General features: G+C 69.4%; 44 protein-coding genes and 11 pseudogenes. 24 read left to right on the top strand and 31 right to left on the bottom strand.

The genetic code is table 11. From position 1 onward, the window contains the following. The coding region (locus ADL12_RS46535; protein ID WP_167364481.1) for a phosphatase PAP2 family protein at positions 1-730 on the top strand (730 nt) is incomplete at its 5' end. A 248-nt stretch (positions 731-978) separates the two neighbouring features. Here ADL12_RS46535 and ADL12_RS46540 read toward each other — a convergent pair. Next, positions 979-1,279: pseudogene (locus ADL12_RS46540) on the bottom strand (TetR/AcrR family transcriptional regulator); the annotation flags it as partial. Here ADL12_RS46540 and ADL12_RS57545 point away from each other — a divergent pair. Then, positions 1,265-1,393 (top strand): annotated as a pseudogene (locus tag ADL12_RS57545) (short-chain dehydrogenase); the annotation flags it as partial. The pseudogenes ADL12_RS46540 and ADL12_RS57545 sit on opposite strands and share 15 nt — an antisense overlap. 88 nt (positions 1,394-1,481) lie before the next feature. On the opposite strand, the gene ADL12_RS46545 reads toward ADL12_RS57545, so the two are convergent. Then, the gene (locus ADL12_RS46545; RefSeq protein ID WP_107120215.1) at positions 1,482-4,049 is read right to left on the bottom strand and encodes an AMP-binding protein; all 2,568 of its coding nucleotides are present in this window, start codon (positions 4,047-4,049) and stop codon (positions 1,482-1,484) included. A gap of 226 nt (positions 4,050-4,275) precedes the next feature. Here ADL12_RS46545 and ADL12_RS46550 point away from each other — a divergent pair, with 226 nt between their 5' ends. The 3 genes from ADL12_RS46550 (at position 4,276) to ADL12_RS46560 (ending at position 7,985) form a co-directional block, all read left to right on the top strand. After that, on the top strand, positions 4,276-5,322 hold the full coding sequence (locus ADL12_RS46550; protein ID WP_062714981.1) for an iron ABC transporter substrate-binding protein: 1,047 nt from the start codon (positions 4,276-4,278) through the stop codon (positions 5,320-5,322). Positions 5,323-5,391: 69 nt separating this feature from the next. Beyond that, positions 5,392-6,945 (top strand): ABC transporter permease, encoded by a 1,554-nt coding sequence (locus ADL12_RS46555; RefSeq protein ID WP_062714983.1) that lies wholly within the window; start codon positions 5,392-5,394, stop codon positions 6,943-6,945. Then, complete coding sequence (locus ADL12_RS46560) at positions 6,942-7,985, top strand: ABC transporter ATP-binding protein (RefSeq protein WP_062714985.1); 1,044 nt, start codon at positions 6,942-6,944, stop codon at positions 7,983-7,985. Before ADL12_RS46555 ends, ADL12_RS46560 begins: the two co-directional genes overlap by 4 nt. Before the next feature lie 18 nt (positions 7,986-8,003). Here ADL12_RS46560 and ADL12_RS46565 read toward each other — a convergent pair whose 3' ends face one another. Further along, positions 8,004-9,188, bottom strand: a complete 1,185-nt coding sequence (locus ADL12_RS46565) for a macrolide family glycosyltransferase (protein ID WP_244188295.1) — start codon at positions 9,186-9,188, stop codon at positions 8,004-8,006. Positions 9,189-9,414: 226 nt separating this feature from the next. Here ADL12_RS46565 and ADL12_RS53600 point away from each other — a divergent pair. Then, a pseudogene (locus ADL12_RS53600) lies at positions 9,415-9,618 on the top strand (IS5/IS1182 family transposase); the annotation flags it as partial. Here ADL12_RS53600 and ADL12_RS46575 read toward each other — a convergent pair. Further along, complete coding sequence (locus tag ADL12_RS46575) at positions 9,619-9,939, bottom strand: transcriptional regulator (RefSeq protein ID WP_062714988.1); 321 nt, start codon at positions 9,937-9,939, stop codon at positions 9,619-9,621. Continuing rightward, a complete protein-coding gene (locus ADL12_RS46580) occupies positions 9,936-10,427 on the bottom strand; it encodes a hypothetical protein (RefSeq protein ID WP_062714990.1) in 492 nt (163 codons plus the stop codon). The genes ADL12_RS46575 and ADL12_RS46580 overlap by 4 nt, the downstream gene beginning before the upstream one ends. Before the next feature lie 624 nt (positions 10,428-11,051). On the opposite strand from ADL12_RS46580, the gene ADL12_RS54720 reads away from it, so the two are divergent. Together ADL12_RS54720 and ADL12_RS58235 are read left to right on the top strand one after the other, a co-directional pair. After that, the gene (locus ADL12_RS54720; protein WP_159053507.1) at positions 11,052-11,195 is read left to right on the top strand and encodes a hypothetical protein; all 144 of its coding nucleotides are present in this window, start codon (positions 11,052-11,054) and stop codon (positions 11,193-11,195) included. 240 nt (positions 11,196-11,435) lie between these two features. Next, positions 11,436-11,489, top strand: a pseudogene (locus ADL12_RS58235) (hypothetical protein); the annotation flags it as partial. A gap of 176 nt (positions 11,490-11,665) precedes the next feature. On the opposite strand, the gene ADL12_RS46585 reads toward ADL12_RS58235, so the two are convergent. After that, entirely contained in the window at positions 11,666-12,364 is a 699-nt protein-coding gene (locus ADL12_RS46585; protein ID WP_062714992.1) for a winged helix-turn-helix transcriptional regulator, read from the bottom strand. Positions 12,365-12,514: 150 nt separating this feature from the next. On the opposite strand from ADL12_RS46585, the gene ADL12_RS46590 reads away from it, so the two are divergent. Continuing rightward, on the top strand, positions 12,515-13,885 hold the full coding sequence (locus tag ADL12_RS46590) for an FAD-binding oxidoreductase (protein WP_062714994.1): 1,371 nt from the start codon (positions 12,515-12,517) through the stop codon (positions 13,883-13,885). A gap of 473 nt (positions 13,886-14,358) precedes the next feature. Here the strand turns inward: ADL12_RS46590 and ADL12_RS46595 are convergent, their stop codons facing one another. From ADL12_RS46595 to ADL12_RS46605, 3 genes are all read right to left on the bottom strand, one after another. After that, entirely contained in the window at positions 14,359-14,781 is a 423-nt protein-coding gene (locus ADL12_RS46595; protein ID WP_062714996.1) for a PIN domain nuclease, read from the bottom strand. Beyond that, positions 14,778-14,993 carry a type II toxin-antitoxin system VapB family antitoxin gene (locus ADL12_RS46600; RefSeq protein ID WP_062714997.1) on the bottom strand — a complete coding sequence of 72 codons (216 nt, stop codon included), beginning with the start codon at positions 14,991-14,993 and terminating at the stop codon, positions 14,778-14,780. The genes ADL12_RS46595 and ADL12_RS46600 overlap by 4 nt, the downstream gene beginning before the upstream one ends. Positions 14,994-15,325: 332 nt before the next feature. Next, the gene (locus ADL12_RS46605; protein WP_244188296.1) at positions 15,326-16,234 is read right to left on the bottom strand and encodes a LysR family transcriptional regulator; all 909 of its coding nucleotides are present in this window, start codon (positions 16,232-16,234) and stop codon (positions 15,326-15,328) included. Between the two features lie 181 nt (positions 16,235-16,415). Here ADL12_RS46605 and ADL12_RS46610 point away from each other — a divergent pair, with 181 nt between their 5' ends. From ADL12_RS46610 to ADL12_RS46635, 6 genes and pseudogenes are all read left to right on the top strand, one after another. Next, on the top strand, positions 16,416-17,087 hold the full coding sequence (locus tag ADL12_RS46610) for a type 1 glutamine amidotransferase domain-containing protein (RefSeq protein WP_062714999.1): 672 nt from the start codon (positions 16,416-16,418) through the stop codon (positions 17,085-17,087). Positions 17,088-17,122: 35 nt separating this feature from the next. Further along, entirely contained in the window at positions 17,123-17,818 is a 696-nt protein-coding gene (locus ADL12_RS46615; RefSeq protein WP_062715001.1) for a type 1 glutamine amidotransferase domain-containing protein, read from the top strand. A gap of 315 nt (positions 17,819-18,133) precedes the next feature. Next, positions 18,134-18,301, top strand: coding sequence for a type II toxin-antitoxin system VapB family antitoxin (locus ADL12_RS46620; RefSeq protein WP_208614767.1), 168 nt, complete (start codon positions 18,134-18,136; stop codon positions 18,299-18,301). 10 nt (positions 18,302-18,311) lie between these two features. Continuing rightward, positions 18,312-18,721 (top strand): annotated as a pseudogene (locus tag ADL12_RS46625) (PIN domain-containing protein). Between the two features lie 315 nt (positions 18,722-19,036). Continuing rightward, positions 19,037-20,638, top strand: coding sequence for a flavin monoamine oxidase family protein (locus ADL12_RS46630; RefSeq protein ID WP_062715005.1), 1,602 nt, complete (start codon positions 19,037-19,039; stop codon positions 20,636-20,638). Continuing rightward, positions 20,635-21,276, top strand: a complete 642-nt coding sequence (locus ADL12_RS46635) for a Rid family hydrolase (RefSeq protein ID WP_062715006.1) — start codon at positions 20,635-20,637, stop codon at positions 21,274-21,276. The genes ADL12_RS46630 and ADL12_RS46635 overlap by 4 nt, the downstream gene beginning before the upstream one ends. A 207-nt stretch (positions 21,277-21,483) precedes the next feature. Here the strand turns inward: ADL12_RS46635 and ADL12_RS46640 are convergent, their stop codons facing one another. The 4 genes and pseudogenes from ADL12_RS46640 to ADL12_RS46650 form a co-directional block, all read right to left on the bottom strand. Further along, a complete protein-coding gene (locus ADL12_RS46640) occupies positions 21,484-23,367 on the bottom strand; it encodes a PA domain-containing protein (protein ID WP_062715009.1) in 1,884 nt (627 codons plus the stop codon). Between the two features lie 541 nt (positions 23,368-23,908). Further along, positions 23,909-24,275 (bottom strand): annotated as a pseudogene (locus tag ADL12_RS46645) (molybdenum cofactor biosynthesis protein MoaE); the annotation flags it as partial. A 25-nt stretch (positions 24,276-24,300) separates the two neighbouring features. Continuing rightward, positions 24,301-24,423: pseudogene (locus ADL12_RS53605) on the bottom strand (GTP 3',8-cyclase MoaA); the annotation flags it as partial. 605 nt (positions 24,424-25,028) lie between these two features. Further along, positions 25,029-26,549 (bottom strand): NCS1 family nucleobase:cation symporter-1, encoded by a 1,521-nt coding sequence (locus ADL12_RS46650; RefSeq protein WP_062715047.1) that lies wholly within the window; start codon positions 26,547-26,549, stop codon positions 25,029-25,031. A gap of 651 nt (positions 26,550-27,200) precedes the next feature. Here ADL12_RS46650 and ADL12_RS54725 point away from each other — a divergent pair. Both ADL12_RS54725 and ADL12_RS46655 read left to right on the top strand, forming a co-directional pair. Beyond that, positions 27,201-27,425: a hypothetical protein gene (locus ADL12_RS54725; RefSeq protein WP_159053508.1), complete on the top strand. Its 225-nt coding sequence runs from the start codon at positions 27,201-27,203 to the stop codon at positions 27,423-27,425. Positions 27,426-27,430: 5 nt separating this feature from the next. Further along, positions 27,431-27,694 carry a hypothetical protein gene (locus ADL12_RS46655; protein ID WP_062715011.1) on the top strand — a complete coding sequence of 88 codons (264 nt, stop codon included), beginning with the start codon at positions 27,431-27,433 and terminating at the stop codon, positions 27,692-27,694. 21 nt (positions 27,695-27,715) lie between these two features. On the opposite strand, the gene ADL12_RS46660 is transcribed toward ADL12_RS46655, so the two are convergent. Next, positions 27,716-28,729 (bottom strand): ABC transporter permease, encoded by a 1,014-nt coding sequence (locus ADL12_RS46660; RefSeq protein WP_208614768.1) that lies wholly within the window; start codon positions 28,727-28,729, stop codon positions 27,716-27,718. 48 nt (positions 28,730-28,777) lie between these two features. Continuing rightward, positions 28,778-29,815: a substrate-binding domain-containing protein gene (locus ADL12_RS46665; protein ID WP_167364482.1), complete on the bottom strand. Its 1,038-nt coding sequence runs from the start codon at positions 29,813-29,815 to the stop codon at positions 28,778-28,780. Between the two features lie 272 nt (positions 29,816-30,087). Here ADL12_RS46665 and ADL12_RS46670 point away from each other — a divergent pair, with 272 nt between their 5' ends. Further along, positions 30,088-30,849 (top strand): ATP-binding cassette domain-containing protein, encoded by a 762-nt coding sequence (locus tag ADL12_RS46670; protein WP_062715013.1) that lies wholly within the window; start codon positions 30,088-30,090, stop codon positions 30,847-30,849. 717 nt (positions 30,850-31,566) lie between these two features. Here the strand turns inward: ADL12_RS46670 and ADL12_RS46675 are convergent. The 9 genes from ADL12_RS46675 to ADL12_RS46710 all read right to left on the bottom strand — a co-directional run bounded on the left by ADL12_RS46675 (position 31,567) and on the right by ADL12_RS46710 (position 35,830). Further along, positions 31,567-31,794, bottom strand: coding sequence for a hypothetical protein (locus tag ADL12_RS46675; protein WP_062715015.1), 228 nt, complete (start codon positions 31,792-31,794; stop codon positions 31,567-31,569). Between the two features lie 33 nt (positions 31,795-31,827). Continuing rightward, entirely contained in the window at positions 31,828-32,082 is a 255-nt protein-coding gene (locus ADL12_RS46680; RefSeq protein WP_062715017.1) for a PLD nuclease N-terminal domain-containing protein, read from the bottom strand. Between the two features lie 130 nt (positions 32,083-32,212). Continuing rightward, positions 32,213-32,776, bottom strand: a complete 564-nt coding sequence (locus ADL12_RS54730) for an HAAS signaling domain-containing protein (RefSeq protein ID WP_062715019.1) — start codon at positions 32,774-32,776, stop codon at positions 32,213-32,215. 12 nt (positions 32,777-32,788) lie between these two features. Continuing rightward, positions 32,789-33,142 carry a PadR family transcriptional regulator gene (locus tag ADL12_RS46690; protein WP_062715022.1) on the bottom strand — a complete coding sequence of 118 codons (354 nt, stop codon included), beginning with the start codon at positions 33,140-33,142 and terminating at the stop codon, positions 32,789-32,791. Between the two features lie 555 nt (positions 33,143-33,697). Then, a complete protein-coding gene (locus ADL12_RS54735) occupies positions 33,698-33,847 on the bottom strand; it encodes a hypothetical protein (protein ID WP_159053509.1) in 150 nt (49 codons plus the stop codon). Further along, positions 33,828-34,274, bottom strand: coding sequence for a MerR family transcriptional regulator (locus tag ADL12_RS46695; protein WP_062715024.1), 447 nt, complete (start codon positions 34,272-34,274; stop codon positions 33,828-33,830). The genes ADL12_RS54735 and ADL12_RS46695 overlap by 20 nt, the downstream gene beginning before the upstream one ends. Beyond that, positions 34,271-34,606, bottom strand: a complete 336-nt coding sequence (locus ADL12_RS46700) for a hypothetical protein (RefSeq protein ID WP_062715027.1) — start codon at positions 34,604-34,606, stop codon at positions 34,271-34,273. The genes ADL12_RS46695 and ADL12_RS46700 overlap by 4 nt, the downstream gene beginning before the upstream one ends. A 157-nt stretch (positions 34,607-34,763) precedes the next feature. Beyond that, positions 34,764-35,495, bottom strand: a complete 732-nt coding sequence (locus ADL12_RS46705) for a cation efflux transmembrane domain-containing protein (RefSeq protein ID WP_062715028.1) — start codon at positions 35,493-35,495, stop codon at positions 34,764-34,766. Continuing rightward, positions 35,495-35,830: an ArsR/SmtB family transcription factor gene (locus ADL12_RS46710; RefSeq protein WP_062715053.1), complete on the bottom strand. Its 336-nt coding sequence runs from the start codon at positions 35,828-35,830 to the stop codon at positions 35,495-35,497. Before ADL12_RS46710 ends, ADL12_RS46705 begins: the two co-directional genes overlap by 1 nt. Before the next feature lie 443 nt (positions 35,831-36,273). Here ADL12_RS46710 and ADL12_RS54740 point away from each other — a divergent pair, with 443 nt between their 5' ends. Further along, positions 36,274-36,732 carry a hypothetical protein gene (locus ADL12_RS54740; RefSeq protein ID WP_159053510.1) on the top strand — a complete coding sequence of 153 codons (459 nt, stop codon included), beginning with the start codon at positions 36,274-36,276 and terminating at the stop codon, positions 36,730-36,732. 343 nt (positions 36,733-37,075) lie between these two features. Here the strand turns inward: ADL12_RS54740 and ADL12_RS46720 are convergent, their stop codons facing one another. From ADL12_RS46720 to ADL12_RS46730, 3 genes and pseudogenes are all read right to left on the bottom strand, one after another. Next, positions 37,076-37,489 carry a hypothetical protein gene (locus ADL12_RS46720; RefSeq protein ID WP_062715030.1) on the bottom strand — a complete coding sequence of 138 codons (414 nt, stop codon included), beginning with the start codon at positions 37,487-37,489 and terminating at the stop codon, positions 37,076-37,078. Between the two features lie 788 nt (positions 37,490-38,277). Then, positions 38,278-39,479, bottom strand: a pseudogene (locus ADL12_RS46725) (DUF418 domain-containing protein). Between the two features lie 247 nt (positions 39,480-39,726). Continuing rightward, the gene (locus ADL12_RS46730) at positions 39,727-40,254 is read right to left on the bottom strand and encodes a hypothetical protein (protein ID WP_062715032.1); all 528 of its coding nucleotides are present in this window, start codon (positions 40,252-40,254) and stop codon (positions 39,727-39,729) included. A 394-nt stretch (positions 40,255-40,648) separates the two neighbouring features. Here ADL12_RS46730 and ADL12_RS46735 point away from each other — a divergent pair, with 394 nt between their 5' ends. After that, positions 40,649-41,275 (top strand): response regulator, encoded by a 627-nt coding sequence (locus ADL12_RS46735; RefSeq protein WP_244188297.1) that lies wholly within the window; start codon positions 40,649-40,651, stop codon positions 41,273-41,275. Further along, positions 41,272-42,405 carry a sensor histidine kinase gene (locus ADL12_RS46740; protein WP_062715033.1) on the top strand — a complete coding sequence of 378 codons (1,134 nt, stop codon included), beginning with the start codon at positions 41,272-41,274 and terminating at the stop codon, positions 42,403-42,405. Before ADL12_RS46735 ends, ADL12_RS46740 begins: the two co-directional genes overlap by 4 nt. Before the next feature lie 342 nt (positions 42,406-42,747). On the opposite strand, the gene ADL12_RS46745 is transcribed toward ADL12_RS46740, so the two are convergent. The 3 genes from ADL12_RS46745 to ADL12_RS46755 form a co-directional block, all read right to left on the bottom strand. Continuing rightward, positions 42,748-45,063 carry an ABC transporter permease gene (locus ADL12_RS46745; RefSeq protein ID WP_079052662.1) on the bottom strand — a complete coding sequence of 772 codons (2,316 nt, stop codon included), beginning with the start codon at positions 45,061-45,063 and terminating at the stop codon, positions 42,748-42,750. A gap of 65 nt (positions 45,064-45,128) precedes the next feature. Continuing rightward, on the bottom strand, positions 45,129-45,824 hold the full coding sequence (locus ADL12_RS46750; RefSeq protein WP_062715037.1) for an ABC transporter ATP-binding protein: 696 nt from the start codon (positions 45,822-45,824) through the stop codon (positions 45,129-45,131). Then, positions 45,821-46,345 (bottom strand): PadR family transcriptional regulator, encoded by a 525-nt coding sequence (locus tag ADL12_RS46755; protein ID WP_062715039.1) that lies wholly within the window; start codon positions 46,343-46,345, stop codon positions 45,821-45,823. The genes ADL12_RS46750 and ADL12_RS46755 overlap by 4 nt, the downstream gene beginning before the upstream one ends. 268 nt (positions 46,346-46,613) lie before the next feature. On the opposite strand from ADL12_RS46755, the pseudogene ADL12_RS52150 reads away from it, so the two are divergent. The 3 genes and pseudogenes from ADL12_RS52150 to ADL12_RS57555 form a co-directional block, all read left to right on the top strand. Continuing rightward, positions 46,614-47,018, top strand: a pseudogene (locus tag ADL12_RS52150) (PadR family transcriptional regulator); the annotation flags it as partial. 245 nt (positions 47,019-47,263) lie between these two features. Beyond that, positions 47,264-47,548, top strand: a complete 285-nt coding sequence (locus ADL12_RS54745; protein ID WP_159053511.1) for a hypothetical protein — start codon at positions 47,264-47,266, stop codon at positions 47,546-47,548. Further along, positions 47,547-47,777 (top strand): annotated as a pseudogene (locus ADL12_RS57555) (hypothetical protein); the annotation flags it as partial. The gene ADL12_RS54745 and the pseudogene ADL12_RS57555, both read left to right, overlap by 2 nt. 17 nt (positions 47,778-47,794) lie before the next feature. On the opposite strand, the pseudogene ADL12_RS52160 reads toward ADL12_RS57555, so the two are convergent. Next, positions 47,795-47,909, bottom strand: a pseudogene (locus ADL12_RS52160) (transposase); the annotation flags it as partial.

Here is a 47,909-nt window from a genome sequence, read left to right on the forward strand (position 1 = left end):
CGGTCAGCTTGCGGTGGCTGCGGTCGTCGTCGCGCTGTACCAGCTGCGCAACGTGGCGGTCGAGCGCCGCTTCCCGAGCCATCACCTGGTGCGCACCTTCCTGGTGATCGGCCTGCTCGGGCCGGGCATCTACATGATCTTCCCGGTGGTCGGACCGGTCTTCGCCTACGGCCCGGGCGCCTCCGGCACCGGCGGAGTGCACTGGGCGACGGCCAACCTGTGGCCGGACGTGCCGCCACCGCTCAACACCCCGTACCCGATGCCGTACGACCAGATCACCCCGCGCAACTGCATGCCCAGCCTGCACACGGCGTGGGCTGTCGCGATCTTCATTCACTCCCGCAGGGCCCCCCGGGTTCTGCGGTTCGCGGGCACGTTCTGGCTGATTGCCACGCTCGCTGCGACGCTGGGATTCGGCTACCACTACGGCGTGGATCTCGTCGCCGGCGTGGTGTTCGCGCTCACCATCGAGGCAGCGCTGCGCTCGCTCGACCGCGGCTGGGACCGGCCAGGAATCCAGGTGGTCGCTTACGGCGCCACGGTCTTCGCCGCGCTCTTGGTGTCGTACCGCTATCTGCCGATGGAGATGGCAAGAAATCCGGAGATATTCGGGCCACTTCTCATTCTGGCAATGGCCTCAGTGGTTTATGGGTACGCACGGACCGCCAAACTACGGGAACCGACGGTCACACCAACGCGGCAACCGGAACCGCAACCTGAATCACTTTGAGCCACGTTGCATTACTGAGGTTGAAAGCGATGCCGTCGAGCCCCGGGAGGGACTCGCCCTCTACGCCGGGAGGAAAGACAACTGCCCCCGATCGGGATGGAGTCCTGCGGCAACAAGATCAAGGCAGCCGCGTACCGCGCCCGCAAGAAGACCGCACCCGCAGCCCCCCCAACTGACCCGCCCGTGCTGCCGGCCGTGGTGTCGGCCCGAGGCGGTCAGGTCCGTACCGCCGGCTCGACTGCCGTCGCTGCGAGCTGCTGCTGCCATGAGCGCATCGGCTCCTGCACGATCGCCCGTGCACCGGGGCGGGACCGTCCGACCTGTAGGAACAGTGACCCCAAGGGGCAGTGGTCGCCTTGGCGTTCATAGCGTTCCACCCACCACGTCCCGCCACCGGCGCCAGGACTCCCACGAGTCCAGCCGCCCCAGGTGCGGCTGCTGGTCCTCCAGGACCCGGTCCGCTTCGAACCGGGCGACTGCCGGCAGCAGTTCGTCCTTGCCGTCGGGGAAGTAGTGGAAGAACTGGCTCTTGCTCGCACCCCGGCCGGCGGTGTCGGCACCCCGGACGCCGTCGCGCATGCCGTGGTCCGGCCGGCCGGCGACGAAGCGGCCTTCGTGCACGGAACGGTGGTGGCCGTCGACGGGGGCAGGACAGGGGCGTCCCGAGCAGCCCGCGCCGCCGGAGATCACGGATGTGCACTGTCCCTACGAGCGGCCGAAGTCGGTCAGCGCCTGAGGTGCTGAGGCATCGTCACAGCCACCGGATCCTCCGCGCCGCCCTGGTCACGACCGCCGCATAGCCGACGCCGACCGCGAGGGACGCGAACAGGGCGGTGAGCGGGAAGTCCTCCTGGAGGTAGGGGTAGACCTGGTAGTGCGTCAGGTAGATGTACAGGGAACCGCTCGCCAGGATGCCCGCCAGCGCGCTGACCGGTCCGATGCTGGGCAGGGTCGGCACCCAGATCAGCAGCCCCAGCCCGGCGATGACGAGGGCCGTGCGCAGAGGCTGGTCCTGGAACAGGCCGGGCAGGGTGAGCAGCAGCACGGCCGTGAGCAGGACCCGTTGCCGCACGGTGCCGGCCCGCGCGGCGGCCCACCCCAGCGTGAACAGCCAGAAGACCACGGAGGGGCTCAGCTGGGGGCGGGCGGATGCCAGGCCCAGCAGGTCGTAGCGGCCGACCAGGCCGACGGCCATGAGCGCCAGCGGCACCCCGAACACATACCGCCGCTCCAGCCGGTCCAGCAGCGGTACGGCCATGAGGGCGGCGAGGAAGACGAGGTAGTAGATCAGGGCCTCCACGAACCAGTAGGCCCAGTCGAAGCGGTCGTTCCCCTGGGAGAGCAGGCTGTTGAGCAGCACGGCGTTGGCCGGGTCGTAGAAGTCGGTCAGGACCACCGCGCCGGTGATCCACACCATGCTCGGTATCGCGATGCGGGCGATGCTGCGCCCCATGTGCCGTACGCGCTCGCGGCGTGCGGCGTCGGTCAGCTGGAAGCGGGCGAAGTTGTAGCCGGCGACACCGATGAGGATGTGGGCGAAGCCCTTGATGGTGAAGACCTGGACGTGTGAGCCGACGATGAGGACGATCCCGACCGCGCGCAGGGCGATGCCGGTCTCCAGGGTGCGGCGGGTCCGCCAGGCCTGTGGGGTGGACCAGGAGCGCAGCGCTCCGCGGACTCCCGGTGCGGGCCGGGCCCGACGCGGCTCCGGCCCGTCCTGTCCGTGAGTTCCTTCCCCCACGTGTGACGACATCGTCCGCAGTTCGCGGATCGTCCTCGTGTGCCAGTCGGTGGGCAGGTGGCCCAGCGCCTCCTCCAGGCGCAGGGACATCTCGACGTAGCAGAGGGAGTCGCCGCCCAGGCCGGAGAAGCTGCTGTCCTCGGTGACGTCGGTGCGGTCGAGGATCGCCGTGTAGAGAAGGAGGAGATCCTCACCGGTGCCGGGCGCCGCCTCCTGGTCCGGGCGCGTCAGGTGCCGTACGGCCTCGTAGTCGGGCTTTCCCGAGGCCAGGCGGGGGAGTTCGGCGAGCACGCGGACCCGTATCGCACGGGCCGGGAGCCCGCACGCCTTCGCGACCAGTCGCCGGATCCGCGCCTCGTCACCGGCGCCCTCGCGTGCGGCCACCGCCAGCGCCTCGCCGTCCCCCGCGCAGTACGCGGTGACCCCATGAGCAGCCAGCAGGCTCTCCACCTGCTGTGGGTCTATCCGCAGCCCGAGGATCTTCGCGAAGCGGCTGCGGCGGCCCACGATCTCGTACAGCCCGTCGGACGCGCGCCGGGCGAGGTCGCCGGTGTGCAGTTCCTCCACCGTCCGGCCCAGGGCGAGGTCGGCCGGGCTCTCCGCGTAACCGAGCATCACGTTCGGGCCCGAGTAGACCAGTTCGCCCACGTCCGGGCCATGGCCGTCGACCGGTTGCAGCCGGAAGGAGCCGCCGGGTATCGGCACACCGACGGCTTCGGGGCGCTCGGCGGCGAGATGCGGAGGGAGATAGGCCATGCGGGCCGTGGCCTCGGTCTGGCCGTACATCACGAAGAACTGCCGGCCGGAGCGGCGCCCCGACTCGGCGTAGCGCGCCACGCGTTCCGGTGCCAGGCGGCCCCCGGCCTGGGTGACGCGGCGCAGGTGCGGCAGCTCCATCCGCGCGAAGCCGATCCGGTCGAGCAGGTCGAACGTGTACGGCACCCCGGCGAGCGAGGTGCCGCGAGCGGCGCGGAACTCCTCCCAGAAGGCGGCCTCGGACACCGACCGTTCGGTGAGGATCAGGCCGGCGCCGCGCAGCAGGTGGCTGTGGATGACGGAGAGGCCGTAGCAGTAGTGCATGGGCAGCGTGGTGGCCGCGCGGTCGGTGTCGTCGATGCCGAGATACATGGCGATGGACTCGGCGTTCGCCTGAAGGTTCTCGTGGGACAGCCGCACCAGCTTGGGCGAGCCGGTCGAGCCGGAGGTGCTCAGCAGCAGGGCGAGGTCCGGGTGGAGGGTGTGGGCGCTGGAGGGGTGACGTTCGTCGAGGCTCCAGGTCCCGTCGGTGTGCGGGCGGGCCACGACGTCGGGGGCGTATGCCTCGGTCAGCGAGCGGATGGTGCTCTCGCTGTCGCCGGGGACGAGCAGGACGGGGTGGCCTGCCCAGAGGGCGGCCAGGTGCGTGACCAGCGCGTCGGTGCGGTTGGCGCCGGCCAGCAGCACCAGCCGCCGTACCGGCCCGAGGCGCTCGGCGGTGGCGGTCACCCGTTCGGCCAGTTCGCGATACGACAGATCCCCGTCCGGCGTGATGAGCGCGACGCGGTCCCCGTAGGCCGCGAGTGCACGCGTGAAGGGCACGGTTTTCGGCCATGGCGCTGGAGGCGACTTCGGGACGGTGGGTGCCGGGAGGGATCCGGAGAGGTGGATCACGGGGGCGCGCCCTTTCCGCGGCAACGTCCGCTGTTAGCACAGAACCCTTGACGGTTAGGTGAGCTTTACCTTATTCATAGCATGGTCATAATCAAGCCACAGGACAATCACAGATCGCTTCGCCCCAGGCGAGCCCCGTAGGAAGGCACACACCATGCGACGCCCCTCGGTTCGCCGGATCACTGCGCTGGTTGCGGCCGGCCTGTTGCTCCCCGCCCTCGCGGCGTGCGGCTCCGACGGCAAGGACAGCGGCGGCGAGGGCGGCGACTCCTCCCTCGTCATCTACTCCGGCCGCAACGAGAAGCTGGTCAAGCCCCTGCTGGACAAGCTGGAGAAGGCCGTCGGCAGCAAGGTCGAGGTGCGCTACGGCGACAGTGCGGAACTGGCCGCGCAGATCCTGGAGGAGGGCGACCGCACCAAGGCCGGGCTGTTCTTCTCGCAGGACGCGGGCGCGCTGGGAGCGCTGTCCAAGGAGGGCATGCTGCAGAAGCTGCCCGCGGCCACGCTCGACAAGGTCGACGAGGCGTACCGCGGCTCCGACGGCGACTGGGTCGGCCTGTCGGGGCGCGTCCGCGTCATCGCCTACAACCCGGACCAGGTAGCCGAGGACAAGGTCCCGGACAGCGTCTTCGACGTCGTCAAGCCGGAGTGGAAGGGCAAGGTCGGCTTCGCGCCCACCAACGCCTCCTTCCAGGCCTTCGTCACCGGCATGCGCGTGCTCAAGGGCGACGACGTCACCCGCAAGTGGCTTCAGGACCTGAAGGCGAACGGCGCCAAGACCTACGCCCACAACCTCGCCACCCTGGACGCCGTCGAGGCCGGCGAGGTCTCCCTCGGCCTGGTCAACCACTACTACTGGTACGAGCGCGTCGCCGAGAAGGGCGAGGACAACGTCGACTCCATGCTGCACTTCCTGCCCGGCGAGGACCCCGGCGCGCTGATCAACGTCGCCGGCGCCGGCATCCTCAAGGACAGCGGGCAGAGCGCGACCGCCCAGAAGGCCGTGGACTACCTGCTGTCGAAGGAGGCACAGACCTACTTCGCGGACACCACGAAGGAGTACCCGCTGGCCGCGGGCGTCACCAGCACCGTCGAGGACCTGCCGCCGTTCGACTCCCTGCAGTCCCCCGCCATCGACCTCGGCAAGCTGGAGTCCCTCCAGGAGACGCTGGCCATGCTCCAGGACGTCGGGCTGGTCTGACCCGTCGTGCCCACATCGCCATCCAGCTCGCGCCCGACCGGAGCCCCGGCCCCGGCCGGGCGCGAGCACGTGCGTGAGGCAAGCGGGGGCCGTACGTCGCGCAAGGCCCGCAGGCCCGATCGCCGGCCGCCCCTGATCCTGCTGGTCCCCGCCTGTGTCGCCGCCCTGTTCGCCCTGTTGCCCCTCGGCTACCTCGCCGTCCGCGCCCTGGAACGCGGCCCGGGCTTCGCCTGGGACGTCGTCGCCGACGAGCGCACGCTCGACCTCCTCGGCCGCAGCCTCGGCCTGACCGCCGTGGTCGTGGCGGCGTGCCTGGTACTGGGAGTCTCGCTGGCCTGGCTGACCGTGCGCACCGCACTGCCCGGGGCCCGCGCCTGGTCGGTGCTGGCCACGCTGCCGCTGGCGGTGCCGAGTTACGTGGCGGCGTTCGCCTGGCTGTCGGCCGAGCCGGGGCTGGCCGGCTTCGGCGGTGCCGCCCTCGCCCTGACGCTGGTCAGCTTCCCGTACGTCCATCTGCCGGTCGCCGCCGCGCTCCGGGGCATCGACCCGGCGCAGGAGGAGGCCGCGCGTTCCCTCGGCCACGGCCCGCTGCGGACGTTCGTCCGGGTCACGCTCCCGCAGCTGCGACCGGCGGCCGCGGGCGGGTCCCTGCTCGTCGCGCTGTATGTGCTCTCCGACTTCGGCGCGGTCTCCCTGATGCGCTACGACACCTTCACGCGGGCCATCCACACCTCCTACCGCGCCTCCTTCGACCGCACCCCGGCCGCCGCCCTCAGCGTCGTCCTGGTCGTCATGACCGTCGCCCTGGTCGCCGCCGAGGCCCGGACGCGCGGCCGCGCCGGGCACGCCAGAACCGGAACGGGCACCGCCCGCCCAGCGGTTCCGGTGGCCCTCGGCCGATGGCGCCCCCTCGCCCTGCTGTGGTGCGGGGCGGTCACGGCCGTCGCCGTGGCCTTCCCGCTGGGCACCCTCGGGTACTGGCTGGCCGTCGGCAGCTCGGCCACCTGGGACCTGGGCGGACTCGCGGAGACGGCTTGGGGCACGTTCGGGGTCGCGGCAGCGGGCGCGGGTCTCACGACACTCCTCGCCCTGCCGGTCGGGGTGATCGCCGCCCGGCACCGGGGCCGCGGCGCCCGCCTGCTGGAGCAGGCGGCGTACGCGGGCCACGCGCTGCCCGGCATCACGGTCGCCCTCGCGCTGGTGTTCTTCGCCGTGCGCTACGCCTACCCCCTCTACCAGCAACTCCCGCTGCTGGTCTGCGCGTACGCGGTCCTCTTCCTGCCGGTCGCGGTGGCCGCCACCCGCGCGGCCGTGCTCCAGGCACCGCCCGTCCTGGAGGACATGGCCCGCTCGCTCGGACGACGGCCGTGGCAGGTGCTGCGCGAGGTGACCGTCCCGCTGGCCGCACCCGGGGTAGCCGCCGGGGCCGCGCTCACCTTCGTGGTCTGTATGAAGGAACTCCCCGCGACCCTGCTGCTGCGCCCCACCGGCATGGACACCCTCGCCACCCGGCTGTGGACCGAGACCGGCGCCGGCTCCTTCGCGGCGGCCGCCCCCTACGCCGCCGCGCTGATCCTGCTGGCCGCCGTCCCCTCGTACCTCCTAGGCAGGCACCGGACATGAACGAACTGCACGTCGCAGGACTCACCAAGTCCTACGGAGCCGGAGAACCGGTCCTACGAGGCCTGGAACTCACCGTCCCGGCGGGCGCGTTGGCCGCCGTGCTCGGCCCCTCCGGCTGCGGCAAGACCACGATGCTGCGGATCGTCGCAGGGTTCCTGCGCGCCGACGCGGGCACGGTCCGGCTCGGCGACCGCCTGCTCGCCGGCCCAGGCGTCCACCTCCCGCCGGAGCGCCGCCGTATCGGCATCGTGCCCCAGGAGGGCGCCCTCTTCCCGCACCTGAGCGTGGCCCGCAACGTCGCCTTCGGACTGAGGGGCACCGACCGGGCCGAACGCCGTCGCCGTACCGAGGAGTTGCTGGACCTGGTAGGCCTTGCCGGATACGGCGACCGCATGCCGCACGAACTCTCCGGTGGCCAGCAACAGCGCGTCGCCCTGGCCCGGGCACTCGCCCCGCGCCCTCAACTCGTGCTCCTGGACGAGCCGTTCAACGCCCTCGACAGCGCGCTGCGGACGGGAGTGCGCTCCGACGTACGGGCCGCGCTGCGGGCAACGGGCGCCACGGCGGTCCTCGTCACCCACGACCAGCAGGAGGCCCTGTCCACGGCCGACCTCGTCGCCGTCGTACGGGACGGCCAGGTCGCCCAGTGCGCCACCCCACAGGACCTCTATCGCCGCCCCGCCGACCCCTGGATCGCGGACTTCGTCGGCGACGCCGTCATGCTCCCCGGCACCGTCGACAGCGACGGCACCGCCCGGACCGCTCTGGGCCCCGTTCCCCTCGCCACCCCGCCGGGCGACTTGCGCGCCGGCACGGTCCTGCTCCGCCCGGAGCAGCTCCGGCTGACGGACGCGGACTCCGAGGACGCGGTCAGGGGCACGGTCACCGACGTCCGCTACTACGGCCACGACGCCATGGTCACCGTGACCGTCGAGGGCCACGACACCCCGGTCGGCATCCGCGTCGCGGGTCTGCTCGCGGTCCGCCCCGGGGAGGAGACGGGCATCCGTGTCGTGGGGGAGGCGGGCTTCCACTCGTAGCAGCACCTGCCCGCTTTATCAGCCCACCGTTTCCTCAATCAGCTGTTCTTCGATCAGATTCGCGGCCCGACGGGTGCCGCCCTCGGCGCGCACCTCGGACCAGAGCCATGCCGAGCGCGTGGCGACCTGCGGGTCGCCGATGAGTTCCATCAGGGCGGTACGCAGCGTCTCCGCTGTGATCTCCGCGGTGTCGATCCGGCGGGCGACGCCCAGCTCGACGAGCCGGTCGGCGTGGAGGCACTGGTCGGGCCCGTTCGGTACCGCGATCAACGGCACGCCGGCGTACAGGCCCTCACCGCTGCTGCCCGCACTCGGGTGCGTCACCCATACGTCGGCCTGCTCGAGAATCGTCAACGGCCTCCCCCACGGCCGCACTTCGAAGTTGCGAGGAACCCGCTCGGCCGTATCGCTGCCGCGGTCCGTCTGCAGCACCACATGCCACCCGGGGAGATCCGCGAACGCCGCCACACACTGGCGGTAGAGCTCCTGCGGCCCGGCGTACGCCGAGCCGGCCAGCGACACCAGCAGCACCTTGTGCGCACCGGCCGGCCGCATCCAGCCGTCCTGCTCCTGGCCGGCGTTGAAGCACGGGCCGACAAACGTCACCGCCTCGGTGTCGACCCGGTCCGCATGTGGCTGCAGGACGCGCGGGATCATGGCCAGCACTCGCCGCGGGCGGCCGGTGAACTCCTCCACGTTCGTGGTCTTCGCACCGCACCGGATCAGCCAGGCAGCGAACCGCGCTCGGTATGCGGGTCCTCCGGGCAGTTGGGCGAATGCCGCGCCGATCTCCTCCTGGGCACCCTCCCAGGCCACATGGGTCGCAGACAGTTGGACGAAGCCGCGGCCCTGCGCCTCGGCCAGCGCCCGGCCCGCGTACGCGCCGGCATCGTAGAGGTACAGGTCTGCGGGATCGTCGTCGTACGCGGCGTGCAGCTGTGGCAGTACGGCCATCGCCTCGTCAAGGCAGAGGGAGGCGGACGCGATGGGATCCTGCGGCCAGTCGCGGTCGGCGACCGGAAGAGTGGACGTGATGCCGACCAACTCGGCGCCGGTGGGGGTGATCAGCTCGGCGACGGGGGCGGCGGTGGCGTATGTCACGCGATGACCGCGGGCCACCAGCTCACGGATGATCTCCAGGCTGGGCAGCACATGGCCGACCAGAGGCGTGCCGACCATGGCGATATGTGCAGGACGGGGCATAACCGGACTTCCTTGGGGATAGAGGTCTACGGCAGAGAAAACGCCGAGGAGCCCGGTGGGGAAACGCAGTCCTCGTACCGAGCCGCCCACACGTCGGCCGCCGGGGCCGCAACCCCGCCACGTCCAGGTGTCGGCCAATCACGGCAGCTACACCGACCGGTGGGCCTACACCACCACCCGCCTCCAGCGGCACTCCAAGCTGACCGCCAACGCGAGTTGACACCACAAGGCCGCCCGTAGGCGTTGGGGTTCACGCGGTGGACGGCCTCCGGGCTTCGACCAGGAGCGGTGCGGAGATCGCAACACGGTGGAGCGGGCCATCGGAAAGCTGAAGCAGTTCAGAGCCGTGGCTACCCGGTATGACAAACGCGGATACGTCTACCTCGGCACAGTCACCGCTGCCGCGCTCCTCATCTGGCTCCGATCGTGATCAGGGAGCCGGATCCGACGGCCCGACGATCGCCCGCAGTGCCGCAAGGTGCCCCTGGTAGGCCTCCCGGCCTCGCCGGGTCAGGTGGAGCCACACGCGCTGCCGGGTGTCGCGGACGGCCTTGCGCTGCCCGACGTAGCCGGCGTCCATCAGCACGGTGACGTGCTTGCTCAGCGCGGAGGCGGAGAGGGCGAGTTGCTTTTGGACCAGGCCGAACTCCGCCTCGCCCGTGGTGTCCAGGAGGGCGCAGATGCGCAGCCGGTTCGGGGCGTGGATGGTGGTGTCGAAACCCTCCAGAGGGTCGTGGGTTTCGGCGCTCACGCGGTCTTCCGGTGCAGCCGGACGAAGGCGAGGTGGAAGCCGACGGACGCGGCGGCACTGATCAGTGAGGCCGCGATCAGCCACACCGGCCATCCGGTGACGCGGAACGCGAACGCTGCCCCCACCAGCAGCACGGGCAGGCCGACCGCGAGCGGCACGGTCGCCCGCTTCGGCAGCACGTCGAACCGCAGCGCCACCCCGGTCTTGTTGCGCCAGGCCTTGGCCGCGACGGCGAAGAGCGCCCCGTACACCGCGGTGATCGCCAGCATGATGCCCATCCAGGCAGGGCTCGGCAGTAGCCAGTCCGAGTCGGTCATGGCGCCTCCGTAGGTGATCGGGAGCGCGGCAGCGTAGAGCGTGAGCGTAATGAAGAACCAGTTCGGCCACGGGGTGGCCGACAGTGCCGCGGCGGAGGCCCGGATGTGCTCGGTGTCGGCCAGCGCGGAACGGGCCTGCTCTGGCGTCGGTCGTACCCCGTTAGTTTCCATGACGGAAAGAGTAGCGGCCAGTTTCCAATACGGAAAGTGACAAGTTTCCAGTACGGCAAGTGACCGGCTCGCCCGCTTCAGTTCTGCGCCGCGGAAGTTCCGCCGATGAGTTTTCGGCGGTCGTGCGGTCTACCCGTAGTCCTGGAACTGGAAGTCCCCCGAGAGCGCGGGCTACGTACCCGCGCCCGCAGCTGCTCGCAGGTTGGCGAGGTTTCCGGATTCCTCCAGGCGGTGCGGGCCTTCCGGGATCGACACTTCGGCGTTGGTCCGGCGACGCGTCGCCCAGAAGCCGTCCGTGATGCGTGCGACGGAGGCGGGACGGTGGACCGCGGCCGAGTTCGCGCCAGGGGGGACCGGTCCGGTGGGTGGCGTGTGCAGCTGAGCCTCCGAAAGCGAGAAGGTGGAAAACGATTACCGCACGGTGGGGCGACTCCGTGCGCTGAGGTAAGAGAGGCGGCGGGGCGCCGGATTCCCCGCGTGAGGTTGACGAAACGGCCCATGGGAGAGGGGTACGGCTCGTCCCGGGTCGGTGGGTGAGTGAAAGTTTCAGGCATGTCCGGAGGCTTCCCTTCCGCTCCTTCTGTGCGTATCTTCCGGCCAAGTCGTGAAAGCGTTTACCACTCGGTGGCGTTCGGTGAGAAGCTCTTCGAGCGCACCTACACGACCGCGGACGACGCCCGCGTGGACAACGTGGCCATCGAGCTCGGCTTCCGTGGCTCGTCCGGCACGTTCCGCGTCGACGACGTAAGAGTGGAGGCGGTCGACTGACGCACTGACCCTCCCCGCACACCGAGCCGAGCCCCGGACCGCACCACGGCCCGGGGCTCGGCCCGTTCCGGCGCACCGCCGGGCCGGCGGACCTCTGGGCAACATGGTCGATCTCAAGGAGACCTACCTGCTGGGGCACTCGGCGGGAGTCGCCATGCTGCGGATCGCGAGCTCCAGGACCCACGGCGCGCCGCCCTCCTGCACGACCTGGGGCGCATCGCGAGTCTGCATCATGAACGACTGGACGGCAGCGGCTACCACCATGGGCTGTCGGCTGCCGGGATCACCATGACCGCCCGGATCCTCGCGGCCGCCGACACCTTCCAGGCGGCCACCCAGGATCGCCCTCCTCGGCACGTGCCTCCCGCGCCACTCGCGTACGGAGGGCTCCCACCTCTGCTCACCCGGGCTCGCCGGACCTCCTCTTGTTCCCCACGGCCCGAGAGGCACGTCGGCGTGCGTCGCAGCTGTCAGGCTGCCGAACTCGCCGTGGTTCGGGAGAGCGGTTTGATGTGGGCGAAGGCGCTGCGACCGTTCCAGGAAGGGAACGCCCGTACCAGCCAGGAGGGGCCGTGGAGTTGGATGCGCTGGTCGCGGACGGCGTCGGCCCAGGTCTGCTGCCCGGCGTGCCATTTGACGAAGGCTTCTGCCTCCGCCGTGATGTAGAGGTCCTCATCGAGGCCGGGGTACGTCTTGCAGATCTCGGTGTCTCCGTGTTCGATCAGCAGCCAGTACCGCTCGGGGCGCGGGCGGCCGGTGAAATCGAAGCGAATGACGATGCGCCGGTCCGGGAGCCGGTCTCGGCGGAGCATGTTGCACATCGACCACAGGGCCACAAAGGGATCGAGGTGCTCGGGGGCGATCTCGAGCCAGGCAGCACCCCACTCGCCGAGCGACACGCAGACCTTGAACAGGTCGTGCCCCGCGGGCGTGAGCTCGTAGTGGCTTCCGCGCCCGTCGGGCTTGGGTGCCGACCTGACGATGCCGAACCGTTCGAGCTGCTTGAGCCTCTGTGAGAGCAGGGTGCGGGAGAGCCCGGGGGCGCCCTCCAGGATCTCGCCAAAGCTTCCACAGCCCAGGTACAGGTTGCGGATGATCAACGGCGTCCAGCGCTCGGCGAAGATCTCGGCGCCGCGGGCGATCGGGCAGTACTGGCCGTAGCTCCGCACGCCATCAGTGTCGCACTCCTGCCGGGGCCCCTGAAGTCCAGATTCTTGACTTCACAGCCGCGGCCTCCAGAGGTGCGATGAGATCGACGCGCGGAAGATGAGGGAAGGACCTCCGAGCAAGTCGGCCACCCGAGTGAGGAGGCGACCGCCATGAAGATCGACGGGTTCCGGGGCCGGCTGATCACCGCTGACCACGCCGACTACGACACTGCCCGAGCCGTGTGGAACGGCGCCGTCGACCGGCGCCCCCGCCTGATCGCCCGATGCCTGGACACCGCCGACGCGGCCGCGGCCGTGCGGTTCGCCCGCGATCACGACCTGGAGATCGCCGTACGGGGCGGCGGCCACAACGTGGCCGGCACCGCGGTGTGCGACGACGGGATCGTCATCGACCTCTCGGCGATGCGGGCCGTGTCGGTCGACCCCGCCGACCGCACGGCCCGGGTCCAGGGCGGTGCCCTGTGGGCCGACGTCGACCACGAGACGCAGGCCCACGGGCTGGCCACCACCGGCGGCATCGTGAGCCACACCGGCGTCGCCGGGCTGACCCTCGGCGGCGGCATCGGCTTCCTCATGCGCAAACACGGGCTCGCCGTCGACAACCTGCTGACCGCCGAGGCGGTCACCGCCGACGGCAGCATCCTCCGCGCATCCGCCGACGACCACCCCGATCTGTACTGGGCGCTGCGAGGCGGTGGCGGCAACTTCGGCATTGTCACCCTGTTCCGGTTCGCGCTGCATCCCGTCGGCCCGACAGTCCTGGCCGGCCCCGTCTTCTGGGCGGCCGACGACACCGCCGACGTGCTGCGCTTCTACCGGGACTTCGCCGCCGCGGCACCCGACGAGCTCGGCACCGTGGTCAGGCTCGGGACCGTTCCCCCGTTGCCCGTCATCCCCGAGGAACTGCACTGGCGGCCCGCCGTCGCCGTGGTCTGCTGCTATGCGGGCCCGATCGCCGACGGCGAGCGCGCGGTGGAGGCCCTTCGCCGATTGGGGAGGCCTCTGGTGGATCTGCTCGCGCCGAAGCCGTACTCCGCCCACCAGAGCGCCACCGACGACACCACGCCCCACGGCTGGCACTACTACTGGAAGTCCACGGACCTCGCCGACCTGTCCGACGACACCATCTCCGTCATCGCCGAGCACGCCTACCGCGCCGGCTCGCCCCGGTCGTACGCGGTGATGTTCCACATGGGCGGCGCCGTCGGCCGAGTCGCCCACACCGCTACCGCTTACGCCGGCCGCGACGTGGCCCACAACATCAACATCGACGCCGTGTGGCTGCCCGGTGAGTCCGGCGAGCACGCCGCAGCCGAGACCGCGTGGGCGCGGCGGTTCCTCGATGTCCTCCAACCGCACCGCGCCAACAGCGTCTATGTCAACTTCCTGGATTCCGACGACGGCACCAGCCGTGTTCGAGAGGCGTACGGCGAGCACATCTATCAGCGTCTGGCCGAGGTCAAGGCCAAGTACGACCCCGGCAACACCTTCCAGCACAACAAGAACATTCACCCCGGCTGAGCAGGGCCGGCGACGACGTGCCGAGGAGTTTCAAGGAGCCCGACACCAGCCGGGTATGCCGCGGACTGTGAACCACCGCTGAGTCCACTGGGGCGGAACGGCCAAAGCGGGGCTTGGGACGCCGAAAGCCAGGCCTGCTCACAAGTCGCCCTTCGCGTACGCGACTTGGCCACAACTCGCTCCATCTGCGACCCAAGCCGATGGCCTGGGCATCACATGGAGCGGGTGACGAGAATCGAACTCGCGCTCTTAGCTTGGGAAGCGACGGCGCTTGGGCGGGCGCATGGTTGCTGACCTGCATGGATTCGCTGTGGCGATGCTGTTGCGCGAGCGTCATCGCACCACTGGTGACCGTGGTTGTCCGCTCTTACGGGCACGCTGTGGGCACGGCTTCGAAGAAGGCTGGGTAGAACGCCTGCACGAACGGGCTCTGTGCTTGGCTCGGCCATGTCGGAAGGGCGCTCGGTCCTAGCTCACTTGCCGGCTTCGGGGCCGTACCACCGGAGTGCCTGGCCGGTGACGGCGGCGATGCACTCGAAGTCGCGGTCGCGGTGGAGCAGGGTGAGTCCCTGCAGTTCGGCCGTGGCGGCGACCACGAGGTCTACGGCCCCGGCGCTGCGGTGCTGTCCGCGCTGAGTGAGGACGTCCTGGACCTGCCAGGCGCGGTCGTAGGCGCGGTCGTCGACCGCCACCCAGCCGAAGAGCAGGCGCATGTCCTCGATACCTTGGGCGCGGTCGGCGGCGGAACGTGCGCTGTAGAAGAACTCCAGCTCGGTGATGGGGCACGTGGCGATGAGCCCGGCTGCCGCTGCCTGGTCCCATCCGAACTGCTCGGCGTCGCCGCGCAGCAGGCGGGCGAGCGCGCTGGTGTCGATCAGGTATTGCGCGGCGTTCACCGGCGGTAGTTCCCCTTGTCCTCAAAGAGGTCCAGGTCAAAGGCACCCTCGGCGGCCGCGGCCCGCAGGCGGGTAAGTGCCAGAGCGCGCCGCCGGTTCTCCAGCACTTCGCGCAGTGCGGTGTTCACCGTCTCCTTCTTGGTGCTGGTACCGAGGGCCTTGGCCACTTCCGCGACCAGTTGATCGTCGAGGTCGATCACGGTTCGACTCATCGGCTACCTCCTTTGATATCAACTCCGCCATCCTTTATATCGTAGGTGATGCGTGGCGGGTTGGTCTATCGGAGCAGGGTGATCAGCCAGGCGTCGCGCGGACGAACTTTGCGATGACCGGGATGCGGAGCGGTCGCGCAGGTCTGCGAACCGGCCTGATCGGTCACTGGGCTTACCTCAGGCGCACCGCCCCGGTACACCTGATGCAGTCATACTCGTCGACTTCGCGCGGTGTCATCACGATGAGATGGAACGGCGGGCCTCGTAGCTGTCCAGGAAGTTGTACAGCCCGTCCGCCGTGAACTCGCACGCCCCGGCGCCGCTGGGTCGGCTCACCAGGTTTTCGCGGCCGCCAGCAGGCGCTCGCGGACGAGTGTCACGTGTGGGTTGGTGGAGCTGCCCGGGCGCTGGACGAGGTAGGAGGTGTTGATCGGCGGGTCCTCCGGCTGGTGCAGCAGACGGAGGACGCCGGAGGCGAGTTCGGTGCGGCACAGATAGCTGGGCAGGACGCTCCAGCCGGCGCCGACGGTGACGGCGGTGAGGACGCTGCGCAGGTCGGGGACGGTGATCGCGGCCTGGGCGTGCAGGCGGCGGTCGAAGACGTGGCGCCAGTAGCGGCGGGCGATGGGCAGATCCTCGGCGTAGGCGATCAGCGGAAGGCTCTCCAGGGCAGTGGGCAGCTCCTGCCCCTTGAGCCGTTCTGCCCATACCGGTGCGGCGACCAGGACGAACTCCTCGTCGCCGAGGAGTTCGGCGTGCAGCGTCCGGCCACGAGGCCGCCGGGTGGCGATGACGAGGTCGTGGTGCCCGGCCCGCAGTTCTTCGAGCAGTGATTCGGTCAGCCCGGTGGCCACCCGCAGCCGGACGCCCTGCGCGACCAGCTGGGCCAGCACCGTGAGGCCGAGAGTGCCGAGGAACTCCGCGGGTCCCGCCAGATGGACCGGCGCCACGGTGCTGCTCGGTTCCTCGCCGGTGATGACGGCCAACTGGTCGAGGGGCGCCGACAGCCGGGCGGCGAGTTCGTCCGCATGGGGCAGCGGAGTGACGCCTTGCGCCCGGCGTTCGAACAGCTCGCGGCCCAGGCGCCTCTCCAGTGCCCGGATGTGCGTGGTGACGGTGGACTGCGACAGGCTCAGCTGACGCGCCGCGGCGGTGAAGGAGCCCAGGCGGTGCACCGCGAGGAAGGTGCGCAGCAGATTCAGGTCCAGCGGACCGGACCCATGAATGTCGTGATCGCTCACGGCTTCGAGCCTACGAGGTAGGCAAGCCGGCCAGGTGCCGTATGTCCCCCGACCAGGCATCGGTTCTTCGATACCCGGTATCGGGCTCTTCATTGGCGCCGATACATCAACAGCTTTAGCTTCGAAACCACGGGCCGCCAGGAGACGAGGGAAAATGAGACAGAAAAAGATTCTTGCGGTCGTGACCAATCAGGCCACCTATGGGGCGAGCAAGCACCAGACCGGACTGTGGCTGGGTGAGCTCGTCCATTTCTACGACAAGGCGGTGAAGGCCGGTCACACGGTGGACGTGGTGAGCCCGGCGGGCGGCGAGGTGCCGCTCGACCCTCGTAGCCTCGGTCGCTTGTTCGTTGACCGGACGGTTCGCGGGTATCTCGACGACCAAGCCTTCATGGACACCCTGAAGGCCACCCCTTCCGTTGCCGACACAGATCCGGACGACTACTCCACGATCTTCTTCACGGGTGGTCACGGCACCATGTGGGACTTCCCCGACAGCGTCGACCTGCAGCGAACGGCCCAGGCCATCTACGCCGACGGCGGCATCGTCTCCTCGGTATGCCACGGCGCCTGCGCCCTCATCAACCTCCGCGACACCGACGGAAACCCCCTGGTGAGGAACCGCACCGTCACCGGCTTCGCGACGGTCGAGGAACGGCTGGCCGGCGTGAAGAGCAGGGTGCCGTTCCTCCTGGAGGACGAACTGCGCGCGAAGGGCGCCAAGTACGTGCGCTCCACCATCCCCATGACACCGCACGCCGTGCGCGACGGCCGCCTGATCACGGGACAGAACCCGGTGTCCACCAAGGCCGTCAGCGACCTGATCCTCGCCGCCTTGGCCGGCATCGAATGACGACCCAGCCAAACCCGGCTCTAGGAGACCGCACCATGTCGAAGATCCTTTTCGTGATGACCGGCGCCGACCACTGGACGCTCGCCGACGGCACCAAGCACCCGACCGGCTTCTGGGCCGAGGAGGCCGTGACCCCGTACCAGGCGTTCACCGCCGCCGGCCACGAGATCGTCGTCACCACGCCGGGCGGCGTCGTGCCGCCCCTGGACCAGGGAAGCCTGGCGCCGCAGTTCAACGGCGGCGAAGAGGGTGCGAAGAAGATGGCGGATACCATCGCCTCGATCAGCGAGATCCAGCACCCCATCAAGCTGCAGGACGTCGACCTCGACGACTACGCCGCCGTCTTCTACCCCGGTGGCCACGGCCCGATGGAGGACCTCGCCGTCGACGCCACCTCCGGCAAGCTCCTCGTCAACGCGCTCGCCTCGGGTAAGCCGCTCGGCGTGGTCTGCCACGCCCCGGCCGCCCTGCTGGCAGCCACCCGGTCCGACGGCGGCAATGCCTTCTCCGGCTACCGGCTGACCGGTTTCAGCAACGCCGAGGAGATCCAGAGCGGTCTGGCGGCGGGCGCCAAGTGGCTGCTCCAGGACCGCCTGGTCGAGATCGGCGCGGACTACCAGGAGGGCGAGCCGTGGGCCCCGAACGTGGTCGTCGACCGCAACCTGGTCACCGGTCAGAACCCCGCCTCCGCCGGACCCGCCGCAGCCGAAATGCTCAAGAAGCTGGCCTGACCCACGGCTTCGGGATGACCATCTCCGGCGAGTCCTGACTGGGCGGCGCGCCGAACAGGCGGGAGGTTCTGAACAAACCCCAGGCCACTGACCTGGGGTTTCATCGTGACGCGGGTGGCGAGAATCGAACTCGCGCTCTCAGCTTGGGAAGCGACGGCGCTCAAGCGACCGTATGCCTGCCGGCCTGGGTGGATGTCGTCCTGCCGGTGCGGTCGTGCGGCCTGGTCGCACCGCTGTTGACCGTGGTTGTCCGCTCTTACGGGCATGCTGTGGGCACGGGCAGCACCAGCAGCCGGGCCATGCGTGCGCGCGACCGTGTCTGTGACCCAGATCGACATCGACGATGACGCCCTGGAACGCGCCATGGCTCTGGCCAAGGTCAGGACCAAGAAGGAGGCGGTCAATCTCGCTCTGCACTTCTACGCCGAGCAGCAGGAGCGTGCGGCACGGATCAGCCGTCACTTCGAGCGGGCGCGTGAGTGAAGCACAGCCGGTGATCCACCTGCTCGACACCTCCGGCCTGGTCCGGCTGCTCCGCGATCCCAAACTGCAATCGGCCTGGTACGACGCGATCGATGCCGGGGCCATCGCCTCCTGTTACGCGCAGCGCGCCGAGTTCCTCCACAGCGCCCGGTACGGACGCGAGTACGACGAGATCGCGGAGATGTTCACCGCCGCTACCCCGGCGTGTCGGTGCCGAAGAACGCGGGGCGCTGGATCGGTGTGGTGCAACACCGTATGGCCCAGGCCGGGGAGCATCGCGGCGCCTCGGCGGTGGACCTCGTCATCGCCGCCACCGCGGCCCACCACGGCCTGGCCGTCCTGCACGACGATGCCGACTACCGCGCCATTGCCGGGCACGCATCCGACCTGAGCGAGCACAACGTCCACGACATCGCCTGAGGCGCTTCCGCCGCCCGGCAGGTTGTGAATGTTGCCGGAGGGCCAATCGCCCGCGTGTGGCTTCTCCGAGCCGACGGGAGCGGCGGTATGTGCCTTGGCGGGAGCGAGTAGAGCGACGAGGGAAGTGGCCACGACGGCGGCCTGATGCCAAGGGCAACAGCGCGACACCTCATTGGCATGGCCTTGAAACACTGCTGACGGACGCTCGTGGTGCACCTCCGGTCTCCACCGCAACTCACCCCCCACTGGGCCGGGTTCGACCGAATGATGCGCCACGGCCCTCCCCGGCCGTGGGCCGCGGGCGAGGAGGATTGAATGGTTGCAGAGGCATCTCGCCGTGACTTCCTGAGATCGGTCGGGATCACGGGCGGCGCCGGAATGCTGTACTCGGCGATGGGAGCCCTGGGTCTCGCACCGGTCCCGGACGCGAGGGCCGAGGAGTACCGTGCGCCCCAGAGCGGCGACTTCGCACTCACCGGACGGAGTGGCAGGAAAGTCGTCATACTCGGCGGCGGCATAGCGGGCCTGGCGACGGCGTACGAACTGGGCAAAGCAGGCTACGACTGCCGGATTCTGGAGGCGAAGGACCGTCCGGGCGGCCGCAACTGGACGGTCCGCGACGGCACCACACTGACCGACCTCGACGGGCGCACCCAGACGGGCTCGTTCTCCAAGGGCCAGTACATGAACGCGGGCCCGGCCCGGCTGCCGCAGTCCCACGTCACGCTCGAGTACTGCCGCGAACTCGGCGTTCCCCTCCAGGTGTTCACCAACCAGAACGCCAACGCGTACATCTACCACGAGAACAGCGCCGCCCTCGCGGGCAAGGCGATCCGCTGGCGCACGGCGAAGGCCGATGTCTACGGCTATGTCTCCGAACTGCTCGCCAAGGCCACCGACCAGGGTGCCCTGGACACGGAGCTCACCGCCGCCGACAAGGAGCGGCTCATCGCCTTCCTGCAGAACTTCGGCGCCATCAAGGGCAAGGCCGACGGCTTCGCCTACACCGGCAGCGACCGGCGCGGTTACTCGGTCGAGCCGGGTGCGGCCTTCGAGGAGGGCACGGTGCTCGGCCCGGTGCCTTCCCTGTCGGACGTCGTCGCGAGCGGCGTCGGGCAGCGATTCTCCTTCGAGTTCGGCTACGACCAGGCCATGCTGATGTTCCAGCCGGTGGGCGGGATGGACGCGATCCCGTACGCGCTGGCGAGGGCCATCGGCCAGGGCCGGATCACCTACGGCGCCAGGGCGACGGAGGTCAAGGACCTCCAGGACGGCGCCGAGGTCACCTACGAGGACGCCGAGGGCCGCACCCGCACCCAGCGGGCCGACTTCGTCGTGGCGGCGATCCCGCCCATGGTCATGGCCCGGGTCAAGCACAACCTGGGCGCCGGCATCACCGCGGCGCTGAAGTACCCCGTCGCGACTCCCGTCGGCAAGATCGGGCTCGAGTACCGGAGCCGCTGGTGGGAGACCGACGAGCACATCTACGGCGGCATCACGCCGACCGACATGGACCTGTCCACCATCTGGTACCCCTCGTACGGCTACCAGGGCCGCCGTGGCACGCTCATCGGCTACTACAACTTCGGCGCCAACGCCGTCGCCTACAGCGAACTGCCGCACGCCCAGCGGGTGGGGCGCGCGGTGAGCCAGGGCGTGAAGATCCACGGAGACAAGTACCGCACCGAGCTCGACCACTCCTTCAGCGTGGCCTGGCACCGCACGCCCCATATCGAGGGCGGCTGGGTGGGCTGGCCGTCGCAGAGCGGCCCGGAGTACGCGCTGCTGAACAAGCCCGCAGGGCACGTCTACTTCGCCGGCGACTGGCTCAGCCACGTCATCGCCTGGCAGCACGGCGCGTTCACCTCGGCCCGCAAGGTCGTCACCGACATCCACGAGAGGGTGATGGCCGGATGAAGCGGCCTTCGAAGGTCCTCACCGCCACGGTCCTGACCGGCGCGTTTCTCGCGGGTGGTACCGCGCTGGCCGACGCCCGGGGCTGGTGGCCCAGCCCGAAGGAAGTACGGGTCATGCTGCCCGAAGGCCAGTCCAACCCCGCCATCGCGGGCGGCGTGGCGACCGGCGGGGAAGTGGCCGTCTACCAGAGCAGTGGGCTCGGGCCGTCCCCGCTCAACCCCAGCGCTCCGGCGGGCACGCCCGAGCGCTACACCGACCCCTCCCTCACCGAGGGGGCCGAGGGTGTCACGGTCACCGAGGCGCAGGCGCTCGTCGTGCTGCGCAACATCAAGGCCAACCTCGAGGCTGCGGGTGTGACACCGGCCGATGTCATCACGATGAAGTGCTACCTGATGAAGCCGCCGGGCGCCACCGTCGCCGACTACGCGGGCTGGAACCGCGCGTACCGGCAGTACTTCGCGAACGTCGACCTCAAGTCGCTGGAGGTCGTGCCGGTGCCCATGGGTACCTCCGCCCCCAAGCCGCCGCTGCTCGCCAACAAGTCCCGCCCGGCGCGGGCGACGATGGAGGTCGCCTCACTGGCCGTGCCGGGGTGGCTGGTCGAGGTCGAGGTGACGGCGGCCTACCAGAAGCGCTGATCAGCCCGGTTCAGGCAGGCAACCGCACTGCGAGGCGGGGTCCGCGGGACCGGGCTCCGCCCCGTCTGCCACGGCCGGGCCCCACCACAGCGGGGGCAGCGGAGGGCACCGCGGCCGTGTGGCCCTTGAAGCGTGACGCGCGGGGCCGCGCCCGCATCGGCGCGGCCCCGCGTCGTCAGCGGCCCCGTTCCTGACCGCGCCCGCTGCTCACAGTCCTCCGGTGTACTCGAAGATGTAGAGCCCGTGGTCGCGATCGGAGGCGGCGACGTACTCCTTGCCGCCGGACTCGAAGACCTGGGCGCCCCAGAAGTTGTTGCCGCCCTCGTCGATGTAGCGGCCCACCTCGACGATCTCGTCGTCGACGATCTTCGCGACGCGCAGTCCGGCCGCGTAGTACGAGAAGTAGAGCAGGTCGGCCCGCTTCTCGGAGACGGCCACCTCGTGGATGGACAGGTCGCCGGAGCCCGTCGCGTATGCCGGATCGTGCGCCTCGGGAACGGCGTAGGTGTCCAGCTCGGTGAGCTTGCCGCTCTCGTTGCGGTAGAGGTGCGCGTAGCCCCAGCCGTCGAAGTACGACGAGAAGGTCAGCCGGTCGCCCTTGGTGCCGAGCGCCACCGGCAGCTGCGCGGGGCCCGTTCCGGCCCGACAGGCCGCGTCGTCGTAGGGCTGGCCGAAGATGGCGAAGCCCTGGCCGCGCGGTGCGACGCCGAAGGCCGGGATGTCACCCTCGACGCTCATGCCGAGAGTCTGGTCGCAGGCGTCCGTTCCGGTGCGGTTGAAGACGAGTACGGCGTCGTAGCCGCCGGCCGCGATGACGTTCGCGACCTTCTCGCTGAAGGTGCACACTCCGCGCTCGACGACAGCGACGTCCACGGCGTTCGGATCTCCGGCGGGGACCGCCGGGTCGCCGATACAGGCGCCGCCCACGAAGACGGAGTCGCCGGTGATGGTCCGGCCCTCTTCCAGGCGCGTGGTGTTGCTGCCCTGGCCGGCCGTGATGTCGGTGCCGTCGGTGACGTTGCGGGCGGTGAGCGCGTATGGCCCGAAGTCCTCGTCGGCGCCGATGACGTACTTGTTGTCGAGGGTGAACTCGGCCTGGTGGGCGTTGCCTTCGGGCGCCACCTCAAGCCCGCTCTCCAGCGCCTCGGGGTCGAGTGCGGCGAAGTCGGTGTCGCCGAGGTAGGTGACGTTCCTCGGGTCGGTCACGTCGAGGGTGACGTAGCCGCCGTCCCAGTAGGAGGCGAGCATGATCTGCCGGCCGCCGATCTCCTTGACGACCATGTCGTGCAGGAAGATCTCGGTGAGGTTGGCCGGGGCGTCCTGGACGATCTGCGGGAAGGTCTCGTCGAGGTCGTACTCCGCGATGACCTTCGCCTTCTTCGGGTTGGTGATGTCGACGATGTCGACGTCCGGGCCCTCTTCGTTGTCGACGATGACGGCGTACGCCTTGCTGCCCGCGTCCCAGGCGTAGACGCTGTGGATGTCGTTGGCGTCCTTCTTGCCCTGGCCCATGACCGTCTTGTCGCCCACGCCCTCCGCGAGCGGCGTCGGATGCGCCGGGTCGCTGACGTCGTAGAGGTTCATGCCGCCGAAGCCGGCGGTCTCCTTGCACTTCTCGTTGTTGCTGACCAGCACGTCCCCGTTGAAGTACGGGGTGTCGATGTGCAGGGTCTGGATGCCCTCGCCCGGTGCGCTGCCCTCCTTCGCCTGGATGAAGGCGACCTCCTTGGGTGCGGCGGGCTTGCGGATGTCCACCACGTGCACGCCGTTGTACTTGCAGGTCGCGCCGCCCCAGGCGGCGAGGTAGGCGTACCCCTTGAAGACACCGACGTCGGCGATCTTCTCGGGCTCGACGTTCTTCAGTCCGAGTTTGCTGACGAGCCGGACGTTCTCACTTCCGGCGGGGAGATGGCCCTCGTCACCACCGTGCTGGTGGCTGTGGTGATCGTGTGTGGCCCCGGCGTTGTCGATACCGCCGTCGTCGGCGGAGACACCGTCATGTGCTCGGGCGACGCCGGCGAAGGAACCGGCGACGAGGCCTGCCGCGGCGAGACAACTCGCGGCGCGCACGCGGACCCTCGCTCTGCCCATGGCTCTTCCCATGGCTCTCCTTGGTGTGAGAGTGAAGAAGCGCGGGGGGGCAGCGAGGGGAACGTACTCTGTGCGTGGCCTGTGAGGAAAGGGTTGTGGAGCCGCGTTAACGTGATCGTATTCAGCGTCGGTTTCGGATGGGGTGTCAGCGGCCGCCGCGGTCAAGGAAGTTCTGCCTCACCGCAGCGGACCGTGACGGGCGGGCTCGCCGGCGTGGCTCAGCCTCGCGGACCCCGGCGGCGAACCGGCGGGCGGATGCCGGCGTCCTGCACGGAGCTCGTCGACGCGGGCCCCGGGGCGGGCACCGGGGGTGGAGTGGCTGTCGACGCCGATCCGTCCATCCGCGCCACCACCGCCAAGGCCCCGCCCCGGAGCGTGCCGCCGCACTGCACCGAGGGCCGTCGACCTCGACAACCTCGTGGTTCGCGTCCGCGCCGCCGAGTGGGAGCGGACCAGCCGGCGGGCTCCCGGCCCGACCAAGTCCGACGCGGGGTTCCGCGTCGTCGTCCTCCTGGCCGCTCTGGACAACAAAGAACCCCGGGTCCGAGAACTTCTGGTGCTTCCAGATGGCACCTCGTACTTGAGGTCGTCGATCAGTTTCCTGCAGGCCGCGAAGGCATCTCCGCGGCGATGGCACGCACCGGGTGATTCGCCACGACTTTCTCCGCGATCCGCCGCATCTCGGCCTCCGCCGTCGGGTGGCACGAATACCCCAGGCCGCCCACGTCCGCGCCCGCGTCATGGTTGCGCACCGTACCGACGAACAGCGCGATCCCGCCCGCCGCCTCGTCGCCGACGGCTTGGAAGACCTCGTCGAGGGAGAGCGGTGTCCGCCGTATCGCGATCAGACTGATCGGCCGCGGGTGCGCCTGCTCGCCGGGGTGCTCGTGGGCTCGGTCGGCTGCCATGCCGCGATGCCTCTCTGCCACTCGGTCAGCCCCCGATCGCCGACATCGGCCTTTCCGGCCGTACGAACGAGGGATCGTCGAGGCCCGAACCCGCCTTCTTGCCCCACATCGCCTCACGCCAGATCCGGGCGCTCTCCTCGTCGTCGGCAGCCGCCTCACCAGGCCTTCGGTGCGGCACGGCATCCACTGTGCGGCACGGGGCGCGATACAACGAGCACAGAGTTTTGGGACGACTCGGGTACGTAGCACTGCCGTTGGTACGTCTGGCAGTAGCAGCCAGCCGCCTCGGCTCCGGGGCAGGCATCGCGCGCCGTGGTCTGCACGTAGCTGCGGGTGACGAGAATCGAACTCGCGCTCTCAGCTCGGGAAGCGATGGCGCTTGGGCGGCTGCAGGGCTGCTGACCTGCGCGGATTCGTTGTGCTGGCGACGTTGCCCGGGCATGGTCGCGCCGCTGTTGACCATGGTTGTCCGCTCTTGTGGGAACGGGCTCTGCGCTTGGCTCGGCTGGTACGGATATCCGGTTCGGGCAGCCTTCGCGAGCGCACAGCCTCTCCGGCGAAGTGAGACCGACCCTGTTGCCGGGACGGGGCCGTCGTGGGGCTGTTCGTGCTGCGCGCTGGTGAGAGATCGGGGAGCCGGCACCAGGGGTGTGGGGATGCCTGCAGCACCGCCCGCTGCACGACGTAAAGGGCGCCTGACCGGCATCAGCCGAGGTCGGGCGCCCTACTCGGGTTGCTGGAAGAAGCTGACTGCTATGCCTCTGTCGCCTCCGGCGCTTCCGTTGCCGCCGTCCTCGCTGTGAGGGGGCTCTTGCCCCTACTGAACGCGAAGTAGAGCACCCCGGCCACGACGACTCCGATGAACCAGGAGTACGGACCCAGCGTCGCCCCGTATCCGGACGGTCCGTAGACGGGGAGGATGCTGGAGAAGACGGCGGCCACCGACGCGGCGGCGAACGCCCGTACGTTCCAGCCGCCTTGGAAGCGGAACTCCCCGCCTTCCTCGTACAGAGCGGGCACGTTCAGCTGTGTCTTCCGGATGAGGTAGTAGTCGACGACGATCACACCGAAGATGGGGCCCATCGTCGAGCCGATGGCGTTGACGAAGCTGGGGGCGTTGTCCCAGGGGTGGAGCGGGTAGAGCAGCAGCGCGATGACAGCGGCGATGAGGCCGCCCCTGCGGAAGGTCACATACTTCGGGGCCACGTTGGCGAAGTCGAAGGCGGGACTGACGAAGTTGGCGACGACGTTGATGCCGAGGGTCGCCACGGCGAAGGTCAGGGCGGCGAGCAGGACGAGGAACGCGCTGTCGAACTCGGCGGAGATCTCGGCCGGTTCGAGGATGACCTCCCCGTACACCTTGCTGGCGGCGGCCGTGGTGATGGCCGCGACGAGGGAGAAGAGGATCAGGTTGACGGGCAGGCCCCAGATGTTGCCCTTCTGCAGGGCCTTCTCGTCGGGGGTGAAGCGTGCGAAGTCGCCGAAGTTGAGGAACAGGGCGGCGAAGTAGGTCACCCAGGTGGCGGCTATCGCCGCGATCGCGGCGAACGAGCCCGGGGAGACATCGAGTCCCGTGGCGCTCTTGGCGAGCGCGGCCAGGTCCTTGCCCGGCATGTCGACGGAGAAGGACAGCACCCCGGCCTTCACGGACAGCGCGATCGCGAGGATCAGCATCATCAGCCACACCGCCGGGCCGGCGAAGTCCTGGAAACGGCGGACCGTTTCCATCCCCTTGCTGATGATGAGCAGTTGGGCGGCCCACACACCGAGGTAGCACAGCACTTCAAGGCCGCTGTGGTCGAAGAGCCGGCTGGTTTCGTGCAGATGCTTGGGTCCGTCGTAGCGGACGAGGAAGGCCACGATGGCGCCGGCGGCGGCGCTGGTCTGGGCGCCGTACCAGAAGGTGGCGACCACGGCCCGTACGAGAGCCGGGACGTTGGCGCCGAAGGTACCGAACGAGGCGCGGGCGAGGACCGGGTAGGGGACACCGGTCTTGACGCCCGCCTTGCCGATGAGGGTCATCAGCCAGTAGATGATCAGCGAGCCCACACCGATGCCGATGAGGAACTTGAAGGTGTTGCCCGCGACGAGGAACAGGCTGGCGGCCAGGAAGTAGCCGTACAGACTGTGCACGTCCGAGGTCCAGACGTTGAAGATGCTGAAGGCGCCCCACTTGCGTTCGGTGGCGGGGGCGAGATCCGCGTTGTAGAGACGGGGGGAGTACCCGGGCGGGGTGGCGGTTCTGTCCGCGTCCGCGCTGTCCGTGGCCGTCATGTCCTGCTCCTTCTTGCTGTGCCCCATCCCCTACCGGCGTCGCGCCGGACGGTTGATGCGGCAGCTAACGGCCCGGATGTTGCACCGGCATGTCGGGCGTATAGCAGACTCGTCAACGGAAAATCTCTTCCATTTCCGTATCGAGTCGCCGGTTGATCAGTGCCTGATGCGCGGCGCATGCTCGTGCCGCTCCTGCTGGTGACGACATCGATCGCATGCAATGGCGGCGATGCCAAGTCCCCTTTGCCGACAACGGAGTTGTTCTGCCGGCGGTCGCACGACGACCGCACCGGCCCGGCGGCAAGGTGTCCCTCCGCGCCCAGGCCGGGGACGGTGATGCGCCCAGCGGCTACGGCTCTCAGGACCGCGGTACGGGGCCGAAGGCGTCCGTGCCGATGGGGGCGGCGCCACTCGTAGCGGAGCTGCTGGGCTGCTGGGCTGCTCGCTGAGGTTGTGCGCGCAATTCTTCGGTGGCCGGGGCGAGTCCAGGGTGCGGCAGTGGCCGGCATCCGGGCCGGTGAGCGGTGCCGGAAGAAGGCGTGGACCTGGTGTGGGCGGCCGGGCCGGTCGGCGGCGGTGCCGACCGTGTACGTCTCCATGGCGGAACGGATGTGGCCGTGAGCGGTCGGCCCACCGGTCACGGCCTCGGCGTTGTGGACGCTGTCGTCCTCGCAGATCGCCGCGACCGCCGGGACGGTGGGGCAGGCGTCCTGCGGCGCCTGGAGGAAGGCGGTGAACTCGGCGGCGGAGCGCCGTCCGAGGGGCCTGGTGCCCAGCACCGGTGGCCAGGTCGAGGACGCCAAGAGCGTCCGTCGGCGGCTGGTTCCGGGGCGGGCCCCGGTGACGGGCGCCGTGCAGGGGCCATGTGGCCCGTAGGCGCGGTGACGTTGCAGGTGGGTCTCGCCCCCGGCCAGGACCACCGAACCGCGCGGCAGGCCGACGATCCGCCGCCACAGGGTGGCAAGGACGCGCGGCCCACTCGGATCGCCCCGGGTCGTCGGACGGGCCCGACACCAGGTGGCATCTGCACGCCGGGCGCCAGACCAGGCCTGGACAACAAGGACCTCACGGACGCACTGCCGGCCCGCTTCGGAGTCAGTGGCGGCGCGCGTGACGACATCGCGCTGATCGCCGTCCGCCTGTAGGAGCGCTGCTGTTCGCCGGTGTCAGCGGGTGCCGCCTCTGCGCAGGACCTTGTCCATGCCGACCGCGACGATGACGAGGGTCCCGGTCGCGACATCCTGGTAGAGGCTGTCGATGCCCGCCTGGGTGAGGCCGGAGCGGAGCACGTTGACGATGAGCGCTCCGATCAGCGTTCCGACCACGCTTCCCCGGCCGCCGAAGAGGCTGGTCCCGCCGATGACGACGGCGGTGATGCTCTCCAGATTCGCCGTCTGGTACGCGTTGGGGTCGGCGTTGGGGATGCGACCGAGGGCCTGCCAGGCGGCGATGCCGTAGAGGAGACCGGCGATGACGTAGACCGAGAGGACCGTGCGCCGGACGTTGATACCGGTCAGGCGGGCGGACTCGGGTGCGTTGCCGACGGCGTAGATGTGCCGGCCCCAGCCCGTCTTGGTGAGCACGTACCAGAAGAACGCGTACAGACCCAGCAGCAGGAACGTCCCCCAGGTGACGAGTACGCCGCCGAGGTGGACGCCGTGCCCCCAGAAGTCGAGCAGATCACTGGTCACCGGATAGCTGCGGGAATCGGAGTAGAGCCTGCTCGTGGCGTAGATGACGCTCAGTGCGCCGAGGGTGACGATGAAGGGGGGCAGGCCCAGCCGGGCCACGAGCAGGCCGTTGACGAGCCCGAGGAGAGTCGCCACGACCAGGCCGAGCAGCAGCGCCGCCGCGGGGTTGCCCCCCTCGAAGACGAGCTTGGCCATGACGATGGTGCCGAGGACCGCGATGGCCCCGTTCGCCAGGTCGATGCCCGCGGTGAGGATGATCAGGGACTGCCCCAGCGCCAGGGTGCCGATCACGATCGTCTGCTGCAGCACCAGGGACAGGTTTCCCGGCGTCATGAACGTGTCCGTCGTGAGCGAGAAGACGACTACGGCGACCGCCAGGGCGGTGAGCGGGCCGACCGTCGGCGTGCGCAGGGCGTACCGCAGTGCCTCCCGCAGCGGGGGGCCCGTCCCTTTCTCGCCCGTTGTGCTGGTGGTGCCGGGAGATCTCATGATCCTTTACTGGTTCCTTCCACCGGTAGGCGCCCGAAGGTCATCCCGTCATCCCCAGCAGCGCTGGAGCCCCCAGTCCGTGTCGTGTGATGCCAGTCCCCGCACCGGCTTGTCAGTGATGAGTTCCGTGCCCGTGTCGGTGAAGCCGGACGGTTTCTTCCCGCTCTCGACGAACTCGGTGACTGCGGCCACACCCTGCTCGGCCATCCTGACCGGGAACTGCATGACGGTGGCCGCGTACTTGCCGGCTCTGACGGCCCGCACGCCGTCGCATCCGCCGTCGATGGTGCCGATGGTCACCTGCCGGGTGAGACCGCGTGCGCCGATGGCCGCGGAGGCGCCGTCGGCCACCGGTTCGTTGATGGTGTAGACCGAGTTCACGTCGGTCGTGCGCTGCAGCAGGTTCTCCGTCGCGGTCTGCGCCAGGTTGCGGTCGCCGTTGGTGTTCGCCCGTCCGCGGATCGCCGGCGAGTCGTCCTTGATCCCGAAGCCCTCGAGGAACCCGTCGTGGCGCTGTTGGCTGACCGAGGAGCCCTCCGTGCCGTCCAGCATGATCAGCTCAGGGGGCCGGCCGGCGAGCACGGCCCTGACGTAGGCGCCCTGGAGGCGTCCGGCCTTGACGTTGTCCGTCGCGTACGTCGCGTCCACGGCGTCCTCGGGGTCCGTGGCGCTGTCCAGCGCGATCACCAGGATGCCCTGTCGCCGGGCTTCCGCGATGGCGCCGAGGACCCCCGTCGTGTTCGACGGCGTGATCAGGATTCCCTGTACGTCGCGGGCGATGAGGCTCTCCACCGCGGCTACCTGGCCCTCGTTGTCGCCGTCGAACCTGCCGGCCAGGGCGATGAACCCGGCGCCGTTCTTCTTGGCCGCGTCCGCGGCGGCCTTGCGCATGGTCACGAAGAACGGATTGGTCTCGGTCTTGGTCACCAGCCCGATCGTGACCTTCTGTGTCCCGCCCTCTCCTGCGGAGTCCTGACCCCCACCACAGGCGGAGGCGAGCAGCAACGTGCCCACCACGAGGAGCGTGGCCCCCTGCCGGGAACGCCGTGGCCGGCTGTGCCTGCGGACGGTGTGATGGTGCGCCATCGGTGACACCCTCCTCCGGCGGCGGCCAGTGTCTGGAAGCCTCTGAGGCTCACCTATGTGTCCGGATTGTCAGTAAATATCTGTCAATAAATATCCATCACATCCGCTCCGATAACCTCTCTTCGCCGGCCATGACCGATCTCCTTTTCCGCTCGGTGCCGGATCCGGCCGAGGGTTGCGCCCGTCGTGAGAGGGGCGAAAGATGGTGATCCGGCAGCCAGAGTCCTGATCGTGCCAAGGGGACGCGATCGGGCGGAGAGGGTGAGGTTCGCGTGACTGGGCCGCCCCTGCTCTCATTGCGCGGGATCTCCAAGCGATTCGGCGCAGTCCAAGCCCTCGAGGACATCGACCTTGAGCTCCGCAGCGGCGAGGTCTTGGCCCTGTTGGGCGACAACGGTGCCGGCAAGTCCACCCTCATCAAGGTCATCGCGGGTGTCGCCCCGGCCGACAAGGGCGTCATCGAGTGGGAGGGCGAAGTCGTCCACATCAGGACCCCGCAGATCGCTCAGCGCCTGGGCATCGCGACCGTGTACCAGAACCTGGCGCTGTGCGACGACCTCGATGTCGCCGAGAACCTCTTCCTGGGACGGGAGCGGCGGTCCCCCGGTGTCCGGGGCCGCCTGTTCCGGTTGATGGACAACGGCGGCATGCGCGGGGAGGCGCGACGGCAGCTCGACGCACTGGGCATCCGAGTGCCCGACGTGCGTGCTCCGGTCGCTGCCCTGTCCGCGGGCCAGCGGCAGACCGTGGCGATCTCCCGCGCGCTTCTCGGCAAGCCGAAGGCCGTCCTCCTGGACGAGCCCACCGCGGCGCTGGGCGTCTCTCAGGCCGGCCACGTCCTCGACATCGTCGACGAGCTCCGCGAACAGGACATAGGGGTGATTCTCATCAGCCACAACCTGGGAGACGTCAAGGCTGTGGCGGACGAGGCGGCGGTGCTGCGGCTGGGCCGCAACAACGGCTTCTTCCACGTGCCGACCACACCCCAGGACAGGATCTTCTCCTCCATCGTCGGCGCCACAAGCATCGACTGACCCGCGCGATCGGGCAGATCAGCTGCAACTGCTGACGTCTCGGCTGCTGTGCGTGGCGCGTACGTCGGGCAGGCTGTCGTGAGGGCCTGCACATGGTCGCGGAGACGGGCGGTTCAGGCTGCTGGCTCGGCGGCATATTGCGTGAGTGAAGACGTGCCGGGCGGCCCAGGTTTCGAGGAGGCGCCGCCACGGCTGCAGGCCGAGGGTGGTCCGCAGGTCTGCGAAGCCGGCCTGACGATCAGGCCGACCATGTAGTCGAGACGCTTGAATGGCAGAGGGTCATCTTCGAGGGAGGAAGCCAGGGCTTCCACGACTCCGACTACGTTCTCGACGGTGTCGACCCCCTTGCGCGTGAGCCTTCCCTACTGGCGCAGCAATGTCTTCGCGTCCGAGGGCAGAGCAGAGGGCAGGGCGCTCACCGAGCGTCGGAGTCTGCTGTACCTGCTGAAGACCCGTGCCCTCCGTGTGCCCGATCTTCGAACTCCCGGTAAGCCGGAGTCGGCCGAGAACTCGCGACAACGGACCAGCACCAGGCCGTTGACCTGGGGTTTCATCATGGAGCGGGTGACGAGAATCGAACTCGCGCTCTCAGCTTGGCCCATAGCGACCGTTCCGCCGCCCGGATGGCGGCGCAGCTCGGGTTTCTCCAGCGTCCCCCACTTCAGCAGGTTCTTCCACCTGCGTCTCTGGCTGCGCGCACGACCCGCCGGCCGGAACTCAGCCCTTCCTCTGTTTGTACAGTTCGAGGTTCCTGTTCACGAACAGCTGCACATAGCCGCAGTTCCAGCAGATCAGGCCGGTTGCCGACTCGTTCGCCCAGCCCAGGTTCATGAACTCCATGCCGGAGCTGTTGAGCTTCACCTCACGGTCCCTGAACAGGTCACCCTGACAGAAGTTGCACTTGATCCACACGCCCCCGAGAGCCGCGTGTACAGCTTTGGCCATGCCTCCACCTTTCCTGGAGAAGCTTTCCCGGAGTCAGGCGATGCCTGGCCGGTGCTGGGCGTCGCGGCGGCCGACGAGGAACCAGAGCACGCACCCGAGGAGGGGGGCCATCAAGGCGAAGACGACCCAGACGAGCTTCATCCCTCCGGTGAGGTCGGACCTGACGATGCTGAGCAGAGCGCCGTAGTACAACGCGAGAGCGCCGATCACCGCGGCAGCTCCTGCGCAGGCGATCACGACATCGCCCGTGGAGGCGAGGGCTATCTGGTGTGCGAGCTGTTCCTGCATCGTTCATTCCTCTTGCTGGTGGGGGGGGGCTTGCCGGAGCGCCCGGTCGAGGGGCCTCGGTTGATGGAAGTCCGGCTGTGTAGGGAAGTCCGGCTGTGTCAGGACGACTGCGTCATGGGGGGAGCACCTGTCATGACAGGCGCCGTGCGGAGCGCAGCAGGTGGACGCCGGCGGCGGCCGGGAGCAGCAGGACGGCCAGGAGGACCGGGATGAATGCTCCGAGGCCGAAGTTCAGCGTGCCCGCGGGGACCACCCACTGCGACACGGCGAACAGCGGCGGCACGAGGGCGGCGGCCGTCGCGATCGCCTTGTCCCGGTTGCGCCACTGCGGCGCGGCCCACAGCCACCAGATCGCGCCGATCAGGGCGGGGCCGCCCAGCAGGGGTCCGAAGATGGTCAGGGGGCCGGTCACCGCCAGCAGCCCCAAGAGAGCGAGGGTGCGTCCTCGGCTCACCTGCGGGGTGGGGAGCTCGTCACCGAGTGCGGTTGCCGCGATGGTGCGCGGGTCGCCGAGGCGGGTGAGCACGGTGCGGATCCCGTCGTCGCCGGATGCGGACTCTTCCGCGAGTGTCACGGCGATGTGCTCCTCCAGGTCGGCCAGCAGCTCGTTGCGGCGTTCCGGGCTGAGTCCGGCCGTTTCACGCGCCACGGCGGCCAGGTAACTCTCCACCAGCGGGTGCTCGGTGATCGTCACGGTGGTCTCCTGTCAGTCGGTGATGAAGTGGTCGACCGCGTCACGGAAGTGCGGCCAGACGGCGGTGAACTCCTTCAGCGCCGCATGCCCCGACGGTGTCAACTCGTAGTAGCGCCGCGGGGGCCCGCTGGGGGACTCCTGCCAGCGGGTCTCGACCAGTCCGTCACGGCGCAACCGTGACAGCAAGGGGTAGATGGTCCCCTGGCTCGTGACCATGACGTTCACCGCGCCGAGGGTTTCGAGCAGCTCCACGCCGTAGCGCGGACCCTCCCGCAAGATCGCAAGCACGCAGTACTCCAGCACTCCCTTGCGGAGCTGGCTCTCCGCCTTGCCTGCGACAGGCTTACCTGCGATGTCAGGTTCCATGCATTGCACAGTACCTGGTTATATCGAGAAGTCCAAAGGTGATGTCGGCGCAACCGGGGTGCGGCCTCGGGCGTGCGACTCGGGCTGTACGGCACCGCGCTGACACGCCCCACCTCGCCACGCATGCCTCGTGGATCCCGGCCCACCCAGGCTGGTAGCCCGCGATACGGGACTTGGAGCCGACAGCACAGTTACCCGCCGGAGTGCGCCTGGTGGCGGAACCGGGCCCGCGCGTCTGTGCGGCCCCCGCGGAGGCCGCGGCCGCGGGCGACATCGTGGGTGACCATCCCGCCGCATGCCTACCGCATGCCTACCGCACGGTTCCGCCGAGCCGTTGCTCAACGCGATGAGCAACATCCTCTACGTCCACTTCGGCAACCTGAGCCGACTCAGCGGCCATCCCGCCCCGTCGGCCCTCGCCGGCGTTGGTGACGACACGGACGCCAAGAAGATCGCCGCCGAGTTCCTGGACTCGATCGGCTGCGACGCCCTGGACACCGGCGCCTCCTCTCCGAGGCCGGCGAGCACAGCCAGGACGGCGGCGACGGTGGGCAGTCAGCCGGCCACTGCCCCGGCACCGACCCCGACGACGCCCGCCGTGACCAGGACGGGCAACGCGCAGCACGCCACACAGGCCAGAGCGGCCAGGCCGGCGAGCGCCTTCGCCATCTTGCGGGGGCTCGGCTCAGCAGCACGGTCCGGCATGGCGCTTCTCCCCGGCGAGATCGGTGAACGGGATGGGGCAGCAGGCGCTTTCGGCGCAGACGGTCAGGTCGTCGCAGCCCGCCTCGACCGCCTCGGCCAGGGCGGTGCGGATGGTGGTCAGGTCGGCGATCTTCGCGTCGACCTCGGCGAGCTTGGCCGCGGCGCGCTCCTGCAGCCCCGCGACGGGACGTCCGTGGCGGTGGCGGCCGGCCTCCAGCAGCTCGGCGACCTCCTCCAGCGTGAACCCGAGCCGCTGGGCGGCCTTGATGACCCGCAGCACGGTCACCACGTCCTCGCCGTACAGGCGGTGACCCCCAGGGCTGCGCTCCGGCTGGGCCAGCAGACCGCGCCGCTCGTAGTAGCGGAGAGTCTGGATGTTCACCCCGGCCTGCTCGGCGACCTGCCCGCTCCGCAGGCCCGCACTCACCGCGACTCCCCGGCAGCCCCGGTCCGGGCAGCGATGGCCTCCAGCACCGTCTCGTGCGCCGCGTCCACGGAGATGTCCAGCTGGACCCGGCCCCTGCCCGGGGTGACCTCGAAGGTGAAGAACGAGCAGCACCCGCTCTCCCTCCGCACCAGCTCACGGACCCGGTCCTGCACACCTGATCCGTCGGCCAGGTGCAGGCACAGACGGAGCGGCCCTGGCCAGGCCAGCGCGATCAGCCGCTCGGCGAACAGCGCATCCCACTGCGCGAGCTGCAGGCGCCGCTCCTCGGTGGGCAGTGTGCAGGACTGCGGCACCCACGCCACCTCGTTCATCGCGCTCACTCCCGTCATCACGTCCCCGCATCCGGCGACACAACCGACGGTAAACCTGTACCTGGGTACAGGTTGCAAGCCCAGGCAGCCGCCCGAGTGTCTCAGCCCGTCGGCCGGCTCCGTGCTGCCGTGGGTGAACCCGCCATACGCCGGTTGGTCAGCTGCAGCAGTCGCATCCGGGGCGGCAACCGCACGCGTCCGCCTCGGTGTTGGCCGACGGTGCCCCCGAAGGGGCAGTTGGAGCGCAGCAGCCTTCACCACGCCAGGCGTCGCGCCCTTCCTTGACGGCGATCGCGGCGATGACGAGGGCGGCGACGGGGTCGGCCCAGGACCAGCCGAGGGTGGCGTTGAGGACAAGGCCGGCCAGGAGCACGGCGGAGAGATAGGTGCACAGCAGGGTCTGCTTGGAATCGGCCACCGCGGAGGCGGAGCCTAGTTCGCGGCCGGCGCGGCGCTGGGCAGCGGAGAGGAAGGGCATCACGGCCAGTGACAGGGCGGCGAGCACGATGCCGGGGATGGAGCGTTCCGCCTCTCCGGTGCCGGTGAGGGCGCGGACGGCGTCGATGGTGACGTACGCGGCCAGGGTGAAGAACGAGAAGGCGATGATCCGCAGGGTGGTCTTCTCGCGGGCCTCGCGTACGGCGTGGTCGCGGGCGGAGAACTGCCAGGCGACCGCGGCGGCGGAGGAGACCTCGATGACGGAGTCCAGGCCGAAGCCGATCAGCGCGGTGGAGGAGGCGAGGGTCCCGGCGGTGATCGCGACGATCGCCTCGACGACGTTGTAGGTGATGGTCGCGGTGACCAGCAGGCGTATTCGGCGGGCGAGTGCGTCGCGTCGGGCTGGGGGCGGGCCGAGGGAGATCGATATCCCGGATGTCTCGGAGGCCATCAACAGCAGCCTTTCTCCGCGGTGTCGGCACACGTCTTGTCCGCTTCGACTGCGACCACGGCGGTGCGCAGGTCGTCCAGGGCGTGGCCGAGGCGTTCGTCGGCCAGTTCGTACCGGGTGCGGCGTCCGTCGGGGACGGTGACGACGAGGCCGCAGTCCCGAAGGCACGCCAGGTGGTTCGACAGTCGGGTGCGGGAGACCCCGAGCTCGTCGGCGAGGTCCGCGGGGTAGGCGGGGGCTTCGCGGAGCGCGAGCAGGATGCGGCAGCGGATGGGGTCGGCGAGCGCGCGGCCGAACCGGACCAGGACCTCGATGTCAGGGGCGAGAGTCAGCACACCTTCACGGTACACAGAATCCTGAATTCAGGAAAGCGTGGACTGCCCTTGGTTACAGTTCCGGCGGGACGCCGGGTCATGTCACCAAGCCGCCCTTCGCGTACGTGACTTGCTCGCTATTTGCCGGCCATGTGGCGCGGTTGGCCTCGACTTGGGGCACGCGAAGGGTACGAACCCCTCAAAATGGTCTAGACAGCAAGCGAACCTCAGGCTACTGACCTGGGGCTTCTCTCTGGAGCGGGTGACGAGAATCGAACTCGCGCTCTCAGCTTGGGAAGCTAAGGTGATCTTAGGCTGATTACCCGGCTGACCTGCGGCGGAGTGGCGCCGGTGTGGGGCCGGTCGCCGGCTGAGTCCCCGGTGTTCCCCGTAGCTCCGCGCGCTCGGACCCGTCTGGGCGGCTTGGGCGTGCGGCCGTACTCAGCCTCACTCACTGTGTGGGTATGTCGGCGTTGGAGTGGCTCGGGGCTGCGGGCGGGCTCGTAGGAGCCGTCGGTGGTCCGGCCGGCCTGTGGGCAGCGGTCCAGTTACACCAAGATCGAGCGCGCAGAGAGCCGCAAGAGCAACTCGCGAAGCTTCGCGATCACGTCCTTAAACTGCGCCGTATCGGTCAGGACGCGGCCGATGACTATCGGAATCGCGCTTGGTGGACGGGGGCGAACGGCCTGGAGTCAAGGAACTGCATCAAAGAAATGCGCCCGTACGTCGCGAGGGAGTGGCCACAGCTTGAGGCTCTTCTTGTGGAGATCTGCACGGCGTACGACCAAGCATCCACGACGTTCCACCAGCCGCGCGCCGATCCCGATGCTCGGGCCCGAGCCGCAGCCAAACAGGCTCGCCATGCCAATGTCCTCACCGAGAAGGCAAATGACTTAGCCACCAAGATTCACGATCTGGGCTGAGAACGCTCTGCCGTGAGGCGGGTTCCCCGCCAGGTTCGGACTTGCGCACACGGCTCCGGAGAGCTCTTCGGTCCCAGGCGAAGCGGCTGGTGACAGCCTCGCCTGAGCGTGGGCAGGTCGGGCCTGTCCACAGATGGTCCACGGCTTGCTGACCACCGCTTTAGAAGTTCGAGCCGAGCTCGCTTCAGCTGCTGTCGTCGACTGGTGCGATGGTCGGACAGGGACGCTGGTGTACGCCCGTCCGGCGTCGTTGGTGTCAGCCGTGGATGTCAGAAGCCTTCTGATCCGCCTGCTGTACAACGACCGGAGGTGACCAGCCCACGGGCAGCTTGCTATGTCACGCTCAGCCCCCGTCAGGCCAGCCGCCGGGTCCGTCTGTGCGGATGAGGATCCCGGGGGAGTCCGGATCAACCTCACCCGTGAAGGGGCTCGGCCAGAACGCCCGGCGGGTGCGCGGCAGAGGTATCTCCACGAGTCGGCCGTCGTGGATCATCCACAGGCCAAAGCACTCATCCTCCTCGTCGTGAACCAGCACCTGTACTGAGTGCGGTGATTTCCAGGGCAACGATTCAAGGTGTTCCAGCAGTCCGATCCATCTGGACCGCCGCACGAACTCAATGGCCCAGCCGCCGAACATGCCATGTCCGATATCGGTGAAACATCCTGACCACTCTCGACTGTCGTCTGGCCGGGTCAGCGGCTCCATGGTCTCTTCTTCGTTGCTGGCCAGCACGATGACTTCGGCAAATCTGCTCATGAGGGAGTATCGCCAGCCGTTGGGAAGGGATGGCAACCAAGTTCTTGCCTGGGCCTACCTGAGTGACGCCTGGTGGTGCTGTCGTATGCGAGGTCAGCGGAGTCTCAATGACCGAGTCATGCCAGCGGGGCGCTGGGACATGGTGGTTTTGAGGTCTCCTGACCCTGCTGGCGCAACAGACTGGGGGCGAAGACGGTTGGCGCCGGACCGGAGGCGCTGCAACTCCTTGTATCGCCCTTCAAGCTGGCCTTGCTGTGGCACGCTCCAGAGCATGAGTGAGTGGGGGATTGCGTTGATCGCTGCTGGGTCGGCGATCGCGGGCAGCATGGTTACTGGGGGGCTGACACGTAGCGCAGGTCTGCGTCAGGCAGAGGCAGCTAGGCATGCAGGCGAGCGGCAACCAGCCGGGCATGCTGGGTACGATCTCGCCGCCGGCAGTCACCCGCAGGTCGACAGCTTGGAGGTCAAGGGGGAGAAGGCCAGTCCGGACGGGTTCGGCGGCGTGGTTCGGAAGGAGCACGGGATCCGAGGTGAGCGTGGCGAGCGTCGGCTCCGGAAGCGACCAGGCCGAGGGCATGGCCGATCTCTCCCTCTGCGGGGTGGGGGCGGTGCGCCACCTGAGGGCGACCCTGGGGTGGCCCCCCGAGGAACTGGCGCATCCTCACCGAGCTCCGCCTGCCAGTCGGCCAGGACCACAGCCGAAGCCCGCAAGGGCGATCCCCTTGCGGGCTGGGCAGGCCGTCCAGGCCGGGATGGGACATGAAAAACCGAGCCACCCCGACCGGACCTCACCGGATGTACTTGGCGGGCTTGGTGGCCGTGTTGAGCAGATACTCCAGGGGGCCGCGGCGGAAGAAGCGGGACCAGATCGCGGCGAACACGATTGCCCCGAGGATGTACGTGAGCACGGGCACCCAGGACTTCGTGGTGCCGGCGCCGGAAGCGGGCCACGCGGACTGTGCGAGGAAGTGGCCGACGTAGGCGGTCAGGGACATGGTGCCCACGGCGATGACCGGTTTCGCCAGGCGGCGCAGTCGCGGCAGACGGTCCATCAGCACCGTCGCGCCCACGATCACGAGGATCGCGACGCCCACGCTGCCGAGGATGTCGAACGTGGTGCCGGTGTGCGGCCCGGCACCCAGCAGGTCCGAGGCCGACGACACGAGCTGCTCGCCGGACCCGCTGCCACTCGACCCCGCCCCGGAGCCACCGGACCACGAACCGGAACCGCCGGACCACGACCCGGAGCCGCTGGACGACCCCCCGATCCCGCCGAACACCGCGTCCTTGCCCGCAAGCAGCAGGGACAGGCCGTACGCAGCCACAGGGACAGGCCGTACGCAGCCACGGTGAGGGCGGCGCCGAGAGCGGCAAGGCGCCGCTGGACGGCGGGGGCGGACAGGTCGAGGCGGGCCAGCGCCATGCCGGCGATCAGGAACGGCATCCACGTGATCGTCGGATAGAGGCCCGTGAGCAGCAGATCGACGACTCCCACGTCGTTGAGCTTCTCGAGCGGGTCGTAGGCGTTGATGCTCTGCAGGACGGACCCGCTCAGCCACATCTTCAGGACGAACGCCAGCTGCGGCGTGACGAGCGCGAGCCCTGCAGCGATGATCGCCAGAGTCCTGGCGGACAGCCGCAGCAGGGGCAGGGCGAGGAGGAAGTAGACGCCGTAGAAGCCGAGGATGATGACGTCCCCGTACTCGATCGCCAGCACGCTGCCCAGCGCCAGCAGGATCACGGCGCGGATCGCGATCCGGGCCTTCGCCTGGCGGCCGGCGAGGCCGGTCTTCGGCTCACGGCGGCCTGCGATCAGCATCAGTGAGAACCCGGCGAGGGTGGCGAACAGGACCGACGAGTGACCGTCGGCCAGGAACCGGACCCACGTACCGAAGCCGCTCGTGTTCCCCAGCATCGGGCCGATGTGCACGATGTACATGCCGAACACCGCCAGCGCGCGGGCCAGATCCACCCCGACCAGACGTCCCATCGAGGGACTGCTCGAGACCTTCCCGGCGGACCCGGGCGAGGTCGCGGGCCGTGGAGGCGAGTTCTCCTGCGGAGCCGAAGTCTCCTGCGGCGGCTGTATCTGTGTCATACGAACAATCTCGGCGTGCCGTCAGGAGGCGGACCATCCGGCAGGCTTCGGTGACACCCCCGCCGACCGGCCGGGACCACCCCGCCGACCGGCGGACCAGCACCCCGGCCGGGTCAGCGGGCCTGGACGGCCCACCGTCCTACTTGATGACGGCGTTGGCCACCACGACGACAAGCCCGAGCAGCGCGTCCGCCAGGCCGATCCTCAGGGCGGAGCCCCACGTGCGACCGGCGGCGCGGGCCGCGAGCACGCCCCAGGCGAACAGCAGCACCACGTTCACGGCGAAGACCACGTACTCGACGCCCGCCGAGGGCCACCACCCCCAGGCCGCGCCGAGCAGCAGGACCAGCGTCGGCACCGTCGCCACCACCAGCGGCCACTCGGACAGCAACAGCCGTACCCCGGCGCGCACACCATGGTGGGTCCGGTCGCCGCGCAGGGCGATCAGATGCGCGTAGCCGTGCGCCAGGGCCGAGGCGACGGCCGTGACCAGGAGCCACTGGGCGCTGCTGAACCGGTCGGCGGGCGCCGTCTCGCCCTGCTCCGTCAGGGCGGCCACCATGGAGCTGGCCAGCACCGCCCCGTATACACCCCCAAACAGCACATGGGGCCGCGCCGCACAGCGGCGCAGAGCACGGACGGACTGACGCAGGTACGAGCGGGGCATGGGTGGGCGGTCCTCGAACGGTACGGAAATCGGCTGCGGCCCGCAGACTCGGCGCGGACCCACGTACCGATCCCATGGGACGAGCACCCACGGGCGCCATCCGCCGGGCCTCGCCAGTCGGCCTGCCGATGGGCCGGAGCGCACCCCCCGACCGGCTGGAGCCGGCCCGCCAGGTGTCCACAGTCCACGGTGATCGCGCCACTGCGTACCCTGCCGGACGTACCGTCGGCGGCAGGCGAACACCGTACGAGAACGTGGCCGCCCCGATGCGGGGTGTACGGGCCGCCGAGAAGCAGGACAGAGCACAGCACAGAGCAGACGAGTGTGAGGCGGAACGCCGGTGATCCGGGTAGTGGTGGTGGACGACGAAGCCCTGGTGCGGTCCGGATTCCGGATGATCCTGAACGCGTCCGACGGCATCGAGGTCGTGGCGACCGCGGAAGGGGCGGGGGCGGCCGACGTGATCCGGTCCGAGCAGCCGGACGTCGTACTCCTCGACATCCGTATGCCGGACGTGGACGGCCTGACCGTCCTGCGGCAGATCCAGACGCTGCCCGCACCACCGCACGTGGCCATGCTGACCACCTTCGACACCGACGAGTACATCCTGACCGCACTGCGCTCGGGAGCCGCCGGCTTCCTGCTCAAGGACACCGAGCCCGAACAACTCGCCCAGCTGGTCCGCACCTTGGCCGCGGGCGGGGTGGTGATGTCCCCGAAAGCCTCACGCGCACTGCTGCGCAGTCACCCGGGGGCGGGAGCACCCCAGGACGCGGACACGGCACGCGTCGGCCTGCTCAGCGACCGGGAGCGCGACGTCCTCGTCCTGATCGCGGAAGGACTGTCCAACGCCGACATCGGCACCCGCATCCATCTGAGCGCGGGCACCGTCAAGGACCACGTCAGCTCGATCCTGACCAAGCTGCGGGTCACCAGCCGTGTCCAGGCCGCACTGCTCGCCGAGCGGGCCGGACTGCTCGGCGAGCACGGCGACAACACCGCACGGGACAACGGACGATGAGCACAGGCGGGGCACGCAGGGCACTGTGGCGGCGGGTGCCGCCCTGGGCGGTCGACGCGGGCCTCGTCGCGCTCGCCGTGCTCGACGCCTGGATCAACCTCTACGACGAGGGAACCACCCCCCTCGTCTGGTCCTGCGTCGCCCTCGGCAGCGCAGCACTGTTCCTGCGCAGGCGCTTTCCGCTGGCCGTCTTCCTGCTGACACTGCCCATGGCCCTGTTCATGGACGTGGCGTTCGCGCCGATCACCGCCCTGTACACACTGGCCGCGTCCACCCGCAACCGCCCGCTGCTGGCCGGCTGCGTCCTGCTGAACGCGGCGGCAAGCACCCTCGCCTGGTCCCTGTCCGACGGATTCGCCGGCGACCGGACCTGGACGCTCATTCAGTTCGTCTACACGCTGGCCACCGCCACCGCCCCCGTGCTGTTCGGCCAGCTCGTGCAGGCCAGACACGACGTGGCCCTCCAGCTCGTCGAGGTCGAAGAGGCCCGGGAACACGAGCGCGCCCTGCACGCCCAGACCGTCCTTGCCCGCGAACGCGCCCAGCTTGCCCGCGAGATGCACGACGTCGTCTCCCACCAGGTCAGCCTCATCGCCGTACAGGCCGGAGCCCTCCAGGTCGCCGCCAAGGACCCCGACGCCCGCGACGCCGCCCGCACCATCCGCACCCTGAGCGTCGACACCCTCGACGAACTCCGCCACATGGTCACCCTGCTCCGAGCCTCCGGCGGCAAGGAAACCGAACTCACCCCCCAGCCCACCCTCGCCGACCTCCAGCAGCTCATCGCCAACAGCGGCATCGACACCACCCTGACCGGAGAGCTCCCACCCGGCATCAGCACAACCGCCCAGCGCACCGTCTACCGCACGATCCAGGAAGCCCTCACCAACGTGCGCAAGCACGCCCCCGGAGCCCACGCCGAAGTACGCCTGTGGCACGACGCCCACCAATTCGGCGTCACCGTCACCAACACCGCCCCCACCCGCCCCTCCGTCGCCCTGCCCAGCGCCCGCCACGGCCTCATCGGCCTGGGAGAACGCGCCGAACTGCTCGACGGCACCCTCACCGCCCAACCCACCCCACCAGGCGGTTACAAGGTCGAACTACGCGCCCCCGCCCGGCCCGACTGAAACCGACCGCACGAGCACCCGCCTCCGAGCCTTCGACCGCCGGGAATCACACCGCCACGAACCGGCCGCGATCGCCGCTGAGCACCTGGCTCTGCGCGACCCAGCCCGTGTCCTGCGTCAAATCGAAGCCTGACGGCCCATCCTGGGCCGTCAGCCCACGCCCCCTGGCCGTATGCCGACTCGCTGGATCGTGCCGCGTCCTACACCACGCACCCCGACTACCGGGTGCGGCTGCCGATTCCCCTCAGCGCGGACTGACCGACCGGGCCGACGTCTCCTCCTCAAGCGATGCAGCACAGTTGGCCGGCGGTTCGGGTGGAAAGGGCCTTCGGGGCATATGGCTCACTCGGTGCGCAGGCCGTCCGGGCGCATCAGCCGCAGCAGTGGTGGCAGGCTGAGCACGGCCACCAGCAGGACGACGGCGGTGGCGATGCCGGTCATCGACAGTACGCTCGCCCAGTCCACCCCCACCGGCTTGTCCGTCATCCTCAGCAGTGCCGCGCCCAGTGTCACCCCGAGTGCTGTGGCCAGCGCCAGGCCGAGGCCGATCGGGATCGCGGTTTGCCACAGCACGGACAGGCACAGGGTGCGGCGCCGGGTGCCGAAGGCGATGAGTGACGACAGCAGTTTGCGGCGCTCGCGCAGCTGCTCCAGCTGCGACACCAGCAGACTCGCGCCGATCAGCGCCAGTACGCCGGCGGCACCGACGAACAGGAAGGTGCGGATGGAGGCGTAGGTGTCGTCGCGCTTGCTGGACACCAACATCACCGGGTCGGTCGGCATACCGAGACGGCGGGCCGTGTTCCGCGCGTAATCCGGCGCGGCCGCCAGCCCCTGGTCGAGCGCGAGGTAGATCTGCCCGTGCAGACCAGGTGCGCCGCCCGAGGGCAGGGCACCCGGCGTCAGCAGCAGGCCGCCACGCTTGTACCCGGACGGGTCCGCGATGGCCCGTGCCTGCTTCACGCCCGCCGGCACGCTCCAGGACGTCGGCCTGTGATCAGCGGGGGAGCCGTCGTCCGCGTCGAACCACAGCTTTGTGCCGGCCTTGGAAAGGTCGGCCGCCCCCAGCTCATCGACCTCATCGTCGCCACCCCGGACGGCGAAGGCGTCACCGTCCTTGCAGGAGGGGAAGGAAGCCACCTCGCGCAGGGACGCGCAGTCGGCGATGGTGACCTGGGCGGAGTTGGTGGCGCCCTCGCGCCGGTCGCTGACACGGCCTTCGTCGTAGGCGTCGACCTTCGCAACGCCTCTGGTCGCCTTGAAGTCGGCCGCCGCCCGGGCGAGCGGGACCTCGTCCGGCAGGTCCGCGCTCATCTGGGCCCGGGTGGGGTCGTTGGCGGTGTGCTTGGTGTACTGGCCCTGCACCCCGGAGAACAGCATCTGCAGGGCGATGGCGCCCGCCACCGCAACCGCGACGCCGTTGACCATGCGGGCGGCCGTTCCGCTGCTCAACTGAAGTCGACGGATGGCCAGTTGCCAGGCGACCCCACCGGAGCCGAGTCGGGCGACGACCGTCTCCACGACCCACGGCAGCAGCGCGGTCACCCCGACGAGCAGCAGCAGGACACCACCGGTGACCTGGTACTGGTTGAAGTCTCTGCCGTACCGGTCCTTCCCGATCATCGGGTAGAGCAGTCCGAGCCCGCCCACGGGCAGCAGTATCCGCCACCACAGCCGGCGCCGCGGGGGCTTCGCGGTGCGCACCACGCCGAGCGGCTCGATCACCACGCCTCGCAGCGCGAACAGCGTGACCAGCACTGCGGCCGCCGGGACCGCGACCGCGACGAGCAGGGCGAGCACGAGGGAGGGGATCAGATAGCTGGGGAACACGCTCACGTCGAACAGGTCCACGGACCCGGAGAGCTCCCGGACGAGCAGGAAGAAAACCGTGCCGAAGGCCAGGCCGGCCACGGAGCCGGCGAGGGCCTCGCCGGCGGCGATCCGCCGGGTCGTCCGGCTGTCCGTACCCACCAGCCGCAGGGCAGCGAGGCGCCGGTCACGGCGCTCGCCGCCGAACCGCACGGCCGCGGCGATGAACACGCCGACCGGCAACAGCAGCACCAGGAACACGACGAGGGCGAGCAGGACCAGGACGGGGTCCCTCTTCTCCGGGGTCTTGAACCCTGCGCCGAATCGGTCGATGCGTTCGACCAGGCCGCTGCCCTCCTTGACCACGAGGGTGTCGGCGCCGCGGTAGAAGGCGAGTTCCTGGGCGCCGATGAGTCCGGGTTCGGCGATGGTGCCGACGATCCGCTCGGGCAGCCGTTCGCGCAGCAGTCTCCCCTCGCCGGACTGCAGCAGCCGCTTCAGTGCGGGAGAGACCACCATCTCGCCCACCCCGGGAAGTTTCGACACCCCTGGCGGCAGGGGCGCCCTGGGGCCCTCGGGCTGCAACTCCCGCCCGCGCACTTCCTTGTCACGGAAGGCCGTCCCGGCCTCGCCGACCACCAGCGTGTTGTCCGCCTTCTTCAGCGGCGACTCGATGTACTGGTAACTCAGATCGGTGCGCGCCGTCTCGCGGTCCTGCCGGACGGCCAGCGCGTTCGGGATCGCGGCGAACAGCAGCAGCAGCGCCACGCCGAGGCCCACGCCAACGGCGGTGAGGAGCATCCGCACCCACCCCTCCCGCCCGCCGGTGAAGGCGAACCGGGCCCCCATGGCCAGATCCCTGGACCTCCCCCACTCTCGACTTCGCTCGAGCGGGAGGTGCCCCCTCCGTGCACTCATATGGCGCGCTCCATGTCCCGGGACCTGCCGTCGCGTACGACGACCTCGCGGTCGGAGTAGGCGGCGACCCGCGCCTCGTGCGTGACGAGGACGACGGCCGCGTTGGTGGAGCGGGCCGCCTCGGTCAACAGCCCCATCACGCGCTCGCCGTTGAGCGAGTCCAGCGCGCCGGTCGGCTCGTCGGCGAACAGCACCCGGGGGTTGGTGACCAGCGCCCGGGCCACGGCCACCCGCTGCCCCTGACCGCCGGAGACCTCTCCGGGCCGCTTCTTTCGCAGGTCGTCGACCTCCAGCCGCTCCATCCACGTCAGGGCGGCCTTCTCGGCCTCCTTGCGGGAGGTGCCGTTCAGCCGCAGCGGCAGCGCCACGTTCTCCACACAGGTCAGCTCGGGCACCAGCTGACCGAACTGGAAGACGAAGCCGAACTCGGAGCGGCGCAGCGCACTGCGCTGGGCGTCGTTCATGGTGGCCAGCTCACGCCCGTTGTAGGTGATGGATCCGGAGTCGGGCGTCACGATCCCGGCGAGGCAGTGCAGCAGCGTCGACTTGCCGGATCCGGAGGGGCCCATCACGGCGACGACCTCACCGGGGTGGATGGAGAAGTCGGCGCCGTCGAGCGCGGTGGTCGGTCCGTACGCCTTGCGCAGGTCCTGGGCGGCGAGCAGGGAACCAGGAGGAGGGACACGGGTCACGCGGCCACCGCCTCGGCGAGCTTGTCCAGACGCGCCGCGGTCAGCTCCAGCCAGCGCAGATCCGCCTCGAGGTGGAACAGGGCGTGGTCGCAGATCAGCTGGTCGGCCAGGTCGCCTTTGCGCTTGCGGTCGGTCAGGATCCGCATGCTGCGCAGGTGTTCGGAGCGCTGCGTGTCGAGGATGCCGGCCGCGTCCCGGTGTGTCAGCAGCGCGAGGACGACCTTGCTGTACAGCAACGACTGCAGGTACGGCTCGGGCTTCTCCGGCGTCGCGAGCCAGCGCTCGACGTCGGAGATCCCGGCGTCCGTTATCGCGTACCGCTTGCGCTCGGGCCCACCGCCCGCCTCGATGCCGTCGACTTCGACGAGGCCGTTCTTCAGCAGCCGGGACATCGTCGCGTAGACCTGGCCGTAGTGCAGCGGCCGGTCATGACCGAACTTCTCGTCGAACGCCCGCTTCAGGTCGTAGCCATGTCGCGGACCGGACTCCAGGAGCCCCAGAAGGGTATTACCGATGGACATGCCGGGCACTCTACATGCCATGTATACATAGCATGTATACGCATAGTGTTTAGATCATGTCGGTGGGTACGCCCGTGCAGGTGGGGGCGTTGTCGCAGCCTCTTGCTACCGGCGCTGGCGCAGACCCCGCCGACCCGGACACCGGAACCCAGCAGTAGACGCTGCAGTGAGCCGTGGAAACCGGGCCGCGCCTGCGCGGCGTGCTCCCGTGCGGGCTCAGCACTCGATGTATACATGCAGTTTATACACCTCGTGTATAGTGCGGTGCATGTCGATCAGCCACACCCTCCTAGGGATCCGGGAGGTCAGGCCCCAGCCAGGGTTACGACCTCAAGCGGGCCTTTGACCAAAAGTTCGGTCACGACCGGCCGCTGCACTACGCCCAGGTCTGCTCGACGATGTCCCGGCCGCTGAAGAACGGCCTCGTCGAAGTCGACGGGATCGAGGCCGGCAGGGGTCCTGAGCGCAAGCGGTACGCCATTACGGAAGCCGGGATCGCCGGCATGGGGTCACCGACATGGAGCGGTGGCTGGCTACGCCCCGAGCTGTACCTGCAGTCGACGCTCTCTGCGTGCTGCGGACCCACCGCAACGTTGCCGACATCCTCGACAACCAGCGATCCGAGCACCTGCGCAGCATGCGGATCCTCACTGACCGTAAGCACAGGGCCGATTCGCTGACCAGCCGGCCTGACTGACCCGACCTTCGTGCAGCCGAACCGGCCGATGTCCGCCATCGGGCCAGGGGTCACGGGGGCGTTGTTGCGCCCGCCGAGCGATCTGGACGCCCTGGCTGTCCCTTCGGCCGCTACTTCCGCAGGCCGGAGGCCCCGGGGAGGAAAAGTTCCCGTGGTCGGCGACAGGGGCGTCGAACGACGGTGGCGAGCAGCGCGCCACCCGCAACCAGAGAGTAAATTGAGTGAAAAACCAGACGCCACCTGTAAGGGGAACCGGTCAGACGCCTCCAGCAAGTGAAACTCCTCAAGAGGAATCGGAAGACGTCGAAATCCGCAGGTTTGCCATCGGGGTCATCTTTTTCACGTCGACATGCGTGACACTAATGTCTGAGCTGGTGCTCGCCCTCGTCGGCGCGAGCCTCAAGGCGACGGCAATGGCCGCTGTGAGCGTATTCGGCTGCACCTTCGGTCTTGGGTACTTCATCGCCAAGAGGCGCGGATATATTCAGACGAGCACGTCAAACTGACGGCTACGCGGCCCGCGAGACCCTGGCACACCCTCTGTTCACCGTGATCGCCACGGACCGGCAAGCGCAGGACTGCCGCGCTCTCGTGCGCGCCTGTGCTCTCGGGGCAGGGCCCCTCCCGCACGAGCTGCAAGGAGAACTGGCGTCGGCCTTGGGTGCCAGCGACAGCGTGATCCGGGCGAGTCTCGGGCAGCCAACCTATGCCTCGGTAACCATGAGCCTGACCTGAGACGAAGTGGCATGCAGATTGAGCCGTTCCTGAGGGTTGTTCGACCAGATCTGCCGCCAGATCTCCCGCGGGAACGCGGTGAAGGCCAGCAGATCATGCTGGGCGGTATCCAAGTGGGCGGCTGCCTTGGGG

Source organism: Streptomyces regalis, from assembly GCF_001509475.1.
GTDB classification, from domain to species: domain Bacteria; phylum Actinomycetota; class Actinomycetes; order Streptomycetales; family Streptomycetaceae; genus Streptomyces; species Streptomyces regalis.

Excerpts from the sequence above, each read along its gene's own strand:
- ADL12_RS46550 (WP_062714981.1), top strand. The coding sequence starts at position 4,276 with ATGCGACGCCCCTCGGTTCGCCGGATCACTGCGCTGGTTGCGGCCGGC.
- ADL12_RS46560 (WP_062714985.1), top strand. The coding sequence starts at position 6,942 with ATGAACGAACTGCACGTCGCAGGACTCACCAAGTCCTACGGAGCCGGA.
- ADL12_RS46565 (WP_244188295.1), bottom strand. The coding sequence starts at position 9,188 with ATGCCCCGTCCTGCACATATCGCCATGGTCGGCACGCCTCTGGTCGGC.
- ADL12_RS46580 (WP_062714990.1), bottom strand. The coding sequence starts at position 10,427 with ATGGAAACTAACGGGGTACGACCGACGCCAGAGCAGGCCCGTTCCGCG.
- ADL12_RS46590 (WP_062714994.1), top strand. The coding sequence starts at position 12,515 with ATGAAGATCGACGGGTTCCGGGGCCGGCTGATCACCGCTGACCACGCC.
- ADL12_RS46600 (WP_062714997.1), bottom strand. The coding sequence starts at position 14,993 with ATGAGTCGAACCGTGATCGACCTCGACGATCAACTGGTCGCGGAAGTG.
- ADL12_RS46615 (WP_062715001.1), top strand. The coding sequence starts at position 17,123 with ATGTCGAAGATCCTTTTCGTGATGACCGGCGCCGACCACTGGACGCTC.
- ADL12_RS46630 (WP_062715005.1), top strand. The coding sequence starts at position 19,037 with ATGGTTGCAGAGGCATCTCGCCGTGACTTCCTGAGATCGGTCGGGATC.
- ADL12_RS46635 (WP_062715006.1), top strand. The coding sequence starts at position 20,635 with ATGAAGCGGCCTTCGAAGGTCCTCACCGCCACGGTCCTGACCGGCGCG.
- ADL12_RS46640 (WP_062715009.1), bottom strand. The coding sequence starts at position 23,367 with ATGGGCAGAGCGAGGGTCCGCGTGCGCGCCGCGAGTTGTCTCGCCGCG.
- ADL12_RS46650 (WP_062715047.1), bottom strand. The coding sequence starts at position 26,549 with ATGACGGCCACGGACAGCGCGGACGCGGACAGAACCGCCACCCCGCCC.
- ADL12_RS46660 (WP_208614768.1), bottom strand. The coding sequence starts at position 28,729 with ATGAGATCTCCCGGCACCACCAGCACAACGGGCGAGAAAGGGACGGGC.
- ADL12_RS46665 (WP_167364482.1), bottom strand. The coding sequence starts at position 29,815 with ATGGCGCACCATCACACCGTCCGCAGGCACAGCCGGCCACGGCGTTCC.
- ADL12_RS46675 (WP_062715015.1), bottom strand. The coding sequence starts at position 31,794 with ATGGCCAAAGCTGTACACGCGGCTCTCGGGGGCGTGTGGATCAAGTGC.
- ADL12_RS46680 (WP_062715017.1), bottom strand. The coding sequence starts at position 32,082 with ATGCAGGAACAGCTCGCACACCAGATAGCCCTCGCCTCCACGGGCGAT.
- ADL12_RS46690 (WP_062715022.1), bottom strand. The coding sequence starts at position 33,142 with ATGGAACCTGACATCGCAGGTAAGCCTGTCGCAGGCAAGGCGGAGAGC.
- ADL12_RS54735 (WP_159053509.1), bottom strand. The coding sequence starts at position 33,847 with ATGCCGGACCGTGCTGCTGAGCCGAGCCCCCGCAAGATGGCGAAGGCG.
- ADL12_RS46700 (WP_062715027.1), bottom strand. The coding sequence starts at position 34,606 with ATGAACGAGGTGGCGTGGGTGCCGCAGTCCTGCACACTGCCCACCGAG.
- ADL12_RS46705 (WP_062715028.1), bottom strand. The coding sequence starts at position 35,495 with ATGGCCTCCGAGACATCCGGGATATCGATCTCCCTCGGCCCGCCCCCA.
- ADL12_RS54740 (WP_159053510.1), top strand. The coding sequence starts at position 36,274 with ATGTCGGCGTTGGAGTGGCTCGGGGCTGCGGGCGGGCTCGTAGGAGCC.
- ADL12_RS46720 (WP_062715030.1), bottom strand. The coding sequence starts at position 37,489 with ATGAGCAGATTTGCCGAAGTCATCGTGCTGGCCAGCAACGAAGAAGAG.
- ADL12_RS46730 (WP_062715032.1), bottom strand. The coding sequence starts at position 40,254 with ATGCCCCGCTCGTACCTGCGTCAGTCCGTCCGTGCTCTGCGCCGCTGT.
- ADL12_RS46735 (WP_244188297.1), top strand. The coding sequence starts at position 40,649 with ATGATCCTGAACGCGTCCGACGGCATCGAGGTCGTGGCGACCGCGGAA.
- ADL12_RS46740 (WP_062715033.1), top strand. The coding sequence starts at position 41,272 with ATGAGCACAGGCGGGGCACGCAGGGCACTGTGGCGGCGGGTGCCGCCC.
- ADL12_RS46745 (WP_079052662.1), bottom strand. The coding sequence starts at position 45,063 with ATGGGGGCCCGGTTCGCCTTCACCGGCGGGCGGGAGGGGTGGGTGCGG.
- ADL12_RS46755 (WP_062715039.1), bottom strand. The coding sequence starts at position 46,345 with ATGTCCATCGGTAATACCCTTCTGGGGCTCCTGGAGTCCGGTCCGCGA.